The following is a 41,742-nucleotide window of genomic DNA, read 5'->3' as shown; positions in this document are numbered from 1 at the left end:
AAAGATGAGCCAGCTGTGATTTGCGGATGGATTGCGTTCACTGTTATTTTCCCGATTGCGATTGCTGCAATAATTTATTACTTCGAGAAGAAGAAAGCGGAAGAAATGAACGCTAGATTGCAAGCATTGCGTAAAGAAAATAAGTAAATTAGTTACAACTAAATAGTCGAATAAGAATAGTCGAATAAGAATTGAGTGGTGTTCATCTTCGCCTTTGAGGACGAACGCCACTCGATATTGTATGACGCTTGTTGAAAACGTACTAATTCGGCGTTTTGCAATATAATTTTTAAGAATTAGTCTTTTGTTATTGTTTTACCTGCATTAGCTCCAGAAGTTAAATCTTGAATTTCGCTAATTTCCATAACTGGAACTGCTGCAGGCTTTTTTGTGCCTTTTTCTTCTGCAATTCGCACTTGCTCCTCGTAAATCGCGTCATCTGTGTGAAGAGTTACAGTTCCGCGGAAGCGATAGCCTTTCTTTTCTGCTAAATTAGCAAACGCAACTACTAGCTGGCTTCCGTCTTGTAAGTTCTTAAAATGCTGTCCTGCAGTGCGTTCATGGTAGGCAAGGTGATTGTCATCAAGTACGAACATAGACATTTTTGGCCCTAAATCAAGCTCGCCATCTTTACTAATCGTTGCGATCCAAGCTAAATTATTTGCAATAAAATCTTTCATATCATCTGTGAGCTTTGCCATAATATTCCTTTCTATATTTTTAATTGCATTCATTATATTTATTTTATGCAATTAAGTTACAAGTAATCTTTATTGATACATTACGCTTATTGTGGATTGTATACGAGAGCTTAACGTAAAAAATTTCAAAGTTGTGATATAAATCACCGATTCCGAAATATATAAAGTCTATTTACATAATACGACTGTTGTTTGGGGTGAAATTTCGGAAATTTTACAAAAAAACGCTGAAGAGCTGTACTTTTCCTTTATTTGTGTATATTCTTATGATTTTATAAAGCATTTTTGCCAACTTAAAGAAAAATTTAAGGCATAGAATTGGAAGGAGTGACATGAGTATACAGAATGATGTTCAACCAAGGCAGTCTAATCGAATGAGCGTAAATATTGCTCGAATCATGTTGCTAACTTGTGCTGCGATTTGGGGCGGTAGCTATGTTTCTTCAAAATATGCTCTTAATGTTTTTCACCCTCAATGGCTTATGGGTGTGCGCATGATCGGCGCATGCTTAATAATGGGCGTGATTTTCTTTAAGACTATTCGTAAAACTTTTACGTCTAAGTTGATTATTCCTTCTTTATTAACAGGAATTACGTATTACGCAACGCTTGTATTGCAAACTGAAGGTTTGCGTTGGGTTGATCCTGGTAGAAGTGCATTTCTTACTGCCGCGTATTGTGTGATTGCGCCATTTTCTGCATGGCTTATTATTAAAAAGAAGCCTACTGTTCTAGGCATTGTTGCAGCTTTCACGTGCGTAGTAGGTGTTGGTTTTGTTGCTTTGAAGCCAGGTATGTTCGCATTAGCATTCTCTAATGGTGATTTTTTGACTTTAGCGTGCGCTGCTGCATTCGCGTTTAATCTTACTTTTTTGGCTTATTATTCGCGAAAATATAATCCTATAACATTAACCTTTGGTCAATTCGTTGTTTCAGGAGTTCTATTTTTAGCTGGAGCTGTTATTAGTGAGCCATTACCAAACTTTAGTGAATGCACTCAATTAGGCACTATTTTCAATATGTTCTATTTGATTGTTGTTGTAACTGTAGTTGCGCAGATTATGCAAAATTATAGTCTTGTTTATCTTTCTACAGCTAATGCTTCTGTGATTATGTGCACAGAGAGTTTGTTTACATTGGTTTTTTCAAGTTTGCTTTATGGTGAGCGTGTAACTTATATGGCTTTTGTTGGGTTTGCTTTAATCTTTGCTGCTATTTTGCTTGCTAGTCTTTCTGAGCATATAGCGCATAAAAAGATTATTAAGAATACTCAAAATAATACGAAAGAGAAAGATTGTGTTGCATTGTTGCCTGTAACTTAAATGCTAATCTTAAGTTTTGTAACATTGTTTTGCTTACAATCCAGATTTTGGATTGTAAGCATTTTTTTATTTTCTACGAACGAAAACGCTGAATAACTTTATAAGTTTGTTTCTGTTTTTGCTTAAAATGTTGATATTTCAAGGGCTTTTAGTATGAAAAAGGGCTCCTAGTGATTTGCTAGAAACCCTGTTTGTGGAGCTAGGGGGATTCGAACCCCCGACCCCCTCCATGCCATGGAGATGCGCTACCAGCTGCGCCATAGCCCCGTTTTTAAATATACAGTTCAAACGAACCTTTGATAGAATACAACAAATCTTCTTTTTATCCAAATGCGGCGTGTCGTATAGTTTTATATCTAGTCGTAGATGCAATTGCTAGTATTCTTAATATATTTTCGTTTTTTTTTACTATTGTTTTTATTTCTTTCACTTTAAGATTTATTTATTTAATCAATCAATCAATTTAATCAATCAATCATCCACTTACTAAATTACCTAATTACACAATCATTTAATCATTTAATCAATTGCTTTTAGGCATATTAGTTACTACCTGTTCCAGAGTTTCCTTTAGTAGAGGAGCTTCCAGATCCTGAAGATGAGCTAGATCCTCCAATAGATCCTGATGAGCTTCCAGATCCTCCAATAGATCCTGAAGAGTCATCTTGAGATCCAGATTCTGAAGATGATTGAGATCCGGAAGAATCCTCTGTAGAACTTTCTCCATTAGATTGTCCATTTGTATCTGTTTGAGAACTATGATTTGGATCATTTTCATTATTACGCGTTGTACTATTATTAGTATTCGATTCTGATCCAGGTTCAGAATCTTTAGATTTTTCGTGTGAATCGTTAGAATCGTTTGAATCCTCATAATCATTATTTGAAGGATTTTCTGTATTATTTCCTTCCCGATTTTTCTTTTGTTTATAATTCTTCTGATTTTGATTCGTGTTTTGCTGTTCTATAGGCTGATTTATGTTATCTGTGCCTTTTCCTTGAGTTAATAATAATATTGCTCCTGCTGTTATAATCACAGCAACTAAAGCACTTAATATTGCTACAATTATTACCAATTTTTTATATTTATTTTCGGCTATGTCGCTATTGCCGTTTTCGTTATTGTATGAATTATTGCGATTATATGAATTTGTATAATTTTGTGAATTTTGTAGTGCTTTTGAAAGTGCAATAGGCTCATCTGAACCCTCTGAAAGTTCCATATCTTCTTCGCGTTGTTCTCGAATTGATGCAAGTTCCATAACGCGAGTGTTGTTAATACTTTCTTCATACGCTTCTGAGCTAATCGTGCGTGCTTTATGTGTTTTATTATTGTTATTACTGTCATTTACTAAGTTTGCAATATTGGTCATGTTTTCATCTCCAATTGTTTGCATAATCTCAGTGTCGTCTATTTTATTAGATGTGCGGCTCAGGTTTTGGATTTTTTCTTTTGAAGCACGTATAAGATTTTGATAAAATTGCGATGCTACAGCAGATACTATTGAACCTATTGCAGCTCCAATTACAGATCCTGCTATTCCAATTTTTGACGACAATAAGAGTGATGTTACTGCTGCAAGAGAGCCTGCGAGTACTTGTATAAATGATATGCCTTTGAAGAAGTTCTTCACGAGTACTACCTTAAACGAAATTATTATGTAACGCTGATAATACTAAAGAATTATACACAATTATGCAACTAATAATTATAAAAAGAATCCTCGCTACATTTAAGTAACGAGGATTGCAATAAACTCTAGTCTGCATGCAGTTACATGCACGAACCTCACAGAGCGTTAATCGCGAGGGCGAGAGCAGACTTACGGTTAGCAGCCTGATTCTTGTGAATCACGCCACGACCTGCAGCCTTGTCAAGCTTCTTAGCTGCGACTGCGAAAGCAGTTTCAGCTAAAGCTTTGTCACCGGCGGCGATAGCTTCGCGAGTAGCGCGGATAGCGGTTTTCAAAGCCGACTTAACGGCTACGTTACGCTTATGCGCTTTCTCGTTAGTGAGCACGCGCTTCTTCTGCGACTTGATGTTTGCCACTGTTACTCCAAACGACGTTTGCTATATAAGGACATACAGAGGGAAAGCATAGCATGATTGTAGGATAAATTGTTTTTATGAAATTGATTAGTGTAGATAATTTCATATTGTTCGCAAATGACTAATATTAAGGTAATATAGTTTACTTGCAGCATAGTTGTGAATTTTTGGATTACATATTCTTATATTTGTGATTATAAATTTTACTATGTTGCATCGTATTTGACTTATTAGCACGTATAGAAGGAGATATTTGCTTTGATTACATCGCATAACCAGCCAGGATTTACGGATCAATCGTTGATACGCAATTTCTGCATTATTGCGCATATCGATCATGGCAAATCTACTGTAGCTGATCGTATTTTGCAACTTTCCGGAATAGTTCCAGAGCGAGAGATGAGAGATCGTTTCTTAGATCGTATGGATATTGAGCAAGAGCGCGGTATTACTATTAAATCTCAGGCTGTGAGAGTTCCATGGACTTTTGAAGGCAAAGAGTATTCTCTTGGAATGATTGATACTCCAGGACATGTTGATTTTACTTATGAAGTTTCGCGCGCGCTTGCAGCTTGTGAAGGTGCTGTATTGCTTGTTGATGCAACACAGGGGATTGAAGCACAGACTCTTTCTAATCTTTATATGGCAATCGATCATGATTTAACTATTATTCCTGTTCTTAATAAAATTGATTTACCTAGCGCTGAGCCAGATAAACATGCTGAAGAAATAGCTGGTCTTATTGGTTGCAAGAAGGAAGATGTTCTAAGAGTTTCTGGAAAAACTGGTGAAGGCGTGAAGGATTTGCTAGATCAAATTGTGTTAGAAGTTCCTTCTCCGCATGGCGATCCAGCTGCTCCTGCTCGTGCTCTTATTTTTGACTCTGTTTATGATTCTTATCGCGGAATCGTCACATATATTCGTATGGTTGATGGAGAATTAAAATCGCGCGAAAAACTTCATATGATGGGCATTAGCATGACGCACGATCCGATTGAAATTGGTGTTATTAGCCCAGACATGACTCCTACTAAGGCGCTTGGAGCTGGAGAAGTAGGTTATGTTATTACAGGTGCAAAAGATGTTAGCCAGTCTAAAGTTGGCGACACTATTACTTCTGCTGCAAATCCTGCGACTGAGCCTTTAGAAGGATATCGTGATCCAAAGCCTATGGTTTATGCAGGCTTGTTCCCGATTGATAACGCTCAATTCCCTGAGCTTAGAGATGCTCTTGATAAGCTTAAGCTTAATGATGCTGCTCTTATTTACGAGCCTGAAACGTCAGTTGCGTTAGGTTTTGGTTTTAGATGTGGATTCTTAGGACTTCTTCATATGGAGATTGTTTCTGAACGCTTAAGTCGTGAATTTGGCTTGGATCTTATTTCTACTGCTCCTAACGTGACTTACGACGTGACAAGCGAAGATGGAACAGAGCATCATGTAACGAATCCTAGCGAATTCCCAGAAGGCAAGATTAAGCGAATTATTGAGCCAATGGTTGCTGCTGATATTATTACGCCGAAAGAATTTATTGGCGCTGTAATGGACTTATGTCAAGAGCATCGAGGTGAGATGGGAACAATGGAATACATTAGTTCCGATCGCGTGGAAATGCATTACCGACTACCTCTTGCGGAGATTGTTTTCGACTTCTTCGATCAACTTAAAAGTCGTACGAAAGGTTATGCTTCTCTTGATTATCATGAAGATGGTGAGCAATCTGCTGATTTAGTTAAGGTCGATATTCTTATTCAAGGCGATAAAGTTGATGCTTTTAGTGCGATTGTGCATCGCGATAAAGCTTATTCATATGGCGTTATGATGACTAAGAAACTTCGTGGTCTTATTCCACGTCAGCAGTTCGAGATTCCAATACAAGCTGCAATTGGATCTCGTATAATCGCGCGTGAAACTATTCGTGCTCTTCGTAAAGATGTGCTTGCAAAGTGTTATGGCGGAGATATTACTCGTAAACGCAAGCTACTTGAAAAGCAGAAAGCTGGTAAGAAACGAATGAAGATGCTTGGTCATGTTGAAGTTCCTCAAGAAGCATTCGTTGCAGCATTGTCAACAGATGAAAGTGCAAACGACAGAGATACTAAAGATAAGATTCGCGCTGCTCAAAAATCTGAAGGCTGATGTGTGTTGGAATCTGAAGTAAGTAAAGATGCGAATAGTTGCGATATGAGTAATTGCAAAATTAAAGCAGATTCGCTCCAATTATTGAATATGCATACGCCGTTTGAAGTATATATTCACGTTCCTTTTTGCTTAAGACGCTGCGGATATTGCGATTTTAATACATATACTGCGAGCGATATGGGTGAAGGCGCTAGCAGGGAAGGATATGCGGATATTGCGATTCGCGAAATGAATCTTGTACGTAAATGGCAAGAATTTCATGGAATTTGTGAGCCTGAAGTGCAATCTGTTTTCTTTGGAGGTGGAACTCCTACTGTTCTTAAAGCGCGTGATCTAGTGCGAATTTTTAAAGAAGTGAAGAATCTTTGGGGTATATCTAAAAATGCTGAAATTACTACTGAAGCAAATCCAGATACTGTAGATGAAGCATATATTTCAGAGCTTAAAGATGGTGGTTTTACAAGAATATCGTTTGGAATGCAATCTGCAGTGCCACATGTTCTAAAAACTCTTGACCGTACGCATACTCCAGAAAATGTCGCTCGTGGAGTAAATGCTGCTAGAGATTGTGGTTTGCGTTCCAGTGTTGATCTTATTTATGGCGCTCCTGGTGAGAGTTTGTTTGATTGGAAAAAGTCAGTAGAAATGGCTTTAAGTTTGGGTGTTAATCATATTTCAGCTTATGCCCTAACTGTTGAGTCACATACTAAAATGGGTCGCCAGATTTCTAAAGGTATTATTGAAGCTCCAAATGATGATGATGAAGCTCAAAAATACGAGATAGCAGATGAACTGTTTTCATCTTCAGGATTTTCATGGTATGAAATTTCTAATTGGGCGCGTTCAGGATTTGAATCTATACACAATCTAGGTTATTGGAAGAATATTGATTGGGCAGGTATTGGTCCTGGAGCTCACTCGCATTATAACAAAGTTTCAATGCTCTCAAAACAAAGTATGGATTCAAATGCTTTGAAAGCGGATTTGAATAAAAATTATAATCTTCGATCATGGGATATTTTACATCCAAAACATTGGGCTCATGCGATTAACTCTGGAAATGTTCCATGGCAAAACTATGAGTGTATAAACGAAGAAGATGCTTTGATTGAAGAAGTTATGCTTGGGCTCAGGATTAGAGATGGTCTTGATATAGAAAATCTTAAAAAGAAAATGCGTAATAGCTGTAATAGAAATAATAATAATTTTGATGATTCGTATTTGAAAATGGCTATTTGTGAAGTAGTCGAAGAAGGTTTAGCAAATTTGAATGAAGGATGTCTTGTAGCTACAAGAAAAGGCAGATTGCTTAATGATCTTTTAATAGAAAAAATTGTTGATGCTTGCGAAGATGGTAAAGCAACACGCTAAATCTAATTCTTTAGAAGAAGTTCCAAGCATGGCTCTTGTATGCGATACTATATTGTTATATTGCATGAAACGAGCGTAGAAAGGAAATAGATCATGGCGAACAGGAAAGAACGTCGTGCTAGGGATAAGCAAAGTCGCAAAGGAATCCCATCTCAATATGATCAAACTAAAGGGCGCGGTCGTGGTGGAATGCTTGACGAGTATATTCTTCAAGATCGTTCTAGAAGACTTTCATCATATAAAAATGGAGAATGGAAGCCTACATCAAATGTTACAGCTGAAGAAGAGAAATTTACGCGCGCAGTTCGCCGTGCTAACTGCGGTGATGAAACTTTCAATGCTGTTCGTAAAGTTATAAGCGTGTTCTCATGGGCTGTGATTTTGATTTCTGCTTTCGCATTCTTTGTGCTTATGTGGTTTAAGAATCAGCCTATTTCACTTGTTATTACAGTATCGGTATTGTTTACTATTGGAGTTTTTGGCTTGTTCTTTACAATTGGTAATGCTAAAGGAAATCCTCGTCTGGATGATCATGGCACAGCGCTTTAATTATTTTGAGTTATCAAAATAACAAGTATTGCTTAATAATATTGCTTAATAATATTGCTTAATAATATTTCTCGATATTATTAAGCTTTATTTTTTGCGCTCGCACTATATGCACAAAAATAGAGTTGTAGGACAAAATCTTGTGTTGTGGAACAAAATCTACAACGTGGCAATTTGTTATAATGTATTGATATTTCTTTGTTGTAATAGTACGTTCTCAAAAATTTTCATATATATTCCGAGTAAATAAACAGTTTATTCAAATGATTTCTTAAGGTTATATATGTTAGTCTTTTTCGATATATTAAAGTAAAAGTTTTACTTTAATAAGTGAATAATGATATAAATAATAGAAAGTATGTAAATAAATTATAAAAATATTCCGTGTAATGTATTTCAGTGGAGAAAGGCATTTTATGACATTTATTTCTCGCGCAATTCGATATATTGCAAGAAAGCGCATTAAGAGTTTGATAATTTTTGCTATTCTTACTTTAATCTCAACGCTATTATTATCTTCTCAAGCTGTTAGTTTTGCATCTCTTAGAGAAAGTGAAAAAGTAGAAAGTCAATCTTCGTCTAGTTTTGTTCTTTCTAATAATCCTCAATTTAATACTGGAACTCCTAGGGGAGCTGGCACAGTAAAGCCTGAAGACGTAGCTAAAATTTCTAAAATTTCCGGAATTTCCTCGTATGTAGTTCGCCAAAATGTTACTGCTGATTTAGTTGATGCTAAAGCTGCGCGTATTAAAGGAGTCAAGGATTATGATTCAAAGCGCGAAAAACAATTCGGTAATGCTGTTAATTTAGAAGGAACAAATGATTCTGCTTCTCTAAATGCTTTTGTGACTAAAACGATTTCTTTAGTTAAAGGAAGGCATATAAATTCAAATGATTCTCATACTTCATTTATTCATGAGGATTTAGCTAAATTAAATAATTTACACATAGGCGATAAGCTTATTTTAAAAGCTAATCCGTATGATGCAGATAATGTTAATCAATCTAAAGAAAGTGTCACAACTACTATTGTTGGTATATTTGGTGGCGCTAATAATCGAAGTGTTGCAACAAGAGCGGAACTTACTGCGAATACTATTTACACTGATTTGAAAACCACTAGAGAGCTTTATAAGTATGAGCCTCAAAAAGAAATATATCAGGATGCAATTTTCTTTGTTAAACATGGTTATGATGCAAATCAAATTATAAAAAAGGCGTCTTATTTGAATATTGATTTGCAATCATATCAATTAACTAGGAATGATCAATTTGTTTCTGGTCTAATATCTGCTGCTAAAGGTGTTCGTTCTATGATGAACGTTACGACTATAGCTGTTATCGTCTTCGCAATTATTGCTTTAGGATTGGTTTTGCTTTTGTATCTTAATGAAAGACGCAAAGAAATGGGAGTGCTAATTTCTATTGGAGTAAAGAAAATTTCGATTATTTTCCAATATATTAGTGAGATTCTTTTTATATCAATTTTCTCAATCATAGTTGGATATTGCATGTCATTGTTTGTTTCCAAATGGATGGGAAGCTCTGCATTAAATTCTGTCAACAGTTCTTCTGCTAGTGAATTGAGTAATATGGGTCAAGCTGGTGGAAATCTTGAGTCAAGTATGGCAACAAGAACAATAGATAAACTTATTGTTAGTGTTGACTTGAATTGTATTGTAATTACATCTTTAATTATTGTTTTCGTAGTCGTAATTGCAGTATTTATATCAAGTTTGCCAATATTAAAGAAAACTCCTAAAGAGTTGTTGGGAATGCAAAAATAGTTTTTATAAATTTTATAAAACTGTGTATTTTTCAAGGAATGAAATGTATCAACCAATAAAAACTGTGTTACATAGGTCTTGGATTTCTGTTGTAAGGAAGCCTAGAAGAAGCGCTATGTTAATGTTGATTATTACTTTAGTATTGACTTCTTTAGTTTCTCAAGCAGGTGTGATTGCTGCTATCGAATGCGTTCAAGAAAATATAAATAATAATATTGGATTAGGTTTCAACGTTTATTCTAAAAGTAATTCAGATAGTAATGTAAATAAATCTGAAGTTGCTGATTTAGAAGCGGCTGGCTCTGATTCAAGTAATTCTGCGTCAAGTAATTCTGATTCAAGTAATTCTAGTGAAACTAATAAAGTTAGTAGCTCTGTAAATAATTCTCAATTTGGAATTAGTTTAGAGAAAGCTAAAATGTTTTCATCAATAAAAGGCGTGAAAACAAGCTCTTATGAGTCTGAAACTCTTGCTTATGCTCGTGGAATGCAACTTGTAACGGTTTCTTCTGGGCTTAGATTAGATAATGATAAATTAAAATCATATGAAGGTGTTATTGGAACAACATCTTCTAAGCTAGCATCTGGATTCCAAGAAGGTTTGTATAATCTTGAATCTGGAAAGCATATTGATTCTCAAAGTTCTCATAGTGCGATCGTGCATAAAGCTTTTGCTGATAAGAATAATCTTCGAATAGGTTCTGAAATTACTCTTAATCAAGGTAATCGGAATGTGAAAGTATCGGTAGTTGGCATATTTTCTGGCAAAACGCAAATTAAAGGAATTATGCCATATGATATTTCGGAGAATAAAATTTTTACAGATATTGAAACAGCTTTTACTCTTAGCTCAACTAGATCTATAAATTCTGTTAGATGCGTTATGAGTAGTGATGATTTATTGCATAATGCTCTTATTGAAGCAAGAAAAATATCAAAAGGAAAATTTGATGTTGAAGATAATTCATCTCGTTTTAGTGCTGTATTGCAATCTGTAAAATCAGTTAAATCAATGGTAACTATGATTTTTGTGATTCTCGGATTAGTTGGAATATTGATTTTAATATTGGTGCTTGTTTTCTTTGTGCGCTCTCGCGTTCATGAAATAGGAGTATTTGTAGCTCTTGGCATTCATAAAGTTTCTATAGCTGCTCAAATGATTTTTGAAATTATTATTATTTCTTTAGTTTCAGCATGCTTATCTCTTGTATTTGGTGCGTTTTCTTCACGCTCAATAGGGCATGTGATGCTTTCGAGTATTTCAGATTCTTCTATTTCGTCATTGCATATTCCAATATTGCCGTTTAGTCAAACTGTATTTGCGTTGCTTTTAGGATTCATTATGGCGATCCTTGCGTTGCTGCTTGCGTTGATTCCATTATTTGTTTCTAAGCCTCGCTCTGTTTTAAGTTCTATGAGTTAAAAGTAGGTATATAGACAAAATTTATGAAAATATTTTAATTTAATTTATTTTTGCATAAAAATTTTAATAATGAATTATTGCGATAAAAGGAGTGATTATGAAAAATTTATTAGAGTTGAATAATGTTGAATATTCTTATGGTCCTGCAAATATAGCTGTTCTTCGCGAAGTTAATGCTGTATTTGAATCAAGTAAGATGTATAGCATAACAGGACCATCTGGTTCTGGAAAGTCAACAATATTATCTTTGTTAGCTGGTTTAGATTCTCCTAGTAAAGGTAGTGTTCTTTTCAACGGTGAAGATATTGCAAGTACTGGATATGCTAACCATAGAAGAAAGCATGTTTCTTTAGTTTTTCAAAGTTTTAATCTTATTGATTATTTAACTCCGCTAGAAAATTTAAGACTTGTAGATCCTAAAGCGAAAATCGATGTTTTATATGAGTTAGGTCTGAGTAAACAAGAGTCGACTCGTAATATTACGCAACTTTCAGGTGGTCAACAGCAACGTGTTGCAATTGCTCGTGCGCTTGTTTCTTCTTCTCCAGTTATTTTAGCTGATGAGCCTACAGGAAGCTTAGATCCTGATACGACTTGTGAAGTTATTTCTTTGCTTCGTGATGCTGCTCATAAACGTGGAAAGTGCGTAATTGTTGTTACGCATTCATCTGAAGTTGCATCTGCTGCGGATGTAAAATTAGTTCTTAAAAAGAAGAGGCTTATTTTAAAATGATTTTATAGAGTTTGTTCTTTGATTCTTTAGTCTAATATTTTATAAATATTAGACTAAGCTTCATTAAATTGCATGTTTTGTCTTCAGTTGTGCTAATAATAAACACATCGATCAGAGGTTGCATTCGACAAAAGTATCCAATATGAGCTTGAAAGTTGCGAAGATTATTGGTGAAAGGGGAGAATGCCGAAATTTACGATAATTCTTTCTTATTCGTAAGTTGGGATTTGATTTAATAAGTCAAATACTGTCGCAGTATATTCGGCGTATTGCTGCGGAGAGCTATCGACATGCATGCTGTGCTTGTTTACCTCTGAGAGTTATAAAGGAGGAAACGTGGAACACAGTTCAAACTCGTCACAAATCCATGGAATAAATGATTCTCATATTGTAAGTGGTGAAGTAAAGCGCAGTCTTAAAACTCGCCATATTTCTATGATTGCGCTTGGTGGAAGTATTGGCACAGGCTTGTTTGTTGCTAGCGGTGCTACTATTCATATGTCTGGTCCAGGTGGTGCGTTGTTAGCTTATGGCGCAATTGGCATTATGGTTTATTTTCTTATGACTTCGCTTGGAGAATTAGCTACTTTTATGCCGATTAGTGGATCTTTTGCATCATATTCTGGAAAGTTTATTGATCCAGCTTTAGGTTTTGCTATGGGTTGGAATTATTGGTTTAATTGGGCGATTACTGTTGCTGTAGATGTTAGTACAGCAGCAATAGTGTTAAGATATTGGTTTCATAATGTGCCGTTATGGGTATTTTCGTTAGCAATTTTGTTAATAATATTTTTAATAAATGTTCTTACTGTAAGCTCTTTTGGCGAAACTGAATATTGGCTTTCAATTATTAAAGTCATTGCAGTTATATTCTTTATTATTGTTGGAATGCTAACAATCGTAGGTATTTTTAATAATAAAGCGCCTTTTTTGACTAATTTCACGTATAAGGATGCGCCTTTTGTAGGAGGTGTTCCTGCTGTGTTGAGCGCATTTGCTATAGCTGGATTCTCATTCCAAGGAACTGAGCTTATTGGTATTACAGCTGGTGAATCAGCTACTCCAGAGAAGAGTATTCCAAAAGCTGTTAAACAAGTATTTTGGCGTATATTGCTATTTTATATTCTTGCTATTTTCATTATTGCGTGCATTATTCCTTATACTAGCCCTAGTTTGCTTGGCTCAGACGTAAAAGATATAGCTATGAGCCCGTTTACTACTGTTTTTGAAAGAGCTGGTATGAGTCTTGCTGCAACAGTTATGAATGCTGTTGTTTTAACTTCTGTAATTTCTGCAGCCAATTCTGGAATGTATGCGTCTACTAGAATGTTATATGCGTTATCTAAAGAAGGACATGCTCCTAAGATATTTGGAAAAGTTAATTTACATGGAGTTCCAATTCCAGCTTTGCTTTTAACATTTGCAGTTGCATTGGTTACATTCTTTATGAGTATTTTTGAATCCAATATTTACTTATTCTTAGTAGCAGCAAGTGGATTAACAGGTTTTATTGCTTGGGCTGGTATAGCTGCATCTCATTATAGGTTCCGCAAAGCTTATTTAGCTCAAGGTAATTCATTAGATAGCCTTAAATATAAAGCAAAATGGTATCCGTTTGGTCCGATTATTGCGTTCTTATTATGCGTGCTTGTTATAGTAGGGCAAGATTTAGAATCATTTAGTAAGCTTAATTGGCAAGGAATTGGAATTACTTATATGTCTGTTCCGTTATTCATTGTGTTTTATTTAGCATATAAAATTAAGAATCATACTAAAGTAATTCCTCTTAAAGAAGTAAATCTTAAAAATAAGTGATTTGATTTATATATGTTTGATGCCTTGCGACTTACGTTGCAAGGCATCAAACATATTATCTTTTATTTTTAAGTCAGTAATATTTAGCTTTTATTTAGTTTTACTTTTAGCAGGTGGAACTTTAGGATCTGGTTGTGGAGGATCTACAGGCTTCTTTGGTTTAGCTGGCTCTGGAGTAGGTGCTGGAGGAGCTGGTTGCACTGGAGGAGCAGGCTTAGCTGGATCTTTCGGAGTTTCAGGCTTTTTTGGTTTAGCTGGCTCTGGATCTTTCGTAGTTTCAGGCTTTTTTGGTTTAGCTGGCTCTGGATCTTTCGGAGTTTCAGGCTTTTTTGGTTTAGTTGGATCTTGAGATCCGCCTTTGTTACCTTTATTTTCTTGTTTATGTGTTTGTTTTGTTTTAGATTTTTGTTCTTCTTGTTTTGTTTTGCGCTTATTTGGTTTATTTTTATTGGTTTTTGTTTGCTTATCAGGTTTCTTTGAATCCTGCTTATTGCTCTTGCTGGAATCTTCTTTCTTTTGTTCTTCTTGGCTATTATCTTTATTTTGATCTTGTTTATCGTTCATCTCTTTAACTAAAGACACAGCTAGAGCGCGTATATCTGTTGACTTATTTGAATACCATTGCAATGCTGCTAAAGCTTCAGCGTTGCGAGAGCCTAAATCTTCAATCGAATTCGCATTGCACGCAACTATACTAGGAGATTTTTCTTCAAGCATTTCAGATAGTTTTTTACTATCATCATTATCTTGATGAGATAAGTTTATTAAAAGTTGATTATTTACAAGCTTTTCATAGGATTTACGAGCTTTTGAAACTTGCGCTACTTGTTCTTCACATTGGCGACGTGCTTCTTTTACTCTTGATGATTGTCTTATGTACCAAAATGCACCTAAAGATGAAATCGCAATTGCAAGCACAACTATTCCAACTATAAATTTTATAAGTTGTCTTTTCTTTGCGGATGCTCCAAGTGAAACTTTTGTTGCCATATGTATTCCTCTACTTGTTAATCGTGTTATTCGAACATGTGTAGCAAATAACGCATTAAGAATATTTTACGACATAGTATTTATGTTTGTATATGCTTTATAAATTTTTTCGGATATTAGCTTTTGTTAGGAATCGTATAGAGAGCTTACGAAATATCTTGTTTATCTTTCGATTCTAAGCTTTTCCATACTATTCTTCTCATAGATGCTTTAATCTCAGGATCTTCGTAAATATTACGACTTATTTTAAGTCCCCATTGAACGCATGAATTATCGCAATGATCAGATCCGATAGACACATAACCAATGAATTGTCCTCGTTTTACAGATTCTCCTACATGCATATCTGTTAGCGCAGGTTCAAAAGTTGAAGTAATGTACCCGTGCTTAATGCTTACAACTTTTTTATTTGCTACTTTTCCAGAAAAACTTACAATTCCATCTGCTGGTGCGAAAATCTCAGTTCCTTCTAATGCTTCTAAATCAACTCCTCTGTGTCCAGGCATCCAGGGCTTAACTGGCGAGTAAAAAGGACGCAATACTTCGACTTGTTTAACTGGCCAGTTCATACTTGCTTCACATATGCCGTTTATGAATGGTTTCTTATCGTTTACAAATATTTGCTTGTAATTTGCGTTAGTAATCTTATTGCAAGTATTGTGTGATGTAAAAGTTTCTCTTTTATAATTGTTTGAGTCTAAAATAATCAAGTTGTTCATGTTAAAATAGCAAATTATTAAAGCAATTAGCCAAATCAACAAAATTATTGAAATTGATATTGTGCATATAAACTTATGATTTTTATGATTGAGATGAGATTTTTGCGTATAAGTTTGTAAACGTATTCCCAAAATCTTTTTTAAACAATTTAAATAATTCTCTCTAATGTAACTTTTATTCAACATTGACACCAACCTTTAATATTCAAGTTCATATAAAGCAGATAATAAATAGAAATTTATATGATTATGAATCAAGATTTACAAAAATGGAAACAAATCTAGCTATTGTGGTCAGAGGTTTGTGTATGTTGATGGTTATTTGTGGGTTTTTACAGTTATTGTCAGATGTTGATGAAGTAAGTTGATTGACGGATGTTAGTGAAAGTTGACGAAACGCGACACGCCAAAACTAAGAAAATTTGCATATCAAAAAAATCCGTGTAATATAAATGTCTTGTGCACAGCACACAGCTAAACACAAAGGATATTCCTGCGTAGCTCAGTTGGCAGAGCGTTCGACTGTTAATCGAATGGTCGCTGGTTCAAGCCCAGCCGCAGGAGCCATTAACCACCGTTTACGCGGTGGTTTTTTGTTATATGAATTTTTGCGTCTACACATGCTTATTGCATTACTTCAAAAGTGTAGTGTTATTTCGAGTTATTTCCCAAAAATGTAAGATATTTAAGCTATAAGCCAAGATACTTAGTTTTGTATAGAATGTTAGTGCAATCTACTAAAAGTGAAATGATTCACGATCTAAAGGGAGCGTTATGCAAGAATATTCTCGTCCGCTTAATGAGCACATTGAATATGATGCTAATATATTTTCTATTCTTGAAGATCGTGTTGAACGTCATCCTGATGATCCATTAGTTGAATATATTGATGAGTCAGGTAAATGGCAATCTTTTAGTGCAAAAGAATTTAGAAACAAAGTTGTTTGCGTTGCAAAAGGTTTAATTGCTCGCGGGATTATGCCTGGTGATTCTGTGTCGATTATTGCACATACTTCTTGGCAATGGACTGTTCTAGATTTAGCAATTATGTCTATTGGTGCTTTGACTGTACCAGTTTATGAAACGAATTCACAAGCTCAAATGATGACGATTTTTAACGATTCTAACGTATGTTCAGTATTCGTAGAATCGCCAGAGATGCAAGAAAAAGTTTTGAACATTAAAGATCAAGTCCCAAGTGTAAAAGATGTATACGTTATTTCTCGTGATGCGCTTGATGCTTGCATAGAATATGGTAAAGCTGTTACTGATGCTGAATTTTATGAGCGTGAGAGTGCGATTGTTGGTGATGATTTGGCAACAATCGTATATACTTCAGGCTCTACTGGAGAACCTAAAGGAATAGAGTTATCTCATAGTAATTTTGTTTTTATAGCTAAATCTGGAGTAATTTCTATGCCAGATATTGCTATGAAAAAAGATGCAAGATTGCTACTGTTTTTGCCTTTAGCTCATGTTTTTGCTAGATTCATGCAATTTTTCTGTTTTGCAGGAAATGTGACGCTTGGATTAACAAGTAATTTGAAAACAATTCTTTCTGATTTCAAAACATTTAAACCGACATTCATATTGGGTGTACCTCGTATTTTTGAAAAAATTTATAACGCTGCTTCACAAAAAGCTGGTAGAGGTATAAAAGGATTTATTTTCGCTCGTGCTGCTTCTGTTGCTATTCAATGGTCTAAAGCTCAACAATCTACATCGCTTATTTCTCCGGTATTAGCATTAAGCCATTCTATTTTCAAAAAGCTAGTGTACAAGTCAATTTTGCAAGTTTTTGGAGGATCAGTTGAATACGCTGTTTCTGGTGGAGCTCCACTCGATTTATCAATAGCGCATTTCTTTAATGGTGTAGGTCTTCCTTTGCTAGAAGGATATGGTATGACTGAAACATGCGCTCCTTCTATGGTTAACCCTACAGTTGGGTATCGCATTGGTACTGTTGGCTTGCCTGTTAAAGGCGTAACGGTCGCAATTGACGATGAAGGCGAGTTATGTATTAAAAGCCCTGCTGTTTGCAAAGGGTATCACAATCATCCTGAGATTACTGAAAAGCAGATTGTGAATGGATGGTTGCATACAGGCGATTTTGCTTCTTTGGATAGTGATGGTTTTGTGAGAATCACTGGTCGTAAGAAAGATCTTATTATCACAGCAGGTGGAAAGAATTTATCTCCTGGTCCTTTAGAAGCGTCTATTATGACTTCTCCTGTTATATCTCAATGCGTAGTTATAGGTGATAGAAAGCCTTTTGTTGCAGCTATTATTTCTCTAGATTTAGCAGAAGTAAATTCATGGTTGAAACAAAAAGGTGCTTTGCCTGTTGCATCTCTTGCTGAAGCATCTAGGAATTCTATTGTTCGTTGCGAAGTTGAGAGAGCTGTTTTGAAAGCGAATACTATGGTTTCTCGTGCTGAATCAATTAGGCGCTTTGAAATTGTTGCAGAAGAATTTACTCAAAAGAATGGGCTTATTACTCCAAGTATGAAAGCTAGAAGAAAAGCAGTAGTTGAACACTATAAAGACTTGATTGAGCAAGTGATTTACGCTCCACGCAAGAGCAAGTGATTAGCTAGTAGATTAAGCTTTGCGAGTTCGCTAGTTTGTTGACTTGCGAGTTCGATGGTAGTTAATTACTATTCGATTGTAGTTAATTACTACTTGATTATAGCTAATCGCTGATCGCTTATTGATAATAGTTAATCGATAAGCGCTACTTGGCTCTCACTAATCTTTAAGTAAGTGCTTTTTAATAATCAATGCTTATAATCCAGCATCTGCAAGACTTACGTATCCTGGATCAATAAGTCTTGCTTTTAGATTTGTTGCACTTACAGCAAGAATATTTTCTGTATAAAGTGCTATTTGCTTATTGTTTATTACAATAGTTGACATTCGTTTATTTATTTCTAATTTACCTGTTTGATTTAATTCTTTGCACGCTTTTGCAATATCGAAAGCAGCTTCTTGCTTATGCTCGATAGTTGTAATCCATTGCTTTCCATTTACTATATTTGGTAGAGCATATTTATATGCTCCATAGCCAGTTATTATAGGCCATTTAAATGTTGAATTATCATTTTTATTTGATTCGTCACTGTTATTGTTCTTGCTGTTAGTGTCAGTGTCTAAATCATTTTTATTATTTGAATCATTTTTATTATTTTTGTTACTTTTTATTTGTGGTTGAGGAACAGGTTGTTTATTTAGATTGCGTTTTCCAATAATATTGCCAATAATATTTCCAATAACGTCTTTAATAGTTATTGAAGGGTTAATATCTGCTGCACTTCCTTTATATCCAAAATCAGTTAATGTCTTTTCTGTTTTTGAAGCAGTATTATCGTCTAATGCAATAATTCCATCAATATGGACATATTTGTCTTCTAAAATTCCTTCGTGTTTAACTAATCTTTTCGATAATTCTTTTTTAACAGAGTCTGCGTTATTCGCGTAAAAAGCAACGTTGGACCAATCTTGATCTGTCACTTTTGCGTTAAGCTTTCCGGATGGTGAAACTAATGTGCCTTCTGAAAAATATGGTTGTAATATTCTCCAAATTCCTATAAAAGCATGGTGAGCAAATTCATCTGTATTGTACTCATCGTTTGAGTCTTTGTTGTCTTTAGTGTCTTTTTCATCTTCGCTGCTTTTAGCATTTTCGCTGTTTTCATTTTTTGAAGAGAAATGATTTTGATTGCATGGTAAAAGAACTTCAATAGATTTTGGATTATTGCTTGTTGCTCTATATAAAGCTAATTTTTCAACTAATGCTTTAGCTTGAGCTTCTCCAATTCTTTCAGCTGTAGAAAAATTAACTAATGCATCTGGCTCAAAATTTTTGATCATTCGAGATAAAACTATTACGTGAATACCTGATTTTTGAGCTAATTTCAACGATGTTGATATTCTGTTTTCTGCTTCATAATCTAATTTTTTATCATTTGATTCTTCGTAATTTTCGTTATTCTTAGAGTCTTGAGAGTCTTTTGAATCTTTTGAATCTTTTACATTTTGGGGTTTTTTATTGGATTTCTGTTTTGTTTTTTCTTCAATTTTAGAATTTAAGTATGATTCATCTTCTGGTTGTGTAGCGTAATCTCCGTAGTTGTTATTGCCGTTCTTGTTAGTGAAAGGAGCAACAATAATAGTAGTTTGCGAATCTTTATTATCTTTATTATCTTTATTATCTTTATTTTTATTTTTTATTTTTTTATTATTTGAATTATCTTCAATACTTTTCTCTTTTTTCTTTTCAATTTTATTTACTACATAATCTTGGATTGATTGACTTTGTTCGTGCAAACTTGATGAAGAATGTAATTCAATTTTTGATTCGTTAAAGCCGTGTGATTTTAGTGATTTTACGATTTCTGGAACTAATGAGTCCCAAGTACTTAAAGGAGTATTTCTAGTTAATGAAATACCGTCTGATGGAGTAAAAATAACTACATTTCCGCTTGCTGCCGATGAATTATTTGCTTTTGTATTACTTTGTTGTGTAGATGTATTGCATCCAGTTGTCATAAAAAGCATAACTATAGTTACAAGCATTGCAACTATACGATGTAATGGTTTACGCAAGCGAATCATACTGTAATGCCTTCCATTAGTTTAAAGAATAAAACAAGTATTTTTAACTTATGCTATTTTATACGTATTGCTCGTATGTTTAATTACTTTCGTGGCGTGTCATAAGAATATTTATCGAATTAAGCATTGCGAAGTAAACTCATGCACATATCTCGATATTCTGAAACGTAACCACCTGAAAAGAATACGCAATGGCCAGCAATAGGATACAATTGCCATATTGTAGTTCTCTTTTCAAAGCCAGCTTTAAGAGGATGTACAGATTGATATCCATCTAAGATTTGTTTGAAATAACTAATTCCGAACAGTTGTAACATAGATAAATCTTCTTCTCTATGCCCTCCATGCGCTGCAGGGTCAATAAGAACTGCTTCAACAGAATCTGTGTTTGTATCTTGAGCGTTTAATTTGCTGTTTATATTTAAATCGTCTTCATTACTTTTAGTCCATAGCACGTTTCCACTCCATAAATCTCCGTGAACGCGTGCAGGTTTATCTTCGCTAGATTTACCAAGCAGATCTGGAAGTGCATCTATAACGCGATTAGTGAGATCTAAGTCGTCTTTAGTTAATGCTCCTCTTTCAATTGCAAGCTTTACCATTGGACGCATTCTTCCATCTGCTAAATAATCAATCACGTTATCCCAAGATCCTGTGTCCATTTTTACAGGATCGCAAAGAGGTCCAAAATAGCATGTTCCATCGTAATTAGCTGGAGGTTCTCCAAAAAATTTAGCTCCATAATCGTGCATATGAGCTAAAGAAGCTCCAAATTTGTATGCAGATAAAGCAGTAGGTCTAGATATTTCGATTCGCTCGATGTTTAGGTAGTCTGAACCCCAATCGTATACTTTTGCAACTTTAGGACCTCCATGGCTGTGAGCTTCATTCAGCCACTCTAATCCTTTGCCTTCGCACTCAAAGAATCGCTTCGGTGCGTATGATCTGCTTTTTCTATATACATTGTTGTTCATAGCAACCTTCTAATTTTTAAGTTTTATGTTTTAATACTTATTTCTTAGAATTACATTCTACTTCTAATTGTTTGTAATTCTAATATTTTAATTGTTTATTACTGTTTATTACTGTTTTATGTTTTACGATTTTATGATGTTCTATTACTGTTTGTTTATGATATTTAATTATTGTTTATGATGTTCAATTACTTCTAGTATTTATATTACTTTTATTATTTGTTGATTTTTCTAAATGAAGCTTTAAAGAAGTTGTATCCAAAAAGTATTCCAGCTAAAGATAATGCACTTCCTAATCCAGTGTAAAATATTGCAATAAATTGTTCTGGAGCAATGTTGCTTGCTCTTAAAAGTATTCCTCCAGTCATCATAAAAGCCATAATTGCGAATGATTTTACGTCAAAGAATTTTAGGAAGAATTGTTTTTCTGTATAAGAAGTGATTCTTGCAGTATGTTTTTTTACTAACTTATTAAAAATGAATACGTGAAATATTGCAAAAACTATTAAAGATAAACCATAGTTGATTATAGATAGATACTCTGTGTACGCTAAAAGTCCTATGCGAAGTATATTTAATCCTGCGATTAACCATACAATACAAGCGATCAATAGAAGAGTATTTTTTTGTACTTTCATAAATAAATTCCTCGTGTTTTATTTGTATAAATAATATTTAGTAATATTATCAGTGTTTATTTAATAATTTTAGCAATTCTTTGTTGTATAAAGATAATCAAAGCAAATTTCATTATAATAACAATAAAATTTTTGTTCTATTATACTTTTTATTTATTAAACTTGTAAAAAGTGTTGCAAAATGACGATATGACTCGCTATAGTCCTTATTTATGAACGACAACAATAATAGCCATGAAACATCTGAAAATAATACTTCTTTAGAGCCAGCATTTCGATATAATGCTCAGTTAGCTCAAGATATTGAGAAGCGTTGGCAGAAAATATGGGATGAAAAAGGCACATTTTGGGCTGCAAACGTTAAAGGCGATTTGAAAGATGGAGATGGCAATAATGCTAATGGTCGTCCAGCTTTCTTCGCTATGGATATGTTCCCATATCCATCTGGCAAAGGTCTGCATGTTGGTCATCCATTAGGTTATTTGGCAACTGATGTAGTTAGTCGTTATCACAGAATGAAGGGTGAAAACGTATTACATGCTATGGGCTATGACGCATTTGGCTTGCCTGCTGAGCAGTATGCAGTTCAAACAGGTCAGCATCCTCGTATTACTACTGAAGCGAATATTGCTAATATGCGTCGTCAATTGCATCGCATGGGATTGAGTTTTGATAATCGTAGATCTTTTGCAACAATTGATGAAAATTACGTTCGATGGACTCAATGGATTTTCTCTAAACTTTATGATGCTTGGTATGATCCTGATTTTGTGCGCTCTGATGGTGGTAAGGGTTCTGCGCGTCCTATTAAAGAACTTATTGGTGAGTTTAAAGAAGGTAGTCGTGAAATTCCTGGTTTTGAAGGAAAAAATTGGGAAGATTTAAGTAAGTTAGATAAGTTTGATGTACTTAATAATTTTAGGATTGCTTATATTTCTAAATCTCCTGTTAATTGGTGTCCGGGATTAGGAACTGTTCTTGCGAATGAGGAAGTTACTGCTGAAGGCAAGTCTGAGCGTGGTAATTTCCCAGTATTTCAGCGTAATCTTCGTCAGTGGTCAATGCGCATTACTGCTTATGGTCATCGTCTAGTTGAAGATCTTTCTACAATTGATTGGCCAGAAAAAGTAAAGCTTATGCAACGAAATTGGATTGGTGAATCTCATGGTGCATCTGTTCATTTTGATGTTGAATGCGCTGATAGTAAAACTCGTGATTTAGAAGTTTATACTACTCGTCCAGATACGATTTTTGGTACTACTTTTGCAGTTGTTTCAGTTGATCATCCTTTGCTTGAAAACGTTCCTGAAAGTTGGAATGATGATGTTCCTGAAAGTTGGAAGGGTGGTTATACAAATCTTAAAGAAGGTTTAGCTGAGTATCAAGCTCAAAGTAGAGCAAAAACAGCAAAGGATCGTACTGAGGATGCTGGTGTTAAAACTGGTTTGTTCACTGGTCTTTATGCTATCAATCCTGTAACTGGTGCTAAGCTGCCAATTTTCGTTGCAGATTATGTGCTTATGGATTACGGTACTGGTGCAATCATGGCTGTTCCTGGAGGCGATCAGCGCGATTATGATTTCGCTAAAGCTTTCGGATTGCCTGTAATTTACACTGTTAAGCCTCTCGATGATTGCGATGAAAAACTTTCAGATTATGAAGGTAAAGCTCCTTTTGTTTCTCATGATGGTATTGTTATAAATTCTGAAGTAGAGCACACGTATAAACTCCAAGATGCATTGTCTATTAACGGATTACGTGTTGATGATGCAATAGAAAAAGTAAATGCTTGGCTTGAATCTGCTGGTGTTGGTAAAGGCAGAGTTTCTTATCGTCTTCGTGATTGGCTATTTTCTCGTCAACGTTATTGGGGTGAGCCATTCCCAATTGTTTATGATGAAGATGGTGTTGCGTATTTGCTTCCAGATTCTCAATTGCCTATTTCTCTTCCAGATGTTCCTGATTATCAGCCTAAAACGTATGCTCCAGATGATGCAAATTCTGAGCCTGAAGCTCCTTTAAGTCGTAATGATGATTGGGTGAAAGTGCAGCTGGATCTTGGTGATGGAGTAAAAACTTATTATCGAGATACAAATACTATGCCAAACTGGGCTGGATCTTGCTGGTATTACATGCGTTACCTTAATCCTAATGATTCTGAACATATGGTTGATTCAGAAGAATATAAGTATTGGATGGGTGTAAAATCTGAGCAAAATTCTAAAGCTGGCGGCGTTGATTTATATATTGGTGGTGTAGAACATGCTGTTTTGCACTTACTTTATGCTAGATTCTGGCATAAAGCTTTATATGATTTAGGATATGTTGGAACTCCTGAGCCTTTCCACCGTTTGTTTAATCAAGGTATGATTCAAGCTTATGCTTACACAGATGATCGCGGTCAATATGTTCCTGCAGCTGAAGTTGAAGAAGGTGCTCCAGATTCTAATGGTGAGCCAACTTTTACTTGGCATGGTGAGCATGTTAATCGCGAATTTGGAAAGATGGGCAAGAGCTTAAAGAATATTATTACTCCAGACGACATGTATGAGAATTATGGTGCAGATACATTCCGTTTGTATGAGATGAGCATGGGTCCTCTTGCGGAATCTAGGCCGTGGAATACTAGTAATGTTGTTGGTTCAATGAGATTCTTACAGCGTTTATGGAGGAATGTTGTAAATGAAGAAACAGGCGAGTGCGTAGTAACTGACGGCAAGCTTGACAATAAAACTCTAAAAATTCTTAATAACACTATTGCTGATGTGACAGTTGAAATGGAAGCAATGCGTCCTAATACTGCTATTGCTAAGCTTATTGTTCTTAATAATCATATAACTTCTTTGCAGCATGTTCCTCGTGAAGCTGTAGAACCACTTATTTTGATGCTTTCTCCTATAGCTCCACATATTTGTGAAGAAATGTGGAATAAGCTTGGGCATACAACGTCTATTTCTCATGCGAATTGGCCGGAAACTGATTCTAGATATGTTGGAGTTGATACTGTTGTTGCAGTTGTTCAAGTAAAAGGTAAAGTTCGAGCCAAACTTGAAGTTAATCCAAATATTGATGCTTCTGAGCTTGAAAAACTTGCTTTACAAGCTGTTGCTGATCGTTTAGGCACAAAAGCTCCTAAAAAAGTTATTGTGAAAGCTCCTAAAATTGTGTCTATAGTTCCTGACGAAAACTAGTAGTAATTTATACGATTATCTTGCGCTTATCTATATCATGTAGAGATACACGATGTAGATAAGCGTAAGTTTTAATGCAAAATTAAAGATTTTTTTAAAGCTTATGCTTTTAATCTAGCGTTAAGTATTTATATGTTGTGCTTAATTATCTTTTAAGTTAGTGTTAAGTATTTTTGTTTATCGGAATTAACTATTTTCTATTTTGTTTTAAATAGTAGTTTTATGAACTTCTGACCACATAGAGTGATTTTTCTTTAAATATTCTCATTTCTTTCATATATTCGAATATAAATACTTTTATTACTTTTAAGTTTACGAAGAAAGTAAAAGTTTGGTTTTGGGGGATTAGTTATAAGAAGTATTGCTAAAGGTTGGGAGTTTATATGCAAAAGAACAAAGCTCGATCTCTAAATGATTTAATGAATTCAGATTCATATTTAGAGAGAACGAAAAGTGATTCTTTTAATAAAGAGTGCATAGTGAGAGAAAATAATAATGCCAATAAGTCTGGCGTTAGAGTTCATTTTAAGCCTATTCATGCGCTTTCGCTATTGCTTATTTTAGTTATAGCTTTGTGTGCTAGTCTTACTTTACTTATTACGCAATCTATCAATTATTCCCGTGCTGAAAATTATAGGATTAGTTCATTGAAAAAATATTCTCAAAAAGGAGCTAATTTAGACGAAAATAACTCTATTAACGCTGAATATTGCGAAAATCACAATGACGAAAGTAAGTGTAAAAAAATAGTAAAGAAAATAAGTAAAGTTAAAGCGAATAAAACTAAAGAGAGTGAGCATAAGACGAATAATAATGCTTTAGCTGAACCTGTCAATGATAATGACAACGGTGATTTAGATAAAAATAATTCAAGCGCGAAGAATAAGAATAATAATGCAAATAAATCTTGTATAAATATAAATACTGCTGGAATTGATCAATTGCAAACATTAAATGGTGTTGGTCCTAAAATGGCTGAGCGTATTTTGGATCAAAGACGTCGTATTGGTAGTTTTAAGAAAGTTTCTGATTTGATGAAGGTTAAAGGCATAGGGCAAAAAACATTAGAAAAATTTAAAGGAAAAGTATGTGCTAAATAACGAGTATTTTAGGGGGATTATTGTGAAGAAAGATAGGTTGGGAATTTTAAAAAGAGAAAACGGCAATAAAGATTGGCGCATGCTACCTATAGCGATAGGTGTATGGAGCGGATGTTTTTTAGGAAAATGGTTTAGTGATTTTATTTGTTGTTCGTCAAAAATATCATCTAAAGAAAATTTTCACAAGGATTCAATTCAATCTATAAATTCTACTGTAATTACATGTGTGTTTGCGTTTTTCGTGCTTTGTATATGCGTTATTTTATACGTATTAGTTTTGAAAAGGAATGCTAAAACGCGTTGCGATAAAAGAAAATATTCTTTTAACCGTACTTGTGTTATTTATTTTAGATTATTTTGGTTGCGTAATTGCATTCTTGTATTCTTAATAATTTTTGCGATTATGTTGGCTTTTATTATGAGTTTTATATCTTCTAGTAAAGAGTATTCAGATATATTAACGCAAATTGCTCGTAATAATAAAGTATCAAAATCATTTAGTGCAAATGCTAATCATAGAAGTTCTCGTCATATAAAAGGTGATTTTAAAAATAGTAATCGTAGTAGTAATAATAATAGTAAAAGCAATAGCAATAGCATGAAAAGTAGTAGCAAAAATCGTTATGAAAATGATATTAAAAATTCTTATAAAAATTCTATAGAATCTGAAAATACGCATTTTCTTGCAGATTTAACTGTTGACACTCCGCTTAGAGTGTCTAACTCGTTTAATGGAGATTGTTCTGCAAATGTTTCTGTATCTTCTTTACGTTTTAAAACTAGTGATTTGAAAAGTGTAGTTTACAAATCTAGTTCAAGTGCAAAATTATATGCGTATAAGCCTATTTGTGCTTTTGTTGTATATGGTTCTTCTTTTAGAAGCGATGTGACGATTAGTATTTCAAAATTTAATTCACAGATTATAGAGATTACGATTCCAAAAACTGCTAGTAGTGTAACTTTATTAAAAAATCCCAGTGTGTATCATTCGATGTTAAATTCTTTATGGAAGTCTTTTTATAAAGTTACTGAAAATTTAGATGATCAAGGTCGAATACTTGTTCCAGGTCTTACTGTTGGATTGTTAGGACAAGAATATTTTCCATCAGATTCTTCTAATAGTGAATATGAAAATACTATTGATTCTACATATGCTGATTGTGTTAAAGAAAATTTCAAGCATGCAGGAATAATGCATCTTATGGCTGTTTCTGGAGGTCATTTTTTGCTACTTTCAGCATTTATTCGCCGTCTTTGCTCATATTTTCTTATTCCTAAGCGTTTTACTGCTTTTCTAGAAGTATTGTCTTGTGTTTTTCTAGCTTCAATAGTTTATCCATCCGCTAGTGTTTTTCGCGCTCTTAGTATGTGTTTAATTTCATCTATTGCATTTGCAATTGGTAGACCTTATCAATCTATTAGTGCGTTAAGTTGGACAGTTTGTTTAACTCTGCTAGTAAAACCTTGCTTCGCATGGGATTATGCATTTTCTCTTTCATGTGCTGCAACTATTGGGATTATTATTATGGGTGTTCCTTTCCAAAAATATTTAAGTATGTTATTGCCTAAATGGTTAGCATCTGCATTAAGTATTACAGTTTGCGCGTGGTTTTTTACTATGCCTATACAAATATTGATGCAGCCGGAAATATCATTTATGTCTACGTTTGCAAATCTGATGGTTTCTCCGTTTGTTGATTGGGCTACTATATGTGGGCTTATTTCTTTAACTTTTTCAATATTTAATAATTCTGTTGGTTTATTATTTGCTAGAGCTTCCTCTATTGGCACGGGAATTATGGAGCGTTGCGCTTATTTGTGTAACGAATATGCTTTAGGTGTTTTTCCTTGGATGAAAGGTGCTTTAGGTGCATGGCTTATTTTAGGAGTGGAATTAGTTTTATTTGTTTCACTTATTATTATTTCTAAATTAGTTCGCAAATTGAATATTGTTAGTCAATCATATATAGCACTACAATTAACGAATAGTAAAGCGAAGCGAATTGTGGATGATTCATTGAAATTATTTACGTCATAGTAACATAGTTTTCGCGAGTATTTGCTTATAGTTTTAAACGTTTGCTTATAGTTTTAAGCGTTTACTTGTGGTTTTAAGTATCGTCAGATTCGTGTAATTTGCAATACTTATACTTGTCTTATTCAATAAGATGTAGGGGGATTTATGTCGAGTAATCGCATGATTTCTCCATTGACGTTAGTTGTTGGTGGAGATGCGTATCTTAACGAGTTAAATGCAAAAGACGTGCGTGATAATATTCTCCTTAAATATTCAAATGTAGAAGTATTGAATTTAGATGCGGCTTGCCTGAGTTCCGCCGCTTTTAATGAATCAATAGGCCCTTGCCTTTTAAGCGATGGAACTATAGTTGTTATAAATAATTTACAGCAAGCAGAAGAATCGCTTGTTGATGCAATTGAATCATTTGTTAAGACTTATATGAGCCAAGAATCTAGTGATACAAGTAACTCTTTTTATCAAAATAATCGCTGGGTTATTGCACGTCACGAAGGTGGATTAAAAGGTAAATCTATTATTACAAGATTATCTCGTGATGGTGCTCGAGTGCTTAACGTTCCAGATTTAAAGAAGCCTGATGCTCAATTAAATTTTGTTATGAATATCTTTGAAAGATCTTCTAGGCGCATTGCTCCTGATGCTGCTCAAAGATTAGTTTCAGTATTAGGTGGCAAAACAGAAGAATTAGCATCGCTATGTTCACAACTATGTTATGACTTCGATGATAATCCTATTGATTTGAAAATTGTTGATCAATATTTGATTTCAAATACGCAAGTAACAGGATTTTTTGTAGCTGATAAAGCTGTTTCATCTAACGCAAGTGAAGCAATATTGGCTGTGCGTACTGCTATAAGCCAAGGTGTTGATCCTATTGCTATTATTGGTGCTCTAGGCGCAAAAATGAGAATAATTGCAAAAGCAATCGCAATAAAAAATGGTGAGATTTCTCAATCTGCTGCAAAAGTTAATCCTTGGGCATTGAATATTGCTATGAAACAATTAGCTGGGTGGTATAGTGATGGAGTTTGCCAGTGTATTAAGTGCTTAGCTTGGGCAGATGAGCAATGTAAAGGCGGTTCAAATGATCCAAATTATGCTTTAGAAAAGTGTATTATGCTTATTGCATCACGCGGTAAAGGGAAGAATAATTACGATGTCAGCTAATGAAGAAAAAAGTATAACTCTATGTGTTCCTACAGATTCGCATATGCGTGCCTTAGGTGAATCTATTGCTCATATTATGCGAGAAGGAGATGTTGTATTACTTTCAGGTCCTTTAGGAGCTGGTAAAACAACTTTTGCTCAAGGTTTGGGTGTTGGGCTTAAAATGAACGGTCCTATTGTTTCTCCAACATTTACTATCGCTAGGCAATTGCATGGAACTTTTGCAAATGGAAAACCTGCAACACTTGTTCATGTTGATGCTTATAGATTAGGCGGACAGGATTTTGCTCCAGGTCAAGATAGTGTGTCTAGATTGTTAGATGAACTTGAATCTTTAGGTTTAGATGAAGCTTTAGAAGATCCAGGAGAGGGAACTGTAGTTCTTATGGAATGGGGGGAGCAGATGGCTGGAGTGCTGTCTGATACTCGTTTAGAAATACATATTGATAGACCTTTGCAATCTGATTGTGCAGAAAAATTAACAAGTGATGGTAATCGTGTAGTTACTTTAATACCTTATGGAGGAGATTGGTCTAAGAGAATATCTTTATTTTCAAATAAATAAGCTAGTTAATAATAGCAAATAGTAAACTAATTAAATTAGTTACGTTAAGGGATAGATATGGTAAATACTCTGGTTATTGACACGTCATACGGTTCTACTGTAGGAATTGTGGGATATGAGCCAATTGTAGAAACTGATTCTCACACGCATGTAGAACGTTTACAAGTAAATATTGCGTCTGTAGTTGAAAAAGCAGGATTGAGTGCGAAAGATATAAATCGTATTGTGGTTGGAGTTGGTCCAGCTCCATTTACTGGTCTTCGCGCTGGAATAGTTGCAGCTAAAGCTATTGCTTTCGCAAATAAATCTTCAATCATTGGATGCGATAGCTTGTTGCTTCAAAGTAAAATGGTTCGTTGCCGCGAATTTGATAAAGCTTTGAAAGATGGTCGTGTTTTAAAAGAGTCAATATGCAAAAAATGTGATGAAACATCTTCTCATCATTATGTTCTTTCGCTTAACGATGCGCGCCGCAAGCAAGTATATATGTCTTTATATAACGAATTTGGCGAATCTGTTATAGACATGGATATAGATTATCCAAATAACATAGTAGAGCGCGTAAATAAGTATTTAGAAAGCTTAAATAGCTTTGATTATTGTGTAGACGTATTAGGCCATGGTGCTAAAAAATACTTTGAAGATTGGCAAAAAATTTCTAAAGTAGGTTTTATTGCAGACGTTTGTGCATTAGATTTAGGAGCTAAAGGGTTAGAAATTTTTGAAGATTGCGCGTTAGATCAATCACAGTCTAGTTTAGATCAATCTCAGTCTGCGTTAGATCAATCGCAACTTAATAATAAAATAGCGCAAAAAAATGTTGATCCGCTTTATCTACGAAGACCAGATGTATCTGTGCCTAATCCTTTGAAACATGTTTTAGGATTCGGTGCTGCAAATAAGTTGTGTGATATAAATCAAGTTGATAAGAAATGATAGTAAATATAACGCGCTCTAAATATCCAGCTGATGCAAGTAATCTTTATAAAATTCTTAACAGTGATATTAGTTATAAAAAAGTTATAAATCAAATATCTATGATAGAAAAAGATTTATTCTCTAGCGGATGTTGGAATGAGAATATGATTTCTCAAGAATTAGAAGCTCCTATGCGTCAATACTATGCTGATATAGATGACGAAACGCACGATATACGTGGGTATGCAGGATATTGGTTTGACGGTTTTGACGCGCAAATTATGACTATAGGTGTTTGCCGAGTAAATCAAAGATCTGGGATTGGATCTTCTCTTTTAGATACTATGATGCGTTCAGCTAAAAATATTGGCGCTGAAAGAATGCTACTTGAAGTTAGAGTAGATAATTCTCCTGCGCTCGCTTTATATAAAAATTATGGATTTGAAATAATGGGCTTGCGTAAAAGATATTACCAACCTGAGAATGTAGATGCTTATACAATGTGTGTTAGTTTAAGTTCAGCTTCGGAAAGTGATAAGGCAATCGAGGAAAATAATGAGTGAAGCAATTGTTTTAGGTATTGAATCAACATGTGATGAAACAGCTGCAGCTATTGTGCGCGGCCGTACTTTGGTTTCTAATGTAGTTGCATCTTCTATGCAAGAGCATGCGCGTTATGGTGGCGTAATACCAGAAATTGCTTCACGTGCTCACGCTGAGGCTTTTGTTCCTGTTGTTTCTAAAGCTTTAGCAGATGCAAATATGGATTTGAGTGATGTTGATGCAATTGCTGTAAGTGCTGGTCCTGGTCTTGCAGGTTGCTTAGCTGTAGGAGTTTCTGGAGCTAAAGCTTTAGCTTGGTCTGCAAATAAGCCTATTTATGGAATAAATCACGTAATTGGGCATATTGCTGTAACTCAGCTTCAATTTGGCGATGTACCAGATGACGTTCTTGCTCTTATTGTTTCTGGTGGACACACTTCGCTTTTACATGTTAATGATATTGCGCGCAGCATTGACGTTGTTGGTACAACGTTAGATGATGCTGCAGGTGAATGCTTCGATAAAGTAGCTCGTTTACTTGGATTTCCATATCCTGGTGGTCCTCATATAGATAGGCATGGTCGCAATGGCAATCCTAATACTCTTAAAGTTCCACAAGGATTGACTCAAGGACGATCTGGAAAGGATCATCCTTATGATTTCAGTTTCTCTGGCGTTAAAACTGCTGTTGCTCGTTGGGTTGAAGCTCGTAATGCTCAAGGCATTGAAATTCCTGTTGATGATGTTTGTGCTTCTCTTGCAAATTCTGTTGCAGATGTTCTTTCTAAAAAAGCTATTATGGGTTGTGAACAATATGGTTCTAAGACTCTTATGATTGGTGGAGGATTTTCTGCTAACTCGCAACTTCGTGAACATTTATTAGAGCAAGGTAAAGAACATGGAATAGAAATTCGTTTGCCTGAGCTGAAACTATGTACAGATAACGGAGCTATGGTAGCTATGTTAGGAGTTAATTTAGTTGAAGAAGGAGTAAGACCTTCTAATCCTGATTTTGCGATAGATTCAGCAATGCCTCTTACTACAGTGAGTTTGTAATATTTTTATTGTGGGTTTGTCGTAAAATGATAGTCAATACGAAGGTACATTGATGAATCAATCGATTTTAATGTATTTGTAGAATATTTATAAATTATTTACTGATTATTTTTAAGGATATTCGTGATTCTTATTAAGTGAGGTGTTGAGTGTCAACAAGTAATTCGCGCATTAGAGTTTTGCATAGTGGAGAAAAGGTTCAATTCACTGATCGCAAAGGTAAACGAATTACTGCTCAGCTTATTTATGATGGTGTAACTCAAACTGAACACGGTCTTATATGCCATAATGACGTTATAGGTAAAAGTGAAGGAGTTGTAGTTACAACTGTTACTTCTAACCGTAATTTAAATGATACACTCGAAAATAATGATGTTAAAAAGCCTTGGAAAGCAGCGCGAGCTATTGGTGGCTGGGATTATGTTGCAATGCGTCCTAGGCTTGTAGATTACGTTCTTTCAATGCCAAGAGGCGCTCAAATTATGTATCCTAAAGATATTGCTCAAGTGATTTCTCTTGGCGATATTCGTTCTGGTATGCGCGTTTTGGAGTCTGGGGCTGGCTCTGGAGCTATGAGTTTAAGTTTATTGGATTCTGTAAGTGAAAGTGGTGAATTAACTACTATTGAACTTCGGTCAGAATTCGCAAAAATAGCTGAATCTAACGTTACTTTATATTATTCAAAGCGTCCTGAATGGTGGAAATTGCTCACAGGTGATTTTGAAACTGTTGCAAAAACTTTACCTAATAATTATTACGATCGAATAATGCTAGATATGCTAGATCCTTGGAATAGGCTTGAGGAAGCTTATCGAGTAATAGTTCCTGGAGGCGTTCTTATAGCTTACGTTACTACTACAACGCAAATGTCTAGATTAGTTGAATCTTTGCGATCAATGGGAACTTGGAGTGAACCTGAAATTCAAGAAACATTAGAACGTACTTGGAAAGTTCAAGGATTAGCTGTAAGGCCTGATCATGAAATGATTGGTCATACAGGTTTTCTTATTGTTTCTCGTGCTATGGCTGAAGGTTTTAATGCTCTTAAAAAACGTGAGCATGGTACTAAAGATACTGTTAGTGATATTGACGATTTGACTCCTCAAGAGCGTTCTAATCATCTTGAAGATTTGAATCTTCGCGATATTTCCGACAGAAAATTGAGAAAAGTATTGCGTGATTTAGATATACAACTTGGCTATTTATCTGCCGGGAGGTAATTATGGCGACTTCAATAAAGAAAATTGCTAAAAAGGCTCATCACAGTAAGTATGTTTTATTACTTATGAGACATGCGAAGTCTTTAGCACCATCTATGGGAGATGATTGGGGTCGCGATCTTAGTGATAAAGGATTAAAACAATCTAAAATCATGGCAAAAGGTTTAGAAAGTATGAAACTTGTGCCTGATTATATAGCTTGTTCTAGTGCAAATCGTACAGAGCAAACAGTTAAACGCATGCTTAAACGTTTTGGCGACAAGCCTATAGTTTCTTATCGTAAAAGTCTTTATGATGGCGGAATGCAATCTGTAATGGATGAATTATTATCTGCTAATGACTCAAAAATAACTATGATTGTAGGGCATGAGCCTACTATGTCTATGGCAGCTCAATGGCTTTCTTCTAGCGAATCTGATCCTGATATTTTAGGCAAAATGCGTTTAGGTCTTTCTCATGCTTCGCTTATTATTCTTACTTGCGAAAAACCGTTTTCTACATGCGGTCTAAGAGGAGCAACAGCTATTGCAGTGTTGAATCCTAAAGATTTTGATTAGATTTTACTATATTTTATTTTGATTAGGCTTTGATTAGATTCTTATTAGATTTTATAATAGATTTAATTATTTGCTAAACGAAAGGAAAAATATGGACGATTATAATTATGGTTCATATAATTCAGATAGAGCCTCATCGAACCCTCAAAATGCAAACAATCAATATAACTACCAAGATAATTCATATAATTATCAAAATCAGCAAGGTTCGCAGCAAAATTATTATGATCAATCTCAATATTATGCGAATGATCCTAATAATTCTTATGCAAATAATCAAAGTGATTATCAGTCATATAATCAACAAAACGGATATTCTCAAGCCAATTATTCGCAAGTCAATTATCAAAATAATCCTAATCCAGCTCAGCAGTATCAGCAACCGCAACCTCAACAGTCTTCGCAATCATTTTCTTTTATGCAATCTAACGCATATAGCTACATGAATACTGTTCAAACTAAAGAACAGCTTGCTTCGAAAGTATTTATATTTTCTTATCTCACATCGTTAGCATCTTTAGTTATAGTATCTATTTTGTTCCTTATATTACCTATTATTATATGCTCAGCGTTTATAAGTATTTTTGCGCACATAAAAATTGAGCTTATATACATGTTATGCTTCATTGCAATTATTTTAGCTCCAGCAGCTCGATACTACTATATATGGAAAAATCCTATAAAAAGTATTATTGAAATTTTGCCATATGAATATGCTTCACCAATTGTAAATGGTCCAGTTTTTGATGTTGTAAATGATTTAAGCGCTAGAGTTGGAATTGCATCTCCTGCAATTTATTCAACTTGCATTACTGCAAACGCTTTTGCTATGCGTGATGACAGTGGAAGTGCAATTTTTATTAGCGAAGATTTAATAAATAATTGTACTGTTGACGAAATAAGAGCCATTATTGCTCATGAATTTGCTCATCTTACTAGCAACGATTGTATCGCTAGATCGCGTATTGTAGCTGCATTATCTCGTTTAGCATATTACAGGACTAAAGGACTTAATATTGCTGAGTCTTATTGCCATGGAAGTGCAACTCTTAATCTTGTAGTTAAAAGAACTGCTATTGAATCTGAAAATATGCTTGGAACTTTGATGAAATTCCAATTGGCAGATATTGTCGCATGTTTTGTGCTTTGCTTAATAACTATGGCTGCTCCTTTATTAGGACTGATTATGTTGTATATTGGTTTAATTATTGAGTTGCTAACTATTTCAGCGATATTGGCATACTTTGCTAATACATGTTTCTATCGTTTTATGCGATTCGCAAATGCTTATCATTATATTCTAAAATATGTTAAAACTAATACAACTTATCAGGATGAATATGATGCTGATGCGTATGCTGTAAATTGTGTTCAAGATCCTTTTGTATTGGCTTGTGCAATGTATAAATCTCTAAAATCTATGAATACATATGCATCTGAGCAATTTAGTGTTTTATTAACAGATACATATGCTGAGCCATTGTTACTTATAGGTTTTAATCCTTATTATATTCAATCAAGAATTGATATAAATCGTTTTAATACTCTCTGTGAGATGTACCCAGGTTTAAGTTCGCAATTCCCACCATTGCGTTATTTGGATCAAGAAGAAATCTTAGAACAATAACGTTTTCTTATTTATTAAATCAATCAATTCTTAAGTATTAAATGCGAGGTAAAAATGTACGGAAATCAACCTATGTATAACAATCAAGCGCAATATTCAAACCAGCAATTTTATTCTAATCCTGTATTTGATGTTGGAAAAGTTAAAGATATTACGGATAAATTTATTAAGCGCAATATGATTATGAGAAGTTTAATATGGGTTTTTATACTATTTGGATTTATCCGCTCGTTTAATATTATTTTAGCGCTGATAATAGGAATAGTTATAGGAATAGTTTATGAGCTTATATACAATTATGTAATTACAGGAGATTTAATTAGTAACTACTTAGGTAAAAACAAAGAACCATTGAGAGTAGGTCGAGTAGTAGATTTGACTGAAGAAATGTGTTCAAGATTAGGTGTTGTTATGCCTGAGATTTATACAAAAGATTGCATAAAAGCAGATGCTTTTGTATTAAAAGAAGATTCTCGTTCTGCAATTATTTTCAGCTCTAATTTAATACTTATGGCAAATGATGACGAATTAAGATGTGTTATAGCACACTTGCTTCGTCAATTGCAATTGCCTGAATGTAGTGAGATTTCAAAGATGATTATTAGATTGCATAAGATGCTTATGATATGCAGGACAGAATATTCAATGATATTGCGTCATATATTATTTGCAAAGATTGGATACAATATGGATAGAAAATTTGCAAATAAACGCATTGCAGAAATAAGAAATGTTCTTTGTAATTATTCGCGTTATGAAAGTCTTGACGATTTTGCTGTAAGTGTTACAGGAAATCCTCAAGCAATGGTTTCAATCATGAACAAAATCAACTCTACAATTCTTGAAAGTGATTGGAAGACTGAACTTGATAACAATAACATCGATTTTGATTATGATGCTTCTGTTTTTATAGGTTTCACTTTCAATGATCAAAGTGATTGTCATCTTTTTGAACGCGCTCAAAGCATTTGTTCTAAAATGAATATCTAACCAAGTTCAATATTGAAATTATCTGTTTTATTTCTGTATGATTTAAAAACAGCGTAAATTGTTGCTAGTTATTTAATAACTAGCAACAATTTTTTGTTTAAAATCTGGGTTAGTTCCCAAAATCTTATGAATGCGATTAACTTGACTTCATCAACAAAAGCATAGGTTTTGCTTACAAAAATTATTGCCACTTCAGTTAATTTTTCATTTTAGGAGTATCTATAACATTGTATCCGTGTTGAGTTAATACGGATTTGAGCTGTGAAAGGTAGCGTAAAGACGCTTCTGAAAGCTGAGTTCTTTCATTCTTGATCCAACCAACAAGCATTGTTTCATCGCATTCTAAAGGAATCGTTACAATCTTTTCGTTATTAAGATCACCATTATCAATTCCCGTGCATATGGTGTATCCGTTTAAGCCAATAATGAAGTTCAAAATTGTAGCACGGTCTGTTACGTTTATTTTTTTAGGCGGATGATCAGGCCACACTGCTTCTTCTGTGAAGAAGAAACTTCCGTTTTCACCTTGCTCATATTGTATAAAAGGATATGGCTTCAAATCTTCTAAAGTAAGTCTAGTTTTATTTGCGAGAGGATTTGTCTTAGATATAAATACGTGAAGTTTGGCTCTAAAAAGAGGGTGAAATTCAAGATGCTTTTCACGTAACATCTTGCCAATAACATCTTTGTTATAGTCAGAAATATAGAGTAAACCAAGATCTGCACGCATATCAGCAACTTGATTGATAATAGTTTTAGTTCGCGTTTCTCTAATTGAAAACTCATATTCTTCAGAGTTTAGACTTTTAATCATTTCAACAAAAGCTTCAACAGCAAACATATAATGCTGTGTTGCAACACTACATAATTGACGGCGTTGTTTTACGTTTTTATAACGTTCTTCTAATAAATCAGCTTGATCTAAAACTTGTCTAGCATATTTAAGAAATTCTGCTCCTTCAACAGTTAAAGCAATTCCTTGAGATGAGCGCGTAAATATCTCTATACCTAATTCGCGTTCTAAATCTTTTACTGATGAACTTAAAGCTGGCTGTGAAATGTAAAGTTCGTGAGAAGCTTCATTCATGGATCCGCACTCAACAATTTTCACAATGTACTTTAATTGCAACAGTGTCATTATATTTTAATGCCTTTCAATTTAGGATTTATTTTCGAGAAATTACACAGGAACATTCTATTTTAGCGGCTAGTATAAACTATGATTTTGTTGATGAAGTAATTCTTAATAAAACATTTGAAATAAGAATGCGTTTAGCGGGCTTTATAATTTAACTCCTAAGGATGCTAAGTCTTCTCGTGCTTTTTGTGTGTCTGTAAACACGAATCCATGTATGTTCATTGCATTAGCTGCATCAATATTTTGTATTTTATCGTCAAAAAACACAGTTTGTTCTGCTTTAATGCCGAATCTGTTCATAGCTAATTTGAAGATTTCTGGTTGTGGCTTGTGTAAATGTTCAACTCCAGAAATAACAGTGCCTTGTAAAAGAGTTGAAAGTTCTGGGAATTTGCGTAGTGCAAGTGGGAAAGTTTCGCTAGACCAATTTGTTAAACCCCATACTGTGTATCCAGCTTTACGTAAGTCATTCAAAAGATCAACTATTCCAGGAGTCATGCGTGTAAGAACTTGATCGTAATTAGCGCAATACCAACGGAATGCTTCAGATAGTTCCTTGCCAAATCTATTTTCGTATTCTGGCATAAGATCTTCAAGAAGTTCACCTGAATCCATTCTGTCTTCAAACTCGTAGAATCCAGCTAAATCATCTTTTCCAAAGCTGCCGTTAGGGCAAATTATATCAACTAAGTTCGGGAATTGTTTTTGTAAACAATCGCGGCAATTCCATTCAAGTAAAACTCTGCAATAATCAAACATTACATTATGTATTTCAACAAATTTTTCATTGCTCATTATTTTATCTTTCTTGTTATGTTGTATGTTATTCGCTTAAGAGTTTTATAGTTTCATAATAAGCCCAATTGCTTGTTCGAGTGCTTCAATTATGTCTTTTGCAACTATTGGATGTTCTATTATTAGATCCTCTTTTGTATTTAGAATTTTTTTAATTTCGTTATTATAGTTGTAGTTTTGAGTTTTATGTGATGCCAAAATTGATGCAAAGCTGTGTATTGTTGCTGCGCTTGATGCAATCAATGCATAGTTAAGCTTGTCTTCTTTTTTGCTGTTTTCTTGTTTGCTGTAGTCACTTGGATTCGAATAGTTTTGTGCTAGTAGAGCTCCTAAAATTCCAGCTAAAACATCTCCAGATCCTGCAGTAGCAAGCCAAGATGGTCCGTAATTAGAAATGTATATTGGAAGATCTAGATTTTCTGGTGAAGCAACAATAGTGTTTGAACCTTTAAGTAAAACTGTTGCATTCGTTAGATTTGCTGCAAGAATTGCGTAGTCTATTGGATTTGTTGCTATAAGCTGCGCGTTTGCGTAAATCTCATATCTTTTTAAAAGTGAACTTAATTCCGAATAGTGTGGAGTTAATATAACTTTTGATGATACTTTTTCAGGCAATAGATCTAATGCTCCAGCATCTACACAAATAGGGGGAGTGTCTTGTTGTAATACATTTTCTAAATTATTTGTATTCGTTTTGTTTTCATCTTTTTTGTTTATTGAATATAACTTCAAAATTTCTGAAATATATTCTCTTTGCTCTTTGGTTTCATTATCTTTACAATGTTTTGAATCTGGAATTCCTGATCCAAGTGTTATAGCGTTGACTTTTCCTTGCAATTTTTGTGAAACAACTATCTCTGGTGATGCTTGCAATACAAGATTTTGAGCGCGTAATGCTCCAGCGTAATGTACCATGCCAATATTGCTTTTTGATGCAGCGCTAGTTGTTAGTATTGCTGCTCCTGGATATTCATTTGAACCTGTTATAACTCCGAGGACTCCGCGTGAATATTTGTTTGAGTCTAAATTAGGCTTTTTAAGGTATTTATTTGCGTCTTTTAATTCAACGAATACAGTTTGGCGTGAATTTGAAGATTCTTTAAGAGTAGCTTGGCATAGTTTCATTCTTATAATTGTAGTAATAATCTTGTCTTTAATTGATGTGTATGTTTTTGCGAAAAATAAGAGAAAATTAAAAATTTTTTAAGTTTGGCGTGTCGCGGCGTGTTGCCATGTTATCCTATGCGATTTTTCTTAAATGAATGTAAGCAAAAATCTTTGTTTAGCATTAGATAAATTATGTATGTTGCTTGTTTATTTACTTTAGTGAATTTTATTACAAGTTTTAAGAATCTTGCATTATATCAGATAGAAGATTTAAAAAATGCTTTTTTGCAAAAAAAAATTTGTTTTTTCACAATTTCGTTGACCTTGCACTAGATTTTTTCTATGCTATAAGCGTTATTGCTAACGATAATCTTTCCTAATTAAGAAATTGGAAAATATCGTGAACTAGATAATAAAACAGAATTTAAAACTGACTACAGTAAAACTGACTAGAGATTTAAAGCGCGAATAGCGTAAGTTCCCGAAAGGAAAATTGTGAAAACTGCACGAATTTTTGCAACTGTTGCTACAGCTGCGTTGGTTACATTAAGTATGTGTGCTTGCGGATCTTCTACTAAAACTACGGATCAAAAAGCAAGTGGAAATCAAGTAAATGTTGTTGCTACTACTACACAAATTTGTGATTATGTTACTCAAATTGCATCTACTGCAGATGCAAATTCTGGACTAAGTCTTAATAAGACTGATTCTCAAGGTAAGAAGTCTGTAATAGGAGCGCCTAAAAATAAAGCAAAATCAACTATTAACTTGACTTGCCTGCTTGCTCCGAATGCTTCTGCTCACGAGCATGAAATGACTCCATCTCAGTCTAAAGCTCTTTCTAAAGCAGATTTAATGCTTGTTTCAGGCGTTGATCTTGAGCATTTCTTGGATCAAGCTGTTGAGGCAACTGGCTTTAAAGGCACGATGGGTGTAACTTCTGGAATTCTCACAGCAAGCGAAATTAAAGATCTTAATGGAGAACTTGCGAAAGAAAAGAATCTTCCTTACAAAGTAGATCGTGGAATCGCGAAGGTTCATGCTGAAAAGTGGCCATTCCCTCCAGAAGAGGGCGAGAAAGAACCTGAATTCCAATATGATCCACATATTTGGACTAGCACTAAGAATACGATGATTCAAGTTAAAAATATCGGCGCTTTCCTTGGTAAAGCTCTTCCGGAAAGCAAGTCTATTTTTGACGAGCATGTTGAAAAGTTTGTTAAGTCTTTAACTGATTTGGATTCTTGGGCAACGCAAGCTCTGAATAGTGTTCCTAAAGAGCATCGTGTACTCTTCACTTCTCATGATGCATTTGGATACTTCTCGCGTGATTATAATGTGAAGTTTATTGGTGCTGCACTTTCTGATTTCAATAGTCAGCAAGATGCTACAGCAGACCATATAAAGAAAGCTGCAGAAGATGTTAAGAAGTCTGGTGCTGTAGCATTGTTTGCTGAAAACTCAAATAATTCGAAATCTATTAAGGCTGTTGCTTCTGCTGCAGGTGTTAAAGCTATTATCGGCGATGATGCGCTTTATGGTGATTCTTTAGGACCTGTTGGATCTGATGGTGAAACTTACATTGGTTCTATTGTTCACAATGTTAAAACTCTTGTAAATGCATGGAATGGTAAGGTTCCAGACCTTCCGGAGTCAGTTAGTGATTCATTAAAGAAGTAAACTATATAAAGGCAAAAAATTGAGTAAGAGCGTCCTTGCAATGAAGAATTGCGACCTAGCGTACGGTTATAAAACTGTTGTGACTGGGATTAACGGCAATGTACAAGCTGGTGAAGCTTTGGCTTTAATAGGTCCTAATGGTTCTGGAAAAACAACGTTTTTGCAAGCTATTATTGGTATTGTACGTGTAAGTCGTGGCGAATTGAGTATGCCAAAAGATAT

The 41,742-nt window shown here is 34.5% G+C and carries 35 protein-coding genes, 2 tRNA genes, 1 pseudogene and 1 riboswitch (1 of these 39 running past the window's edge); of the genes and pseudogenes, 26 read left to right on the top strand and 12 right to left on the bottom strand.

Annotation, left to right across the window (positions count from 1 at the left end):
- Positions 1-147, top strand: a pseudogene (locus Q0X59_RS00895) (DUF3021 domain-containing protein); the annotation flags it as partial.
- Between the two features lie 149 nt (positions 148-296).
- Here Q0X59_RS00895 and Q0X59_RS00890 read toward each other — a convergent pair.
- On the bottom strand, positions 297-701 hold the full coding sequence (locus Q0X59_RS00890) for a pyridoxamine 5'-phosphate oxidase family protein (protein ID WP_075523232.1): 405 nt from the start codon (positions 699-701) through the stop codon (positions 297-299).
- Positions 702-1,033: 332 nt separating this feature from the next.
- On the opposite strand from Q0X59_RS00890, the gene Q0X59_RS00885 reads away from it, so the two are divergent.
- Positions 1,034-2,023: a DMT family transporter gene (locus tag Q0X59_RS00885; RefSeq protein ID WP_297642491.1), complete on the top strand. Its 990-nt coding sequence runs from the start codon at positions 1,034-1,036 to the stop codon at positions 2,021-2,023.
- Between the two features lie 194 nt (positions 2,024-2,217).
- Here Q0X59_RS00885 and Q0X59_RS00880 read toward each other — a convergent pair.
- From Q0X59_RS00880 to rpsT, 3 genes are all read right to left on the bottom strand, one after another.
- Positions 2,218-2,290: transfer RNA gene (locus Q0X59_RS00880), tRNA-Ala, on the bottom strand.
- Positions 2,291-2,565: 275 nt separating this feature from the next.
- Positions 2,566-3,657 carry a hypothetical protein gene (locus Q0X59_RS00875; protein WP_297642489.1) on the bottom strand — a complete coding sequence of 364 codons (1,092 nt, stop codon included), beginning with the start codon at positions 3,655-3,657 and terminating at the stop codon, positions 2,566-2,568.
- Between the two features lie 155 nt (positions 3,658-3,812).
- Positions 3,813-4,073, bottom strand: a complete 261-nt coding sequence (rpsT, locus tag Q0X59_RS00870) for a 30S ribosomal protein S20 (protein WP_075523229.1) — start codon at positions 4,071-4,073, stop codon at positions 3,813-3,815.
- 258 nt (positions 4,074-4,331) lie between these two features.
- Between rpsT and lepA the strand changes: the two genes are divergently transcribed.
- From lepA to Q0X59_RS00835, 7 genes are all read left to right on the top strand, one after another.
- Positions 4,332-6,212 (top strand): translation elongation factor 4, encoded by a 1,881-nt coding sequence (gene lepA, locus Q0X59_RS00865; protein ID WP_103042987.1) that lies wholly within the window; start codon positions 4,332-4,334, stop codon positions 6,210-6,212.
- A 45-nt stretch (positions 6,213-6,257) separates the two neighbouring features.
- The gene (gene hemW / locus Q0X59_RS00860; protein WP_297642513.1) at positions 6,258-7,586 is read left to right on the top strand and encodes a radical SAM family heme chaperone HemW; all 1,329 of its coding nucleotides are present in this window, start codon (positions 6,258-6,260) and stop codon (positions 7,584-7,586) included.
- A 93-nt stretch (positions 7,587-7,679) separates the two neighbouring features.
- Positions 7,680-8,135, top strand: coding sequence for a tripartite tricarboxylate transporter TctB family protein (locus tag Q0X59_RS00855; RefSeq protein WP_075523227.1), 456 nt, complete (start codon positions 7,680-7,682; stop codon positions 8,133-8,135).
- A 416-nt stretch (positions 8,136-8,551) separates the two neighbouring features.
- Positions 8,552-9,922: an FtsX-like permease family protein gene (locus tag Q0X59_RS00850; RefSeq protein WP_297642486.1), complete on the top strand. Its 1,371-nt coding sequence runs from the start codon at positions 8,552-8,554 to the stop codon at positions 9,920-9,922.
- Between the two features lie 43 nt (positions 9,923-9,965).
- Positions 9,966-11,345, top strand: coding sequence for an ABC transporter permease (locus tag Q0X59_RS00845; RefSeq protein WP_103042989.1), 1,380 nt, complete (start codon positions 9,966-9,968; stop codon positions 11,343-11,345).
- Positions 11,346-11,442: 97 nt separating this feature from the next.
- Positions 11,443-12,078 carry an ABC transporter ATP-binding protein gene (locus Q0X59_RS00840; RefSeq protein ID WP_075523224.1) on the top strand — a complete coding sequence of 212 codons (636 nt, stop codon included), beginning with the start codon at positions 11,443-11,445 and terminating at the stop codon, positions 12,076-12,078.
- A gap of 103 nt (positions 12,079-12,181) precedes the next feature.
- Positions 12,182-12,371: riboswitch (Lysine riboswitch) on the top strand.
- A gap of 70 nt (positions 12,372-12,441) precedes the next feature.
- The gene (locus Q0X59_RS00835; RefSeq protein WP_297642511.1) at positions 12,442-13,893 is read left to right on the top strand and encodes an amino acid permease; all 1,452 of its coding nucleotides are present in this window, start codon (positions 12,442-12,444) and stop codon (positions 13,891-13,893) included.
- Positions 13,894-13,983: 90 nt separating this feature from the next.
- Here the strand turns inward: Q0X59_RS00835 and Q0X59_RS00830 are convergent, their stop codons facing one another.
- A complete protein-coding gene (locus tag Q0X59_RS00830; protein ID WP_297642484.1) occupies positions 13,984-14,883 on the bottom strand; it encodes an ATPase in 900 nt (299 codons plus the stop codon).
- A gap of 146 nt (positions 14,884-15,029) precedes the next feature.
- Positions 15,030-15,602, bottom strand: coding sequence for a M23 family metallopeptidase (locus tag Q0X59_RS00825; RefSeq protein WP_297642482.1), 573 nt, complete (start codon positions 15,600-15,602; stop codon positions 15,030-15,032).
- Positions 15,603-16,093: 491 nt separating this feature from the next.
- Here Q0X59_RS00825 and Q0X59_RS00820 point away from each other — a divergent pair.
- Together Q0X59_RS00820 and Q0X59_RS00815 are read left to right on the top strand one after the other, a co-directional pair.
- Positions 16,094-16,169 (top strand) — tRNA-Asn (locus tag Q0X59_RS00820).
- Positions 16,170-16,376: 207 nt separating this feature from the next.
- The gene (locus Q0X59_RS00815) at positions 16,377-18,191 is read left to right on the top strand and encodes an AMP-dependent synthetase/ligase (RefSeq protein WP_297642481.1); all 1,815 of its coding nucleotides are present in this window, start codon (positions 16,377-16,379) and stop codon (positions 18,189-18,191) included.
- Between the two features lie 195 nt (positions 18,192-18,386).
- Here the strand turns inward: Q0X59_RS00815 and Q0X59_RS00810 are convergent, their stop codons facing one another.
- The 3 genes from Q0X59_RS00810 to Q0X59_RS00800 all read right to left on the bottom strand — a co-directional run bounded on the left by Q0X59_RS00810 (position 18,387) and on the right by Q0X59_RS00800 (position 21,828).
- Complete coding sequence (locus Q0X59_RS00810; RefSeq protein WP_297642479.1) at positions 18,387-20,216, bottom strand: hypothetical protein; 1,830 nt, start codon at positions 20,214-20,216, stop codon at positions 18,387-18,389.
- 119 nt (positions 20,217-20,335) lie between these two features.
- On the bottom strand, positions 20,336-21,190 hold the full coding sequence (locus Q0X59_RS00805) for a fructosamine kinase family protein (RefSeq protein WP_297642477.1): 855 nt from the start codon (positions 21,188-21,190) through the stop codon (positions 20,336-20,338).
- Positions 21,191-21,405: 215 nt separating this feature from the next.
- Positions 21,406-21,828, bottom strand: coding sequence for a hypothetical protein (locus tag Q0X59_RS00800; RefSeq protein WP_297642475.1), 423 nt, complete (start codon positions 21,826-21,828; stop codon positions 21,406-21,408).
- A 212-nt stretch (positions 21,829-22,040) separates the two neighbouring features.
- Here Q0X59_RS00800 and leuS point away from each other — a divergent pair, with 212 nt between their 5' ends.
- From leuS to Q0X59_RS00740, 12 genes are all read left to right on the top strand, one after another.
- Complete coding sequence (gene leuS, locus Q0X59_RS00795; RefSeq protein ID WP_297642473.1) at positions 22,041-25,019, top strand: leucine--tRNA ligase; 2,979 nt, start codon at positions 22,041-22,043, stop codon at positions 25,017-25,019.
- A gap of 383 nt (positions 25,020-25,402) precedes the next feature.
- Complete coding sequence (locus Q0X59_RS00790; protein WP_297642471.1) at positions 25,403-26,119, top strand: helix-hairpin-helix domain-containing protein; 717 nt, start codon at positions 25,403-25,405, stop codon at positions 26,117-26,119.
- A 418-nt stretch (positions 26,120-26,537) separates the two neighbouring features.
- Positions 26,538-28,157: a ComEC/Rec2 family competence protein gene (locus Q0X59_RS00785; RefSeq protein WP_297642469.1), complete on the top strand. Its 1,620-nt coding sequence runs from the start codon at positions 26,538-26,540 to the stop codon at positions 28,155-28,157.
- A 144-nt stretch (positions 28,158-28,301) separates the two neighbouring features.
- Positions 28,302-29,324, top strand: coding sequence for a DNA polymerase III subunit delta (gene holA, locus Q0X59_RS00780; RefSeq protein WP_075523215.1), 1,023 nt, complete (start codon positions 28,302-28,304; stop codon positions 29,322-29,324).
- Positions 29,314-29,889, top strand: a complete 576-nt coding sequence (tsaE, locus tag Q0X59_RS00775) for a tRNA (adenosine(37)-N6)-threonylcarbamoyltransferase complex ATPase subunit type 1 TsaE (RefSeq protein WP_297642467.1) — start codon at positions 29,314-29,316, stop codon at positions 29,887-29,889. Before holA ends, tsaE begins: the two co-directional genes overlap by 11 nt.
- Before the next feature lie 57 nt (positions 29,890-29,946).
- Positions 29,947-30,825, top strand: coding sequence for a tRNA (adenosine(37)-N6)-threonylcarbamoyltransferase complex dimerization subunit type 1 TsaB (gene tsaB, locus Q0X59_RS00770; protein WP_297642465.1), 879 nt, complete (start codon positions 29,947-29,949; stop codon positions 30,823-30,825).
- Positions 30,822-31,370: a ribosomal protein S18-alanine N-acetyltransferase gene (gene rimI / locus Q0X59_RS00765; protein WP_297642463.1), complete on the top strand. Its 549-nt coding sequence runs from the start codon at positions 30,822-30,824 to the stop codon at positions 31,368-31,370. The genes tsaB and rimI overlap by 4 nt, the downstream gene beginning before the upstream one ends.
- Positions 31,363-32,406 carry a tRNA (adenosine(37)-N6)-threonylcarbamoyltransferase complex transferase subunit TsaD gene (tsaD, locus tag Q0X59_RS00760; protein WP_297642461.1) on the top strand — a complete coding sequence of 348 codons (1,044 nt, stop codon included), beginning with the start codon at positions 31,363-31,365 and terminating at the stop codon, positions 32,404-32,406. The genes rimI and tsaD overlap by 8 nt, the downstream gene beginning before the upstream one ends.
- Positions 32,407-32,555: 149 nt before the next feature.
- Positions 32,556-33,626, top strand: coding sequence for a tRNA (adenine-N1)-methyltransferase (locus Q0X59_RS00755; protein WP_297642459.1), 1,071 nt, complete (start codon positions 32,556-32,558; stop codon positions 33,624-33,626).
- A 2-nt stretch (positions 33,627-33,628) separates the two neighbouring features.
- Positions 33,629-34,183, top strand: coding sequence for a histidine phosphatase family protein (locus tag Q0X59_RS00750; protein WP_075523209.1), 555 nt, complete (start codon positions 33,629-33,631; stop codon positions 34,181-34,183).
- A 91-nt stretch (positions 34,184-34,274) separates the two neighbouring features.
- Complete coding sequence (locus Q0X59_RS00745) at positions 34,275-35,810, top strand: M48 family metalloprotease (RefSeq protein WP_297642456.1); 1,536 nt, start codon at positions 34,275-34,277, stop codon at positions 35,808-35,810.
- 54 nt (positions 35,811-35,864) lie between these two features.
- Positions 35,865-36,800, top strand: coding sequence for a M48 family metalloprotease (locus Q0X59_RS00740; RefSeq protein WP_297642454.1), 936 nt, complete (start codon positions 35,865-35,867; stop codon positions 36,798-36,800).
- 196 nt (positions 36,801-36,996) lie between these two features.
- Here the strand turns inward: Q0X59_RS00740 and Q0X59_RS00735 are convergent, their stop codons facing one another.
- The 3 genes from Q0X59_RS00735 to Q0X59_RS00725 all read right to left on the bottom strand — a co-directional run bounded on the left by Q0X59_RS00735 (position 36,997) and on the right by Q0X59_RS00725 (position 39,687).
- A complete protein-coding gene (locus Q0X59_RS00735; RefSeq protein ID WP_075523206.1) occupies positions 36,997-37,938 on the bottom strand; it encodes a LysR family transcriptional regulator in 942 nt (313 codons plus the stop codon).
- A 144-nt stretch (positions 37,939-38,082) separates the two neighbouring features.
- A complete protein-coding gene (locus Q0X59_RS00730) occupies positions 38,083-38,733 on the bottom strand; it encodes an HAD family phosphatase (protein WP_075523205.1) in 651 nt (216 codons plus the stop codon).
- 45 nt (positions 38,734-38,778) lie between these two features.
- Positions 38,779-39,687: an ADP/ATP-dependent (S)-NAD(P)H-hydrate dehydratase gene (locus Q0X59_RS00725; RefSeq protein ID WP_366517009.1), complete on the bottom strand. Its 909-nt coding sequence runs from the start codon at positions 39,685-39,687 to the stop codon at positions 38,779-38,781.
- Here Q0X59_RS00725 and Q0X59_RS06170 point away from each other — a divergent pair.
- The 3 genes from Q0X59_RS06170 to Q0X59_RS00715 form a co-directional block, all read left to right on the top strand.
- Positions 39,647-39,940 (top strand): hypothetical protein, encoded by a 294-nt coding sequence (locus Q0X59_RS06170; protein ID WP_366517010.1) that lies wholly within the window; start codon positions 39,647-39,649, stop codon positions 39,938-39,940. The genes Q0X59_RS00725 and Q0X59_RS06170 overlap by 41 nt on opposite strands.
- Before the next feature lie 395 nt (positions 39,941-40,335).
- Complete coding sequence (locus Q0X59_RS00720) at positions 40,336-41,520, top strand: zinc ABC transporter substrate-binding protein (RefSeq protein WP_296157872.1); 1,185 nt, start codon at positions 40,336-40,338, stop codon at positions 41,518-41,520.
- A gap of 40 nt (positions 41,521-41,560) precedes the next feature.
- A protein-coding gene (locus Q0X59_RS00715; RefSeq protein WP_075523201.1) for a metal ABC transporter ATP-binding protein crosses the window boundary here: on the top strand, positions 41,561-41,742 show its 5' portion. 601 nt of this gene lie beyond the right edge of the window; only the first 182 of its 783 coding nucleotides appear in the window; the start codon lies at positions 41,561-41,563; its stop codon lies off the right edge, out of view.

This window comes from uncultured Gardnerella sp. (assembly GCF_947280595.1).
In the GTDB taxonomy this organism is placed as follows: Bacteria; Actinomycetota; Actinomycetes; order Actinomycetales; family Bifidobacteriaceae; genus Bifidobacterium; species Bifidobacterium vaginale_A.
The sequence above is the reverse complement of the archived record's forward strand: the minus strand, read 5'-3'. Positions and strand labels throughout refer to the sequence as shown.

What these genes read in the sequence shown, in the direction of transcription:
- Q0X59_RS00890 (WP_075523232.1), bottom strand. Translation starts at nt 701, where the DNA reads ATGGCAAAGCTCACAGATGATATGAAAGATTTTATTGCAAATAATTTA.
- Q0X59_RS00885 (WP_297642491.1), top strand. Translation starts at nt 1,034, where the DNA reads ATGAGTATACAGAATGATGTTCAACCAAGGCAGTCTAATCGAATGAGC.
- hemW (WP_297642513.1), top strand. Translation starts at nt 6,258, where the DNA reads ATGAGTAATTGCAAAATTAAAGCAGATTCGCTCCAATTATTGAATATG.
- Q0X59_RS00855 (WP_075523227.1), top strand. Translation starts at nt 7,680, where the DNA reads ATGGCGAACAGGAAAGAACGTCGTGCTAGGGATAAGCAAAGTCGCAAA.
- Q0X59_RS00850 (WP_297642486.1), top strand. Translation starts at nt 8,552, where the DNA reads ATGACATTTATTTCTCGCGCAATTCGATATATTGCAAGAAAGCGCATT.
- Q0X59_RS00845 (WP_103042989.1), top strand. Translation starts at nt 9,966, where the DNA reads ATGTATCAACCAATAAAAACTGTGTTACATAGGTCTTGGATTTCTGTT.
- Q0X59_RS00840 (WP_075523224.1), top strand. Translation starts at nt 11,443, where the DNA reads ATGAAAAATTTATTAGAGTTGAATAATGTTGAATATTCTTATGGTCCT.
- Q0X59_RS00830 (WP_297642484.1), bottom strand. Translation starts at nt 14,883, where the DNA reads ATGGCAACAAAAGTTTCACTTGGAGCATCCGCAAAGAAAAGACAACTT.
- Q0X59_RS00825 (WP_297642482.1), bottom strand. Translation starts at nt 15,602, where the DNA reads ATGAACAACTTGATTATTTTAGACTCAAACAATTATAAAAGAGAAACT.
- Q0X59_RS00815 (WP_297642481.1), top strand. Translation starts at nt 16,377, where the DNA reads ATGCAAGAATATTCTCGTCCGCTTAATGAGCACATTGAATATGATGCT.
- Q0X59_RS00810 (WP_297642479.1), bottom strand. Translation starts at nt 20,216, where the DNA reads ATGATTCGCTTGCGTAAACCATTACATCGTATAGTTGCAATGCTTGTA.
- Q0X59_RS00805 (WP_297642477.1), bottom strand. Translation starts at nt 21,190, where the DNA reads ATGAACAACAATGTATATAGAAAAAGCAGATCATACGCACCGAAGCGA.
- Q0X59_RS00800 (WP_297642475.1), bottom strand. Translation starts at nt 21,828, where the DNA reads ATGAAAGTACAAAAAAATACTCTTCTATTGATCGCTTGTATTGTATGG.
- leuS (WP_297642473.1), top strand. Translation starts at nt 22,041, where the DNA reads ATGAACGACAACAATAATAGCCATGAAACATCTGAAAATAATACTTCT.
- Q0X59_RS00790 (WP_297642471.1), top strand. Translation starts at nt 25,403, where the DNA reads ATGCAAAAGAACAAAGCTCGATCTCTAAATGATTTAATGAATTCAGAT.
- Q0X59_RS00785 (WP_297642469.1), top strand. Translation starts at nt 26,538, where the DNA reads ATGAGTTTTATATCTTCTAGTAAAGAGTATTCAGATATATTAACGCAA.
- holA (WP_075523215.1), top strand. Translation starts at nt 28,302, where the DNA reads ATGTCGAGTAATCGCATGATTTCTCCATTGACGTTAGTTGTTGGTGGA.
- tsaE (WP_297642467.1), top strand. Translation starts at nt 29,314, where the DNA reads ATGTCAGCTAATGAAGAAAAAAGTATAACTCTATGTGTTCCTACAGAT.
- tsaB (WP_297642465.1), top strand. Translation starts at nt 29,947, where the DNA reads ATGGTAAATACTCTGGTTATTGACACGTCATACGGTTCTACTGTAGGA.
- rimI (WP_297642463.1), top strand. Translation starts at nt 30,822, where the DNA reads ATGATAGTAAATATAACGCGCTCTAAATATCCAGCTGATGCAAGTAAT.
- tsaD (WP_297642461.1), top strand. Translation starts at nt 31,363, where the DNA reads ATGAGTGAAGCAATTGTTTTAGGTATTGAATCAACATGTGATGAAACA.
- Q0X59_RS00750 (WP_075523209.1), top strand. Translation starts at nt 33,629, where the DNA reads ATGGCGACTTCAATAAAGAAAATTGCTAAAAAGGCTCATCACAGTAAG.
- Q0X59_RS00745 (WP_297642456.1), top strand. Translation starts at nt 34,275, where the DNA reads ATGGACGATTATAATTATGGTTCATATAATTCAGATAGAGCCTCATCG.
- Q0X59_RS00740 (WP_297642454.1), top strand. Translation starts at nt 35,865, where the DNA reads ATGTACGGAAATCAACCTATGTATAACAATCAAGCGCAATATTCAAAC.
- Q0X59_RS00735 (WP_075523206.1), bottom strand. Translation starts at nt 37,938, where the DNA reads ATGACACTGTTGCAATTAAAGTACATTGTGAAAATTGTTGAGTGCGGA.
- Q0X59_RS00730 (WP_075523205.1), bottom strand. Translation starts at nt 38,733, where the DNA reads ATGAGCAATGAAAAATTTGTTGAAATACATAATGTAATGTTTGATTAT.
- Q0X59_RS06170 (WP_366517010.1), top strand. Translation starts at nt 39,647, where the DNA reads ATGCCAATATTGCTTTTTGATGCAGCGCTAGTTGTTAGTATTGCTGCT.